General features: G+C 54.0%; 57 protein-coding genes, 3 tRNA genes and 2 pseudogenes (2 of these 62 running past the window's edge). 30 read left to right on the top strand and 32 right to left on the bottom strand.

Annotation, left to right across the window (positions count from 1 at the left end; all coding sequences use genetic code 11):
* Both stbD and ACTJI7_RS08495 read left to right on the top strand, forming a co-directional pair.
* A protein-coding gene (gene stbD / locus ACTJI7_RS08500) for a fimbrial usher protein StbD (RefSeq protein WP_063154969.1) crosses the window boundary here: on the top strand, positions 1–23 show its end. It extends 1,309 nt beyond the left edge of the window; 23 of the gene's 1,332 nt are visible here — the last part of the coding sequence; the start codon falls outside the window, past its left edge; the stop codon is at positions 21–23.
* A 22-nt stretch (positions 24–45) separates the two neighbouring features.
* Entirely contained in the window at positions 46–714 is a 669-nt protein-coding gene (locus ACTJI7_RS08495) for a fimbria/pilus periplasmic chaperone (RefSeq protein ID WP_248039032.1), read from the top strand.
* 153 nt (positions 715–867) lie between these two features.
* Here ACTJI7_RS08495 and fumA read toward each other — a convergent pair whose 3' ends face one another.
* The gene (gene fumA / locus ACTJI7_RS08490; RefSeq protein ID WP_063154967.1) at positions 868–2,517 is read right to left on the bottom strand and encodes a class I fumarate hydratase FumA; all 1,650 of its coding nucleotides are present in this window, start codon (positions 2,515–2,517) and stop codon (positions 868–870) included.
* Between the two features lie 53 nt (positions 2,518–2,570).
* Positions 2,571–4,079, bottom strand: a complete 1,509-nt coding sequence (locus ACTJI7_RS08485; protein ID WP_023325580.1) for an anion permease — start codon at positions 4,077–4,079, stop codon at positions 2,571–2,573.
* A 610-nt stretch (positions 4,080–4,689) separates the two neighbouring features.
* On the opposite strand from ACTJI7_RS08485, the gene ACTJI7_RS08480 reads away from it, so the two are divergent.
* Positions 4,690–7,470: a flavocytochrome c gene (locus tag ACTJI7_RS08480; RefSeq protein ID WP_063154966.1), complete on the top strand. Its 2,781-nt coding sequence runs from the start codon at positions 4,690–4,692 to the stop codon at positions 7,468–7,470.
* Positions 7,471–7,528: 58 nt separating this feature from the next.
* Positions 7,529–8,491 (top strand): FAD:protein FMN transferase, encoded by a 963-nt coding sequence (locus ACTJI7_RS08475; RefSeq protein WP_063154965.1) that lies wholly within the window; start codon positions 7,529–7,531, stop codon positions 8,489–8,491.
* On the opposite strand, the gene dcuR is transcribed toward ACTJI7_RS08475, so the two are convergent.
* Positions 8,472–9,191, bottom strand: a complete 720-nt coding sequence (gene dcuR, locus ACTJI7_RS08470) for a two-component system response regulator DcuR (RefSeq protein ID WP_028013719.1) — start codon at positions 9,189–9,191, stop codon at positions 8,472–8,474. The genes ACTJI7_RS08475 and dcuR overlap by 20 nt on opposite strands.
* On the bottom strand, positions 9,188–10,804 hold the full coding sequence (locus ACTJI7_RS08465; protein WP_063154964.1) for a sensor histidine kinase: 1,617 nt from the start codon (positions 10,802–10,804) through the stop codon (positions 9,188–9,190). Before ACTJI7_RS08465 ends, dcuR begins: the two co-directional genes overlap by 4 nt.
* 165 nt (positions 10,805–10,969) lie before the next feature.
* Here ACTJI7_RS08465 and ACTJI7_RS08460 point away from each other — a divergent pair, with 165 nt between their 5' ends.
* Positions 10,970–11,833, top strand: a complete 864-nt coding sequence (locus ACTJI7_RS08460; RefSeq protein WP_063154963.1) for an N-acetylmuramic acid 6-phosphate etherase — start codon at positions 10,970–10,972, stop codon at positions 11,831–11,833.
* Between the two features lie 57 nt (positions 11,834–11,890).
* Here the strand turns inward: ACTJI7_RS08460 and ompC are convergent, their stop codons facing one another.
* Positions 11,891–13,057 carry a porin OmpC gene (ompC, locus tag ACTJI7_RS08455; RefSeq protein WP_047367847.1) on the bottom strand — a complete coding sequence of 389 codons (1,167 nt, stop codon included), beginning with the start codon at positions 13,055–13,057 and terminating at the stop codon, positions 11,891–11,893.
* A gap of 285 nt (positions 13,058–13,342) precedes the next feature.
* On the opposite strand from ompC, the gene ACTJI7_RS08450 reads away from it, so the two are divergent.
* The 3 genes from ACTJI7_RS08450 to ACTJI7_RS08440 all read left to right on the top strand — a co-directional run bounded on the left by ACTJI7_RS08450 (position 13,343) and on the right by ACTJI7_RS08440 (position 15,993).
* Entirely contained in the window at positions 13,343–14,044 is a 702-nt protein-coding gene (locus ACTJI7_RS08450; RefSeq protein WP_136486887.1) for a phosphohydrolase, read from the top strand.
* Positions 14,045–14,105: 61 nt separating this feature from the next.
* Positions 14,106–15,521: a DNA cytosine methyltransferase gene (locus ACTJI7_RS08445; protein ID WP_136485472.1), complete on the top strand. Its 1,416-nt coding sequence runs from the start codon at positions 14,106–14,108 to the stop codon at positions 15,519–15,521.
* A complete protein-coding gene (locus ACTJI7_RS08440; protein WP_048959268.1) occupies positions 15,502–15,993 on the top strand; it encodes a very short patch repair endonuclease in 492 nt (163 codons plus the stop codon). Before ACTJI7_RS08445 ends, ACTJI7_RS08440 begins: the two co-directional genes overlap by 20 nt.
* On the opposite strand, the gene yedA is transcribed toward ACTJI7_RS08440, so the two are convergent.
* Positions 15,965–16,879: a drug/metabolite exporter YedA gene (gene yedA, locus ACTJI7_RS08435; RefSeq protein ID WP_440670249.1), complete on the bottom strand. Its 915-nt coding sequence runs from the start codon at positions 16,877–16,879 to the stop codon at positions 15,965–15,967. The two genes, ACTJI7_RS08440 and yedA, sit on opposite strands and share 29 nt — an antisense overlap.
* A 175-nt stretch (positions 16,880–17,054) precedes the next feature.
* Here yedA and ACTJI7_RS08430 point away from each other — a divergent pair, with 175 nt between their 5' ends.
* The 3 genes from ACTJI7_RS08430 (at position 17,055) to dgcQ (ending at position 20,004) form a co-directional block, all read left to right on the top strand.
* Positions 17,055–17,969 (top strand): DUF808 domain-containing protein, encoded by a 915-nt coding sequence (locus tag ACTJI7_RS08430; protein WP_169804339.1) that lies wholly within the window; start codon positions 17,055–17,057, stop codon positions 17,967–17,969.
* A 78-nt stretch (positions 17,970–18,047) separates the two neighbouring features.
* Positions 18,048–18,230, top strand: a complete 183-nt coding sequence (locus ACTJI7_RS08425) for a YodC family protein (RefSeq protein WP_028013710.1) — start codon at positions 18,048–18,050, stop codon at positions 18,228–18,230.
* Positions 18,231–18,303: 73 nt separating this feature from the next.
* Positions 18,304–20,004, top strand: coding sequence for a cellulose biosynthesis regulator diguanylate cyclase DgcQ (gene dgcQ / locus ACTJI7_RS08420; RefSeq protein ID WP_440670251.1), 1,701 nt, complete (start codon positions 18,304–18,306; stop codon positions 20,002–20,004).
* Here the strand turns inward: dgcQ and ACTJI7_RS08415 are convergent.
* Together ACTJI7_RS08415 and yodD are read right to left on the bottom strand one after the other, a co-directional pair.
* A complete protein-coding gene (locus ACTJI7_RS08415; protein ID WP_136485476.1) occupies positions 19,989–20,789 on the bottom strand; it encodes a mannosyl-3-phosphoglycerate phosphatase-related protein in 801 nt (266 codons plus the stop codon). The genes dgcQ and ACTJI7_RS08415 overlap by 16 nt on opposite strands.
* 301 nt (positions 20,790–21,090) lie before the next feature.
* Entirely contained in the window at positions 21,091–21,318 is a 228-nt protein-coding gene (gene yodD / locus ACTJI7_RS08410; RefSeq protein ID WP_028013707.1) for a YodD family peroxide/acid resistance protein, read from the bottom strand.
* A 128-nt stretch (positions 21,319–21,446) separates the two neighbouring features.
* Here yodD and dsrB point away from each other — a divergent pair, with 128 nt between their 5' ends.
* Positions 21,447–21,635, top strand: coding sequence for a protein DsrB (dsrB, locus tag ACTJI7_RS08405; RefSeq protein ID WP_013097741.1), 189 nt, complete (start codon positions 21,447–21,449; stop codon positions 21,633–21,635).
* 102 nt (positions 21,636–21,737) lie between these two features.
* On the opposite strand, the gene rcsA is transcribed toward dsrB, so the two are convergent.
* From rcsA to fliF, 14 genes and pseudogenes are all read right to left on the bottom strand, one after another.
* The gene (gene rcsA, locus ACTJI7_RS08400; protein ID WP_013097740.1) at positions 21,738–22,361 is read right to left on the bottom strand and encodes a transcriptional regulator RcsA; all 624 of its coding nucleotides are present in this window, start codon (positions 22,359–22,361) and stop codon (positions 21,738–21,740) included.
* A 287-nt stretch (positions 22,362–22,648) separates the two neighbouring features.
* A pseudogene (fliR, locus tag ACTJI7_RS08395) lies at positions 22,649–23,441 on the bottom strand (flagellar biosynthetic protein FliR); the annotation flags it as partial.
* Positions 23,442–23,448: 7 nt separating this feature from the next.
* The gene (gene fliQ / locus ACTJI7_RS08390; RefSeq protein ID WP_003859587.1) at positions 23,449–23,718 is read right to left on the bottom strand and encodes a flagellar biosynthesis protein FliQ; all 270 of its coding nucleotides are present in this window, start codon (positions 23,716–23,718) and stop codon (positions 23,449–23,451) included.
* A gap of 9 nt (positions 23,719–23,727) precedes the next feature.
* Positions 23,728–24,465 (bottom strand): flagellar type III secretion system pore protein FliP, encoded by a 738-nt coding sequence (fliP, locus tag ACTJI7_RS08385; protein WP_028013705.1) that lies wholly within the window; start codon positions 24,463–24,465, stop codon positions 23,728–23,730.
* The gene (gene fliO, locus ACTJI7_RS08380) at positions 24,465–24,839 is read right to left on the bottom strand and encodes a flagellar biosynthetic protein FliO (RefSeq protein WP_136485477.1); all 375 of its coding nucleotides are present in this window, start codon (positions 24,837–24,839) and stop codon (positions 24,465–24,467) included. The genes fliP and fliO overlap by 1 nt, the downstream gene beginning before the upstream one ends.
* 2 nt (positions 24,840–24,841) lie before the next feature.
* On the bottom strand, positions 24,842–25,255 hold the full coding sequence (gene fliN / locus ACTJI7_RS08375; RefSeq protein WP_003859592.1) for a flagellar motor switch protein FliN: 414 nt from the start codon (positions 25,253–25,255) through the stop codon (positions 24,842–24,844).
* Complete coding sequence (gene fliM, locus ACTJI7_RS08370) at positions 25,252–26,256, bottom strand: flagellar motor switch protein FliM (RefSeq protein WP_028013703.1); 1,005 nt, start codon at positions 26,254–26,256, stop codon at positions 25,252–25,254. Before fliM ends, fliN begins: the two co-directional genes overlap by 4 nt.
* Positions 26,257–26,260: 4 nt before the next feature.
* Positions 26,261–26,731, bottom strand: coding sequence for a flagellar basal body-associated protein FliL (fliL, locus tag ACTJI7_RS08365; protein ID WP_021241388.1), 471 nt, complete (start codon positions 26,729–26,731; stop codon positions 26,261–26,263).
* 106 nt (positions 26,732–26,837) lie between these two features.
* Entirely contained in the window at positions 26,838–28,070 is a 1,233-nt protein-coding gene (gene fliK, locus ACTJI7_RS08360) for a flagellar hook length control protein FliK (protein WP_136485479.1), read from the bottom strand.
* On the bottom strand, positions 28,067–28,510 hold the full coding sequence (gene fliJ, locus ACTJI7_RS08355) for a flagellar export protein FliJ (protein ID WP_006811155.1): 444 nt from the start codon (positions 28,508–28,510) through the stop codon (positions 28,067–28,069). Before fliJ ends, fliK begins: the two co-directional genes overlap by 4 nt.
* 21 nt (positions 28,511–28,531) lie before the next feature.
* Positions 28,532–29,902: a flagellar protein export ATPase FliI gene (gene fliI, locus ACTJI7_RS08350; RefSeq protein ID WP_023330814.1), complete on the bottom strand. Its 1,371-nt coding sequence runs from the start codon at positions 29,900–29,902 to the stop codon at positions 28,532–28,534.
* On the bottom strand, positions 29,902–30,609 hold the full coding sequence (fliH, locus tag ACTJI7_RS08345; RefSeq protein WP_136485481.1) for a flagellar assembly protein FliH: 708 nt from the start codon (positions 30,607–30,609) through the stop codon (positions 29,902–29,904). The genes fliI and fliH overlap by 1 nt, the downstream gene beginning before the upstream one ends.
* Complete coding sequence (fliG, locus tag ACTJI7_RS08340; protein WP_014832476.1) at positions 30,602–31,600, bottom strand: flagellar motor switch protein FliG; 999 nt, start codon at positions 31,598–31,600, stop codon at positions 30,602–30,604. The genes fliH and fliG overlap by 8 nt, the downstream gene beginning before the upstream one ends.
* Positions 31,593–33,272 carry a flagellar basal-body MS-ring/collar protein FliF gene (fliF, locus tag ACTJI7_RS08335; RefSeq protein ID WP_440670254.1) on the bottom strand — a complete coding sequence of 560 codons (1,680 nt, stop codon included), beginning with the start codon at positions 33,270–33,272 and terminating at the stop codon, positions 31,593–31,595. The genes fliG and fliF overlap by 8 nt, the downstream gene beginning before the upstream one ends.
* A 228-nt stretch (positions 33,273–33,500) precedes the next feature.
* Here fliF and fliE point away from each other — a divergent pair, with 228 nt between their 5' ends.
* Positions 33,501–33,815, top strand: a complete 315-nt coding sequence (gene fliE, locus ACTJI7_RS08330; protein WP_013097729.1) for a flagellar hook-basal body complex protein FliE — start codon at positions 33,501–33,503, stop codon at positions 33,813–33,815.
* Positions 33,816–33,890: 75 nt separating this feature from the next.
* On the top strand, positions 33,891–34,304 hold the full coding sequence (gene yedD, locus ACTJI7_RS08325) for a lipoprotein YedD (RefSeq protein WP_045260349.1): 414 nt from the start codon (positions 33,891–33,893) through the stop codon (positions 34,302–34,304).
* Between the two features lie 102 nt (positions 34,305–34,406).
* Here the strand turns inward: yedD and amyA are convergent, their stop codons facing one another.
* From amyA to fliD, 4 genes are read right to left on the bottom strand one after another with little or no spacing between them, the layout of a single operon-like run.
* Complete coding sequence (gene amyA, locus ACTJI7_RS08320; protein WP_063154954.1) at positions 34,407–35,894, bottom strand: alpha-amylase; 1,488 nt, start codon at positions 35,892–35,894, stop codon at positions 34,407–34,409.
* A gap of 52 nt (positions 35,895–35,946) precedes the next feature.
* Positions 35,947–36,321 (bottom strand): flagella biosynthesis regulatory protein FliT, encoded by a 375-nt coding sequence (fliT, locus tag ACTJI7_RS08315; RefSeq protein ID WP_049000127.1) that lies wholly within the window; start codon positions 36,319–36,321, stop codon positions 35,947–35,949.
* On the bottom strand, positions 36,321–36,731 hold the full coding sequence (gene fliS, locus ACTJI7_RS08310; protein WP_049000129.1) for a flagellar export chaperone FliS: 411 nt from the start codon (positions 36,729–36,731) through the stop codon (positions 36,321–36,323). Before fliS ends, fliT begins: the two co-directional genes overlap by 1 nt.
* Before the next feature lie 9 nt (positions 36,732–36,740).
* Complete coding sequence (gene fliD, locus ACTJI7_RS08305; protein WP_049000130.1) at positions 36,741–38,177, bottom strand: flagellar filament capping protein FliD; 1,437 nt, start codon at positions 38,175–38,177, stop codon at positions 36,741–36,743.
* A gap of 367 nt (positions 38,178–38,544) precedes the next feature.
* On the opposite strand from fliD, the gene ACTJI7_RS08300 reads away from it, so the two are divergent.
* The 10 genes from ACTJI7_RS08300 to sdiA all read left to right on the top strand — a co-directional run bounded on the left by ACTJI7_RS08300 (position 38,545) and on the right by sdiA (position 49,897).
* Complete coding sequence (locus ACTJI7_RS08300; RefSeq protein ID WP_063154953.1) at positions 38,545–39,396, top strand: flagellin domain-containing protein; 852 nt, start codon at positions 38,545–38,547, stop codon at positions 39,394–39,396.
* A gap of 92 nt (positions 39,397–39,488) precedes the next feature.
* On the top strand, positions 39,489–43,166 hold the full coding sequence (locus tag ACTJI7_RS08295) for a glycosyltransferase (protein WP_440670258.1): 3,678 nt from the start codon (positions 39,489–39,491) through the stop codon (positions 43,164–43,166).
* A 68-nt stretch (positions 43,167–43,234) separates the two neighbouring features.
* Positions 43,235–44,038 carry a glycosyltransferase family 2 protein gene (locus tag ACTJI7_RS08290; protein WP_063154951.1) on the top strand — a complete coding sequence of 268 codons (804 nt, stop codon included), beginning with the start codon at positions 43,235–43,237 and terminating at the stop codon, positions 44,036–44,038.
* Positions 44,039–44,207: 169 nt separating this feature from the next.
* The gene (locus ACTJI7_RS08285) at positions 44,208–44,927 is read left to right on the top strand and encodes an RNA polymerase sigma factor FliA (protein WP_014170714.1); all 720 of its coding nucleotides are present in this window, start codon (positions 44,208–44,210) and stop codon (positions 44,925–44,927) included.
* Between the two features lie 54 nt (positions 44,928–44,981).
* Entirely contained in the window at positions 44,982–45,533 is a 552-nt protein-coding gene (fliZ, locus tag ACTJI7_RS08280; protein WP_028013680.1) for a flagella biosynthesis regulatory protein FliZ, read from the top strand.
* Positions 45,534–45,619: 86 nt separating this feature from the next.
* The gene (tcyJ, locus tag ACTJI7_RS08275) at positions 45,620–46,420 is read left to right on the top strand and encodes a cystine ABC transporter substrate-binding protein (RefSeq protein ID WP_028013679.1); all 801 of its coding nucleotides are present in this window, start codon (positions 45,620–45,622) and stop codon (positions 46,418–46,420) included.
* 107 nt (positions 46,421–46,527) lie between these two features.
* On the top strand, positions 46,528–47,514 hold the full coding sequence (gene dcyD, locus ACTJI7_RS08270) for a D-cysteine desulfhydrase (protein WP_063154950.1): 987 nt from the start codon (positions 46,528–46,530) through the stop codon (positions 47,512–47,514).
* A gap of 21 nt (positions 47,515–47,535) precedes the next feature.
* On the top strand, positions 47,536–48,204 hold the full coding sequence (gene tcyL, locus ACTJI7_RS08265) for a cystine ABC transporter permease (RefSeq protein ID WP_028013677.1): 669 nt from the start codon (positions 47,536–47,538) through the stop codon (positions 48,202–48,204).
* Positions 48,201–48,953, top strand: coding sequence for an L-cystine ABC transporter ATP-binding protein TcyN (gene tcyN / locus ACTJI7_RS08260; protein WP_041909387.1), 753 nt, complete (start codon positions 48,201–48,203; stop codon positions 48,951–48,953). The genes tcyL and tcyN overlap by 4 nt, the downstream gene beginning before the upstream one ends.
* A gap of 221 nt (positions 48,954–49,174) precedes the next feature.
* Complete coding sequence (sdiA, locus tag ACTJI7_RS08255) at positions 49,175–49,897, top strand: transcriptional regulator SdiA (RefSeq protein WP_028013675.1); 723 nt, start codon at positions 49,175–49,177, stop codon at positions 49,895–49,897.
* 66 nt (positions 49,898–49,963) lie between these two features.
* On the opposite strand, the gene ACTJI7_RS08250 is transcribed toward sdiA, so the two are convergent.
* Positions 49,964–50,188, bottom strand: coding sequence for a DUF2594 family protein (locus ACTJI7_RS08250; RefSeq protein WP_014832453.1), 225 nt, complete (start codon positions 50,186–50,188; stop codon positions 49,964–49,966).
* Between the two features lie 25 nt (positions 50,189–50,213).
* A pseudogene (locus tag ACTJI7_RS08245) lies at positions 50,214–50,282 on the bottom strand (hypothetical protein); the annotation flags it as partial.
* Between the two features lie 370 nt (positions 50,283–50,652).
* Between ACTJI7_RS08245 and uvrY the strand changes: the two are divergent.
* The 6 genes from uvrY (at position 50,653) to ACTJI7_RS08215 (ending at position 54,190) form a co-directional block, all read left to right on the top strand.
* A complete protein-coding gene (uvrY, locus tag ACTJI7_RS08240; RefSeq protein ID WP_013096026.1) occupies positions 50,653–51,309 on the top strand; it encodes a UvrY/SirA/GacA family response regulator transcription factor in 657 nt (218 codons plus the stop codon).
* Entirely contained in the window at positions 51,306–53,138 is a 1,833-nt protein-coding gene (gene uvrC / locus ACTJI7_RS08235; protein ID WP_041909391.1) for an excinuclease ABC subunit UvrC, read from the top strand. The genes uvrY and uvrC overlap by 4 nt, the downstream gene beginning before the upstream one ends.
* 56 nt (positions 53,139–53,194) lie before the next feature.
* Positions 53,195–53,743 carry a CDP-diacylglycerol--glycerol-3-phosphate 3-phosphatidyltransferase gene (gene pgsA / locus ACTJI7_RS08230; protein ID WP_041909393.1) on the top strand — a complete coding sequence of 183 codons (549 nt, stop codon included), beginning with the start codon at positions 53,195–53,197 and terminating at the stop codon, positions 53,741–53,743.
* 152 nt (positions 53,744–53,895) lie between these two features.
* Positions 53,896–53,971, top strand: a tRNA-Gly gene (locus tag ACTJI7_RS08225).
* Between the two features lie 46 nt (positions 53,972–54,017).
* A tRNA-Cys gene (locus ACTJI7_RS08220) sits at positions 54,018–54,091 on the top strand.
* A 12-nt stretch (positions 54,092–54,103) separates the two neighbouring features.
* Positions 54,104–54,190: transfer RNA gene (locus tag ACTJI7_RS08215), tRNA-Leu, on the top strand.
* Between the two features lie 216 nt (positions 54,191–54,406).
* On the opposite strand, the gene ACTJI7_RS08210 is transcribed toward ACTJI7_RS08215, so the two are convergent.
* The 4 genes from ACTJI7_RS08210 to ACTJI7_RS08195 all read right to left on the bottom strand — a co-directional run.
* On the bottom strand, positions 54,407–54,859 hold the full coding sequence (locus tag ACTJI7_RS08210) for a DUF3828 domain-containing protein (protein ID WP_028013673.1): 453 nt from the start codon (positions 54,857–54,859) through the stop codon (positions 54,407–54,409).
* Between the two features lies 1 nt (position 54,860).
* The gene (locus ACTJI7_RS08205) at positions 54,861–55,220 is read right to left on the bottom strand and encodes a hypothetical protein (protein WP_069733039.1); all 360 of its coding nucleotides are present in this window, start codon (positions 55,218–55,220) and stop codon (positions 54,861–54,863) included.
* Between the two features lie 161 nt (positions 55,221–55,381).
* On the bottom strand, positions 55,382–56,098 hold the full coding sequence (locus tag ACTJI7_RS08200) for an ABC transporter ATP-binding protein (RefSeq protein WP_045631541.1): 717 nt from the start codon (positions 56,096–56,098) through the stop codon (positions 55,382–55,384).
* Positions 56,095–56,172, bottom strand: partial view of an ATP-binding cassette domain-containing protein gene (locus tag ACTJI7_RS08195; protein ID WP_045260336.1) — the 3' end only. 798 nt of this gene lie beyond the right edge of the window; the window shows 78 of its 876 coding nt (coding positions 799–876); its start codon lies off the right edge, out of view; the stop codon is at positions 56,095–56,097. Before ACTJI7_RS08195 ends, ACTJI7_RS08200 begins: the two co-directional genes overlap by 4 nt.

Genomic DNA, 56,172 nt, shown 5'->3' with positions numbered 1-56,172 from the left:
AAGTCGTTGTTAATTTCCAGTAGGCTTGCTCTGGCAGGCTTGCTGATGACGTGCCTCATCGCTGAGGCCTATGCCGTGGTTAACGTCGATCGGACTCGTGTGATTTTCAGCGCTGGCGAAATGGCCCAGTCGCTGAATCTCTCTAACGATGGTGAAACGCCAGCCATAATTCAGGTCTGGACGGACACGGGCGATCCGCTGGTGCCGCCGGACAAAGTCAGCACGCCGATTGTGTCTACTCCTCCGGTTTTCAAAATGTTGCCGAAGGAGATTCGTTCGTTGCGTTTGCTGCTTACGGCACGTCAGGGGCTGCCGAACGATCGGGAAAGCGTCTTTTGGCTGAATATTTTCCAGATCCAGCCTGAGAGCGAGCGGACCCGGCAGAACGCGCAAAAGTTAATTCTGCCGTTACGCTTAAGGATGAAGGTCTTTATTCGTCCTGCCGACATCGGCGATCCTGATGCTCTTCAGTATCAGACGCTTCAGTTCAGCGCTCATGATATGCGGTTAATCATTACTAACCCGACGCCCTGGAATATTAGCCTCAACGTGGAGATTCCCGGGCAAAGGCCGCTGACCAATATTATGGTTTCGCCACGGGCGGAAAAGGTGATTTTGCCTGATAAGCCACTCTTGCCGGGAAAAACAATAGCCTATCGTGTGATTACCGACGACGGTAATTATCTCAGTTATCAGGCCGTTGTTCGACAATAGCATGCGGCGTTAGCATATATTGAAAAACTAAAATGAAGAAAAAGCGTTTGTATGGTGTGTATGGAGAATAAGAAAACTATTCTCCATACAGGGCAGCGACAGCAGGAGTTAATTAACAAGTTGCTGTCGCTGCTGCTGGCGTTATGGAAAATCTCAGCGCTGTGAACAGCCTTTGCACTGCTTGTTCTGGATCTGCTGGAAGAAGTCGTTGCCTTTGTCATCCACCAGAATAAACGCCGGGAAGTTCTCCACCTCAATTTTCCAGATCGCTTCCATACCCAGCTCAGGATAGGCCACACACTCCAGGCTCTTGATGCTGTTTTGCGCCAGCACCGCCGCCGGGCCGCCAATGCTGCCCAGGTAGAAGCCACCGTGCTTATGGCAGGCGTCGGTCACCTGCTGGCTGCGGTTGCCTTTCGCCAGCATGATCATGCTCGCGCCGTGGGCTTGCAGCAGGTCGACATACGAGTCCATGCGCCCCGCCGTGGTCGGGCCGAGTGAGCCAGACGCGTAGCCTTCCGGGGTTTTTGCCGGACCCGCATAGTAAATCGGATGATCTTTGACGTACTGCGGCAGCGCTTCGCCGTTATCCAGCAGTTCTTTGAGCTTCGCATGGGCAATGTCGCGCGCCACGATAATGGTGCCGTTCAGCGACAGGCGGGTAGAGACCGGATGCGCGGAAAGCTGGGCAAGGATCTCGTTCATCGGCTTGTTCAGGTTGATGCTCACCACGTCGCCTTCGCCCTGCTGGCGCAGGGATTCAGGAATATACTGACCCGGGTTGTGCTCAAGCTTCTCAATCCAGATCCCGTCGCGGTTGATTTTCGCCTTGATGTTACGGTCGGCGGAGCAGGAGACCCCCATGCCGATTGGGCAGGAGGCACCGTGGCGTGGCAGGCGGATCACGCGGATATCGTGGGCGAAGTATTTCCCGCCGAACTGCGCGCCGAGGCCGAGGTTCTGTGCTTCCTGGAGCAGTTCCTGTTCGAGCTGAACGTCGCGGAACGCCTGGCCGTGCTCGTTGCCTTCGGTTGGCAGCGCGTCGTAGTAGCGGGTGGAGGCGAGCTTCACGGTTTTCAGCGTGGCTTCCGCTGAGGTGCCGCCGATAACAAACGCGATATGGTACGGCGGGCAGGCTGCGGTCCCCAGGGTACGCATCTTCTCAACCAGGTAGTTTTTCAGCTTCGCCGGGGTAATCAGCGCTTTGGTTTCCTGGTAGAGATAGGTTTTGTTGGCAGAGCCGCCGCCCTTCGCCATGCACAGGAATTTATACTCGTCACCGTCGACGCTGTAGAGGTCAATCTGTGCGGGCAGGTTGGTGCCGGTATTCACCTCTTTATACATATCCAGCGCCGCATTCTGCGAGTAGCGCAGGTTGTCTTCAATATAGGTGTTATACACGCCCTGACTCAGGGCCGCTTCGTCACCGCCCCCGGTCCAGACGCGCTGGCCTTTCTTACCCATAATGATTGCCGTGCCGGTATCCTGGCAGGTTGGCAGCACGCCCTTGGCGGCGATTTCAGAGTTACGCAGGAACTGCAGGGCAACGTACTTATCGTTCTCGCTGGCTTCCGGGTCGTTAAGAATGGCGGCGACCTGCTTCTGATGGGAAGGACGCAGCATAAATGCGGCGTCGTGGAAGGCCTGCTGCGCCAGCAGGGTCAGGGCTTCGGGCTCCACCTTCAGCACTTCCTGGCCGTCGAATTCGGCAATGGAGACATGCTCGTTGGTCAGCAGGTAGTATTCGGTGTCGTCATGCGAAAGAGGGAAGGGGTTCTGATAAAAAAACGGTTTATTCGACATAGTATTGCTCCACAAAAATAAAACCGCCGGAGGAGAAGTCCGGCGGTCAGGAATCAGAACATCATGGACATCCACGGGTAGCCAATCAGCAGCAGGGCCGCCAGGAAGATGGCACCGAAGATGGTGCCGAGGCGCCAGTAGTCTTTGGTTGGCAGGTAGCCGCTACCGTAGTAAATCGGGCTTGGGCCAGTACCGTACGGGGTGATAATCCCCATCACGCCCAGCGAGGTCACCATCAGCAGAACGAACACTTCCATATTCATGCCCGGAATGGTGGAGGCGATGGTCAGCATCGCTGGCAGCAGCGCCGTGGTGTGCGCGGTGGTGCTGGCAAACAGGTAGTGCAGCAGGTAGAACGCCAGCAGCAGGACGATGGTCGCCACGCCCGGAGAGATACCGCTCATCAGCAGGCCGCCTTCTTTACCTAACCAGCTGATAAAGCCGGTAGAGGAGAGGCCATCCGCCAGCGCCACCAGGGTGGCGAACCAGACGAAGGTGTTCCACGCCGCTTTGTTGCCGGTGATATCGTTCCACTCCAGCACGCCGGTCCACAGCATCAGGCCGACGATGAGCAGGGCCGCCATCGCGGGTTCAATCCACGCGGCGGCGAAGATCCACATCAGCAGCGCGCAGCATACGAACACCAGCAGAAGGATCTCATTGCGGGACAGTTTGCCCAGTTTTTCCAGCTCGCGGGTCGCCCACAGCGGCACTTCGTTGTTCACCTTCACTTCTGGCGGGTAGAACCAGTAGGCCAGCAGCGGCATGGTCAGGATCAGCAGGATGCCCAGCGGCAGGAAGGCGAGGAACCAGGTACCCCAGGAGATGTCGATCCCAACCGTACTTTTCACCAGCGCCAGGGCCAGCAGGTTCGGCGCGAGGGCGGAGAGGAACATTGAGCTGGTGATACAGGCCGCGGTGATCGCCACCCACATCAGGTAAGAACCAATCTTACGCGCGCTTGGGTCGTTGGGTTTTGAACCGTACAGCGGCGGCAGGTTAGCGATGATCGGGTAGATGGTCCCACCGCTGCGCGCGGTGTTGGACGGAGTGAACGGTGCCAGCAGCAGGTCCGCAAACGTAATCGCGTAACCGAGCGTCAGGCTGCGACGGCCGAGGTACTTCACCAGAATCAGCGCCAGACGGCGGCCGAAGCGGGTTTTGTCGTAGCCCGCGGCGAACATAAAGGCACCGAAAATCAGCCAGACGGTGGAGTTACCAAACCCGCTCACTGCCCACTTAAAGGAGGCGCCCGCCAGCTTGAATTTCGGGTCAGCCAGCTGTTCAGGGCTGAACAGCACCCACTGGCTGCACAGGGCAATGGCGACCACGCCGGTCAGGCCGATCACCGCGCCCGGCAGGGGTTCGAAGATAAGACCGACGATCACGCCGACGAAGATGGCGAAGTAGTGCCACGCGTAAGGAGGCAGTCCTTCCGGTACCGGAACAAACAGCAGCAGTACGGCGACGATGACGGGCAGTGCCATCATCAGCAGACGTTTTGCGTTTCCATTTGATGCCTGGTTCGCCACAGGGGGCGTTACAGCAGTTTTTGTATTCATAGTTTCACGTCTTAAGTTGTCAAAAATTCGGTCGCACTGAAAAGTCAAAATTGCTTCCTTAAGTTTCTTTGCTTTTTTTAGTTATTAAAGGTGCGTTTTTGTATTTTCAGTAATAGCGATTTAACGCTTTTTTGTGTGCGTTAAATTAAAAAATGATGATGTTTTTATATTGCGCTTTTAAATGCCATGACTATTGATCGAGATCAAAAAAACAGAATTGCAGCGTTATTTTTATGCTTTTATTAATAACCACTCTGGCGTATGTGGTTATTATCTTTTTTGCGGGTTTGTTTTATCATTTCTATAACAATTCGAAATTTTAATGACGCCTATTCATATGATTTTAAAGAATGTTTTTGGTTTAAGGTGAAATGGTTTTACCATTTTTTATTTAACGTATTTTAAAATATTGTGAATGCTTGAATGACAATCGCTAACACCAATGTATTATTAGTGTTATCACAGGGATTAAATAGTTTTTTAACTAACGTAATAACTTTAGAAACTAAAAAAATCATTATATTAATATCATGACATCGGCAAAAAACGACGAAATAAAAAATCAATCCGATAACGAATTCTCAATTTTTAAAAGTTTGGAGTTTCTATTATGAGCACTAACGAACGCATTCTTAGCCCCTTCACATTACCGAATGGCACTGAACTGAAAAACCGTTTGTTAATGGCCCCTATGACCACCTGTACCGGCTATTATGACGGCACCGTCACCAGCGAGCTGGTGGAGTACTATCGGGCCCGTTCCGGCAGCATTGGCACCATCATTGTGGAGTGCTGCTTCGTCGACGATCTCGGCCTCGCCTTCCCGGGCGCAATTGGTATTGATAACGACGAGAAAATCGCCGGGCTGGCGAAAATCGCCGAGGCCATTAAATCCAAAGGATCTAAGGCCCTGCTGCAGATCTACCACGGTGGCCGCATGGTTGATCCGAAACTGATCGGTGGCCGTACCCCGGTTGGCCCAAGCGCCGTGGCCGCGCCGCGTGACGGTGCCGCAACGCCGGTTGCCCTGACCGCCGAAGAAGTGGAAGGCATGATCGGCAAGTTTGGTGAAGCCGTGCGCCGCGCCATCCAGGCCGGTTTTGACGGCGTGGAAATCCACGGGGCGAACACCTACCTGATTCAGCAGTTCTACTCTCCAAACTCTAACCAGCGCGACGACGAGTGGGGCGGCAGCCGCGACAATCGCGCGAAGTTCCCGCTGGCGGTGCTGGACATCACCCACAAAATGGTGCGCCAGTACGCGGACGACGCGTTTATTATTGGCTACCGTTTCTCCCCTGAAGAGCTGGAAGTGCCGGGCATCCGATTTGAAGACACCATGTACCTGCTGGAAAAACTGGCGGCGCGCGGCGTGGACTACCTGCACTTCTCCGTCGGCGCGACCCTGCGTCCGTCTATTGTCGACACCCAGGACCCGACGCCGCTGATCGAAAAATACTGCGCGATGCGTTCTGAAACGCTGGCGCAGGTTCCGGTGATGGGCGTGGGCGGCGTGGTGAATGCGTCAGACGTGAATGAAGCGCTGGACCACGGTTACGACCTGATTGCCGTTGGCCGCGCCACTATTGCCTACCCGGACTGGACCGACCGCATCGCGGCGGGTGAAAGCCTTGAGCTGTTTATGGACAGCACCAAACGCGAGGAACTGAGCATTCCTGAACCCCTGTGGCGCTTCTCGCTGGTGGAAGCGATGATCCGCGACATGAGCATGGGCGAATCGAAATTCAAACCGGGCATGTTCACCGAGAAGGTGCAGGACGACGCGAACGAACTGGTGATTAACGTCAGCCTGGAAACCGACCGCATTGCGGACATCGAGCTGGCCTCCGGCCCGAGCGATGACGTTGAATTCGTCACCAGCTTTGAAGAGATCCGTACCCGCATTCTTGACGCCAATACCCCGCACGTGGATGCCATCACCGGTGCAACCAGCCAGAGTGAAGCGGTGAAGAAAGCGGTCTCTAAAGCGATGCTGAAATCCAGCAAAGCGCTGGCAGCGGAAGAGGGCGTTGACCCGAACGAAACCCGCAGCGTGGACGTGGTGGTAGTCGGCAGCGGCGGCGCCGGTCTGGCGGCGGCAATTCAGGCTCTCGACGAAGGCGCGAGCGTGCTGATTGTCGAGAAAATGCCAACCATCGGCGGGAACACCATTAAAGCCTCTGCCGGTATGAATGCCGCTGAAACCCGCTTCCAGCGCGTGAAGGGCATTCAGGACAGCAAAGAGCTGTTCTACCAGGAAAGCCTGAAAGGCGGCGGCAACAAGAACAACCCTGAACTGCTGCGCCGCTTTGTCGAGAACGCGCCGCAGGCGATTGAGTGGCTGGCAACGCGCGGCATCATGCTGAACGACATCACCACCACCGGTGGGATGAGCATCGACCGTACTCACCGTCCAAAAGACGGTTCTGCGGTGGGGGGCTACCTGATCAGCGGCCTGGTGCGTAACGTCAACAAACGCAACATCGAGGTGATGCTGGATACCTCCGTCAGCGACATCATCTTCGAGAACGGTGAAGTGACCGGGGTTCGCCTGACCACTGAAGAGAACGAAACCGTCACCGTGGCAGCGAAAAGCGTGATCGTGGCGACGGGCGGCTTCAGCGCCAACAGCCAGATGGTCGTCAAATACCGTCCGGATCTGGAAGGGTTCGTCACCACTAACCACAAAGGGGCAACCGGCGGCGGCATCGCGCTGCTGGAGCGCATCGGGGCGGGCACCGTGGATATGGGCGAAATCCAAATTCACCCAACGGTTGAGCAGAACACCTCGTACCTGATTTCCGAATCCATCCGCGGGGGCGGGGCGATTCTGGTCAACCAGAAAGGGGAGCGCTTCTACAACGAAATGTCGACCCGCGATAAAGTCTCGGCGTCAATCATCGCGCTGCCGGAGAAATACGCGTACATCGTCTTTGACGAGCACGTACGTGCCAAAAACAAAGCCGCGGATGAGTATATTGCGAAAGGCTTCGTGACCAGCGCCAGCTCGCCAAAAGCGCTGGCGGAAGCGCTCGGTATGGATCACCACGCTTTCCTCGCGACCCTGGAACGTTACAACGGTTTCGTTGAAAAACAGCACGATGACGATTTTGGTCGTACCACCGCGCTGCGTGCGCCTATCAACGAAGGGCCTTTCTACGCTATTCAGATTGCGCCAGGCGTGCACCACACCATGGGCGGCGTGACCATCAACACCGAAACCTGCGTGCTGGACAGCAACCACAACGTACTGCCGGGGGCGTTTGCGGCGGGTGAAGTGGTCGGGGGGATCCACGGCGGCAACCGTATCGGCGGTAACGCGGTGGCGGATATTATTATTTTTGGTACCCTTGCAGGACATCAGGCGGCGATGCGCTCAAAAAGAACGTAAGGCTCCTGTCTCCCCGGCGGCGCGGTGCCTGCCGGGGCTACATCTGAGGACACATGCAATGCCTGATAGCCATCGCGTTTACAGCTACTCCGCCGTTCTGATGGGCTCGCCCATTCTCCTGAAGCTCTTCTCCCATGACGAAGCCCTCGCGTCCCGCGTTTTCCGCCTGATCAAACAGTACGAAGATCTCCTCACCGTTAACCGGGCGCATTCCCAGGTGATGGACATCAACCATGCGGCGGGCCAGCATCCGGTTGCCGTCAGTCGTCCGGTGTTTGAACTGATCCGCTGTGCCAAAGCGGCAAGCCTGCTAAAAGACAGCGCGTTTAACCTGGCGATCGGCCCGCTGGTGAAGCGCTGGAAGATTGGCTTTCAGGGAGACAGCGTTCCGCCTGCCGATGACATTGCGTCCCTGCTGGCGATAACCCGGCCCGAGGAGGTCATCCTTGATGAGGCGCAGACCAGCGTGTTTCTGACCAGATCGGGGATGGAGATTGATCTGGGGGCCATCGCCAAAGGCTATATCGCCGACCGGGTGCGGGACTACCTGCGCAAAGAGGGCGCTGGGCTGGGGCTGATCAACCTCGGCGGAAACATCCAGACGTTAGGCTCGCCGGAAGGGGGCTGGAGCGTGGGGCTAAAAAAACCGTTTGCCGGTGACGCGCTTATCGGTGCGATGACGGTGGAGAACCTCTCCGTGGTGACCTCGGGAACGTACGAGCGCTACTTCGAGCAGAACGGCAAGCGCTATCACCATATTCTCGATCCGCGCACCGGGTATCCGCTCGACAACGAGCTGGAGAGCGTCACTATCATTTCAAAAGACTCCATTGACGGCGACATCTGGACCACGCTGATGTTCGGCATGGGGGTAGAAAAGGGCTGTGCCGCCCTGCGCGCGCGCCCCGATATTGAAGCTATCTTTGTGACCAAAACAAAAGAAGTGGTCATCTCCTCGATGCACCACTTCCGTTTTACCCTTCTGGACGAGAGCTACCGCGTTATTGGCAGTACTGTTTGAGCAGCCCGATCTGTTCCGGCTGTAAGCGGTACCGATACACCGGACGCCCGGTGGCGCCGTAGTGAATGCTGGTGAACAGAATGTTGATCTGCGCAAGCCAAATCAGGTACTTACGGCAGGAGACGCGGGAGATATTGACTGCGTTAGCCAGATCGTCGGTGGAAAATTCCGTCTCCGGGTGGCCATCAATCCACTGGCAAATCGTGCGCAGCGTTTGCGGCGTTAACCCCTTCGGCAATTTTTTAGTGTCCGCCAGCTCCGGCGCGCCGCCGTGGATCAGCCTGTCGACGTCCGCCTGCTCGTAATACTGGTGCGAGCCCATCAGGCTGTGCTTTGCCTTCCAGCCGTTCAGCGCCTCTTCAAAGCGCGGGAACTGGAACGGCTTTATCAGATAATCCACCACGCCGTAGTGGATGGAGGTCTGGATCGTGGCGGCATCGGCGGCCGAGGAGATCATAATCACATCAATCGGGCGGCCTGACGCGCGAATATCGGGCAGCAGATCCAGCCCGTTATCCTGCTGCATGTAGACGTCCAGCAGCACCAGATCGACAGGCTGGCTGGGGTTATTGATAAAGGCCCTGGCCTGATTGAGCGTGGAGGCGACGCCGCAGCAGCTGAAGCCTTCAACACGGTTGACGTACAGACGGTTGAGATCGGCTACCATGGCGTCATCATCGACAATTAATACATTTATCACGCGATATTCCTCTCGCTATCCCAGGGGATGTGAACAAAAAATTGGGTAAATACGCCAGGCTCAGACTCGACGGTAATATCGCCGCCCAGGTTCTGGATCTGCTGGCGAGCAAGGAACAGCCCAACGCCGCGGTTTTCACCTTTTGTTGAGAACCCCTTAGTAAAAATAGCCTCCAGCTGAGTGGGATCAATGCCGGGGCCGTCGTCGCTGACTTCGCAGCTGAGCCAGCCATTCTGATAATGCAGCAGCAGGCCAATCTCGCCTTCCTGCTGTCCTGCCATCGCGTCGAGCGCGTTTTCGATTAAGTTACCCAGGGCGGTGATCAGCACCGCAACCTGCTCTTCACTGCCGGTATCCGGTATCAGGCTTTCATCCGCCAGGGTCAGGGTGACGCCGGCCTCTTTCGCCCGGTTGATTTTACCCAGCAGGAACCCGGCAACGACCGGGGACTTTACCTTGCTCTGGATCGTGCCAATGTCCGTCTGGTAATTATGCGCCGTCTGGATGATGTACTCCTCCAGCTTGTCGTAACGCTTCATGTGCAGCAGGCCCAGGATCACATGCAGTTTATTCATAAACTCGTGCGTGTGGCTGCGCAGGGCGTCGACGTAGTTGACCATGCCATCAATACGCTGCATCAGCTGGCTGATTTCCGTTTTATCGCGGAAGGTGCTGATAGCCCCGATCACCCGATTCTGGCTTTTGACCGGCACCATGTTGCAGAGCAGCAGTCGTCCGTTGCAGCTGATCTCCTGATCCTGACGCGCAATCCCGGTTTTCGATACCTCACGCAGGTTTGCCAGCAGCGGCTCGCTGGTGTTTTCGGTCTGCTTGCCGGAGGGAAGAAGTAATATCTCTCTGGCAGCGTGGTTAATCATCGTCACGCGGCCGTGAATATCGACGGCCAGCACCCCTTCGCGAAGCGACTGCAGCATCGCCTGGCGCTGTTCGAACAGGGCGGAGATTTCATAGGGTTCGAGCCCGAAAAGAATGCGCTTCAGCACCCGTACCAGACCCCAAATCGCCATCGAACTCATAAAGATGCTGAACAAAATCGTCCAGAGCGCGTTGAGCCGCCCGCGGGCTATCTGGTCTTCCACCTTTTTGAGGGAGATCCCGACCACGACGACCCCGATCTGATCGTGCTGGCTGTCATAGACCGGCGTGAAAACGCGAAGCGCCTCGGCGAGGGCGCCGCGGTTAACCGAGACATTCTCTTTGCCTTCCAGCGCGGGTTCCAGATCGTTGCCGATAAAATGCAGGCCGATGAGCGCCTCGTTCGGGTGCGAGTAGCGAATCCCCCGCATGTCGGTCACCACGGTAAGCAGCAGATCGTTGCGTTGGGTGACGGCTTTGGCGATGGGCTGAATGATGTCGGCCTGCGGCGACTGCATCAGGCCGCGCTGGATCTCCGGGCTGTCGGCCAGCGTGCGCGCGATGCCCAGAGCGGTATCTTTTACATCATCGCGGGTCGCCCGGGTGATCTGCACGGAATAGAGCGCAAAAACTACCAGCAACACCGAGGCGATAATCGCGGACACCATCAACGTGACCAGCGTGTACAGTTTCATGGGGCGCTTGCGCGTCAGAGGGAAAGGCTGCAAATCGCTCATCAACACTCCGCGATGATTAAGAAAGGGAGTGATTATCGCTGATGATGGGCTTTTCTTAAAGCCATGTAAAAGCGTCGATTTACTCTTCTTTTCGTGACCCCACTCGCAGGTCATCTATATAAAACACTTTATAGTGTGTGGGTACTCATAATAAGGAGGCTGTTTATGAGCATTACGCTTACCGGTTCAGTCAAGGAAAGACGGCACGCCAGCACGATGAATATAGATAGATTGTCCACGCTGGACATGCTGAAGGTTATCCATGAGGAAGATGCACGCATTTCTGCTGCTATAACCCCCTGCTTAACGACAATCGCCCGCGCGGTGGATAACGCCGCCTCGGCGCTCAACCACGGCGGCCGTCTGGTCATTGTCGGGGCAGGACCGTCGGGCTGCGCCGCACAACAGGCTGCAGATGAGTATGCGCCGGGTAAAACGCCGGTAATTGCCGTGACGGCAGAAGAGGGGGATGGGAGCTACGAGCGCGGGGTGGCTGATCTGCAGGCCATTAAATTTGATGAGCACGATATGATGCTTGCCGTGACCGTCAGCGGAAAAACGCCGTGGGTCTGGGGGGCAATGCGGCATGCGTGGTCGTTGGGAGCGCCGGTTGCGGTCATCACCGGTGATGCACAAAGTGAAGCAGCACAGCTGGCAAGCATGGTAATTGTCCCAGAGCTTGGGGCTGATGTGGTTGCCGGGTATCGCAATACCAGGGCGGGGATCGCGCAAAAAATGATCCTCTCGATGATTACCACCGCGCTGGCCGTTCGCACCGGGCGCGTTTACAGCAACCTGCGCGTGGATCTTGAGGGAAGCAGTACCAAATGGGCCGAACGGCAGATCGCCATCGTGATGGAGGCGGGAGGATGCACCCGGGCGCAGGCAAAGGCCGCGCTGGAGAGCTGTAACCACCACTGTAAAACGGCGGTGTTAATGGTGCTGACCGGTCTGGATGCGTGGAAAGCCCATGAGCTGCTGGTGCAGAATAACGGGTTTATCCGCGTGGCGCTGCAGGAAGCGCCGTAAAATAGTGTCCCTTGAAACAAAAAAGCCCGCAAATGCGGGCTTTAGCATTTTCAGGGATCAGAACTGGTAGATCATGCCGATGCCAACAATGTCATCGGTTGCAATACCGTTGTCATTGTAGAAGGCGTCATCTTCGTCCAGCAGGTTGATTTTATAATCAACGTAGGTGGAGAAGTTCTTGTTGAAGTTGTAGGTCATGCCCAGGTCGATGTAGTTAACCAGATCCTGGTCTACATAGTCATAGCCATTGCGTGGGTGATAATCGTTACCGCCCAGATCGATGCCTTTGGAATAGACCCACGCCAGGGATGGGCGCAGACCGAAGTCAAACTGGTATTGCGCTACGGCTTCAAAGTTCTGCGTTTTGTTGGCGATGCCGTCGCTGCCGTACGGCGTCATGTTGCGGGTTTCCGCGTACATCATTGCCAGATAGACGCCTTGAGCATCATATTTTGCGCCAACGGTCCATGCGTCTGCACGGTCACCGCCTGCGTATTTGCTGAAGCGGTTATAGTTGCCCGCACCATAAGCAACCTGATCGTTGGTGCGGTCAGAGGAAGAATACGCCGCACCCAGCGTCAGACCGAAGTCGAAGTCATAGGTGGTAGACATACCGAAGCCGTCGCCGTTCTGGAAGCGTACGTCGTCGTGACCGTTTTTGGTGCCTTCCTGATCTTCGTTAGCGTTTGCGCCTTCGTTAGCACCCTGATACTGCAGCGCGAAGTTCAGGCCATCAACCAGACCGAAGAAATCATTATTACGGTAGGTCGCAACACCGTTGGTACGGCCAACCATATAGTTGTCAGTCCAGGTGTAGGAATCGCCACCAAATACCGGCAGCATATCGGTCCAGGCTTCAACGTCATACACGACGCCGTAATTACGGCCATAATCAAATGAGCCGTATTCGCCATATTTCAGGCCCGCATAGGCCAGACGGTTGAAAGAGGTATCCCCGGCGTCTTCGGTATCATTTGCGTAGGTTTTATATTCCCACTGACCGTAACCGACCAGATCGCGGGTAATCTGTGTTTCGCCTTTGAAACCAATCTGCACGTAGGTTTCGTCGCCGTCGTCGCCCGCGTTGTCGGAGAAGGTATGACGCGCGTCAACCTTGCCGTACAGGTCAACTTTATTGCCGTCTTTGTTATACATTTCAGCCGCGTTTGCCGCGCCAGCCATTAATAATGCGGGTACAAGAATTGCCAGAACTTTTCTTTTCATTATATATTCCCTTTAAAGATAATTTATATGAATATATGTAATCACCCTCCGTAATTACGTGTCTGATACTATTCTATGGCTCGTGAATTTGGTTCAAAAATAAATGTAATTAAACCAGTGAAAATATTACAAAATATTTCCAAAAATCTCTTTATTTTTCAAATGAATTAATCGCTTGAAAGTATTGCGGGTAATTATTATTAAGTATTTCGGGGTTCTATTTTTTAATTTATTTTATTTAGCTATGTTATAATTCAGTGCCCATTTTCGTAACAGGAAAGGATGATGGAACTCATACAGTGGCAGCAGCGCTTTGAATCCTGGCTTGATGAACATCACGCGACCGATGACACCGCGCACGATATTTCACACTTCCGCCGCGTCTGGCTGACGGCACAGAAAATCATGGTTCATCACCACGTCGACCCGCTGACGATCCTGACCGCCTGCTATTTTCACGACATCGTTAGCCTGCCGAAAAATCATCCTGAACGCAGCCAGTCGTCGCGTCTGGCTGCGCGCAGAACGCGGGACATTCTGCACCGCGATTTCCCTGACTTCCCGTCCGATCGCTATGCCGCCGTGGAGCACGCCATCGAGGCGCACAGTTTTAGCGCCGGCCTGACGCCGTCCACGATTGAGGCCAAAATTGTCCAGGATGCAGATCGTCTGGAGGCGCTGGGGGCGATTGGCCTGGCGCGCGTGTTTGCCGTGTCAGGTGCGCTGGGAGTACCGCTTTTTAACGCGGACGATCCGTTTGCCGACGCGCGCCCGCTTGATGACCGGGCGTTTGCGCTCGATCATTTTCAGACCAAGCTGCTGCGCTTGCCTGATACAATGCAAACCGACGTCGGGCGCGAGCTCGCGCAGCACAACGCCGATTTTCTGATTCAGTTTATGGCGAAACTCAGTGCCGAATTACAGGGCGACTGCATCGGGCTGGATAGCCAGATTCAACACCGCTTCCGTCGCAGTTTGCGAAAGTGAACTGTGGTAATCTGTTTCCAGTCTTTATTGCCCGGTTAAAAGAATGCAGGAAAATCGATCAGTGACAGAGCCCGCGCCAGAGCAGGCTGAGAAGTCAACGGCAACGGTGCAGGCATTACTGCGCCAGCTGCTGGATATTTATGACGCTAAAACGCTGGCAAACCAGCTGGTGGCGCACGGCGAGAGCCACTGGAGCCCGGCCATCCTTAAGCGACTGCTGACCAGCGATCGGGCAGGGCGCCGCCTGAGCGAAAGCGAGTTTCGTTATCTGCAAGACCTGCTTCCGCGTCCGTCTGCCGCGCACCCGAACTATGCCTTCCGCTTTATCGATCTGTTTGCCGGCATCGGTGGCATCCGGCACGGCTTTGAAGCTATCGGCGGTCAGTGCGTGTTTACCAGCGAGTGGAACAAACATGCGGTACGCACCTATAAAGCGAACTGGTACTGCGATCCGCATGAACATCATTTCAACGCCGATATCCGCGACGTTACCCTGAGCCATAAAAGCGGCGTCACGGATGAACAAGCCGCCGAGCACATTCGCCAGACGATTCCGGCGCATGACGTGCTGCTGGCGGGCTTCCCGTGTCAGCCTTTCTCGCTGGCCGGCGTCTCCAAAAAGAATGCCCTCGGGCGTGCCCACGGTTTTGCCTGCGATACGCAGGGAACGCTGTTTTTCGATGTGGCCCGAATCATTGACGCCCGTCGCCCGGCCATATTCGTGCTGGAAAACGTCAAGAACTTAAAGAGCCATGACGGTGGAAAGACCTTCCGCATTATCATGCAGACGCTGGACGAGCTGGGCTATGACGTGGCTGATTCCGGGGACATGGGCGCGGATGACCCGAAAATTATCGACGGGAAACATTTCCTGCCCCAGCATCGCGAACGCATTGTGCTCGTCGGTTTCCGCCGCGATCTCAATCTTAAGGGGGATTTCACCCTGCGGGATATTCCCTCCTTATACCCCGAGCGTCGTCCAACGATTGCCGACCTGCTGGAGCCGGTGGTCGACGCGAAATTTATCCTTACCCCAATCCTGTGGAAATACCTCTACCGCTATGCCAAAAAGCATCAGGCCAAAGGCAACGGCTTCGGGTTTGGCATGGTGAACCCAAACGATCCGCACAGCGTGACCCGCACGCTGTCCGCTCGCTACTATAAAGACGGCGCGGAAATCCTGATCGACAGAGGCTGGGATAAAGCGCTGGGCGAGAAAGATTTCGACGATCCGCAAAACCAGCGTCACCGTCCGCGGCGCCTCACGCCGCGGGAGTGCGCCCGGCTGATGGGCTTTGAAACGCCACAGGGCTACCGCTTCCGCATTCCGGTTTCGGACACTCAGGCTTACCGTCAGTTTGGTAACTCGGTGGTGGTGCCCGCGTTCGCGGCGGTGGCAAAACTGCTGGCCCCGCGCATCAGACAGGCGGTGGCGCTCCGCCAGGATGAGGCCGTCAATGACGGACGTTCACGATAAGGCCACGCGCAGCAAAAACATGCGTGCCATCGGCACACGTGACACCGCGATAGAAAAGCGTCTGGCCGGGCTGCTGACGCAGGCGGGCTTCGACTTTCGCGTGCAGGATCCCGCGCTTGCGGGTCGCCCGGATTTCGTCATTGACGCGTATCGGTGCATTATCTTCACCCACGGCTGTTTCTGGCATCATCACGACTGCTACCTGTTTAAAGTCCCGGCAACGCGCACCGATTTCTGGCTGGAGAAGATTGGCAAGAACGTTGAACGCGACGCGCGGGATCTCGCCACGCTTGTCGCGCAGGGCTGGAGAGTGCTGATCGTCTGGGAATGTGCGCTGAAAGGGCGGTTAAAGCTGAACGATGCCGATCTGAGCGAACGGCTGGAAGAGTGGATCTGCGGCGGCGGCCAGGCCGCGCAGATCGACACGCAGGGGATCCACGCGCTTACGGTTTCTCCACCTCGCAAGGCGTAACCACGGGCTTTGCCGGCAGCAAATATTTGCCTAAGGTCACCAGCACGACGGCAAAAACAATCACCCCTAAAGCTAACCACTCAACCGGAGAGAGCGTTTCACCGCCAAGCCCGGTGCCGAGCAGCACGGCCACGACCGGGTTGACGTAGGCATAGCTGGTGGCGACCGCCGGCGAGACGTTACGGATCAGGAACATATAGGCGTTGATGGCGATGATTGAGCCAAACAGCGCCAGATAGCCTACCGCCAGGAAGCCCGACAACGGCGGCAGGGTAGTCAGCTCCTCTCCCGTCAGGGCTGTGGCCAGCAGCAGCACAATCCCAGCCGCAAGCATCTCTATTGCCCCCGCCATCATGCCGGTCGGCAGCTCGATACGCGAACCGTATACGGAACCAAACGCCCAGCTCATCGAGCCGATAAGGATAATCACTGCGCCCCACGGATTCCCGCTCAGGTTACCGCCGCTGTTAAGCAGAATGATGCCGGCAAGGCCGATGCCAATCCCCAGCCACTCCAGCTTGCGGGTGCGGATGCCGAAAAGGCGGCTGAAGCAGAGGGTAAACAGCGGTACGGTGGCAACGACCACGGCGGCGATCCCTGACGGTACGTTCTGGTGCTCGGCAATGGTCACAAAGCCATTCCCCACCGCCAGCAGCAGCAGGCCTATCAGGGCGGCGTTCAGCATTGGGCGGAGCGGTGGAAGCTTATGCCCGCGCAGCAGCAGGAAGGCCAGTAGCAGCACACCCGCCGAGAGGAAGCGAATGCCCGCCATCATCAGCGGCGGCCAGCTTTCCACGCCGATGCGAATGACAAAATAGGTGGAACCCCAGATGATATACAGCGAAAAAAGTGCCCCGATAAGCGGAAGCAGTTGCCGGAAACGCATAATCCCTCACGACGAAATAAAAAGGTCGCTGATAGTAAACGCGAAAACTATCGCGCTGGCGAGCCCTTTAATTGTGTAGTTGATGTGAATTTTTTGTTGACGAAAGCTGCCTGTTTCCGCGATTGCGCTTTTGCTCCATACTATTCACTTAATTACCAAAAAAAGAAGGATCACCATTTTGGCAGGAAGTAGCTTATTAACATTGCTGGATGATATTGCCACCTTACTGGATGATATTTCCGTGATGGGGAAACTGGCGGCGAAGAAAACCGCAGGGGTGCTGGGGGACGATCTCTCGCTTAACGCCCAACAGGTGAGCGGGGTACGGGCTAACCGTGAGCTGCCTGTGGTGTGGGGTGTGGCAAAAGGCTCGTTTCTGAACAAAGTGATCCTGGTGCCGCTGGCGCTGCTGATCAGCGCATTCATCCCCTGGGCCATCACGCCGCTGCTGATGATTGGCGGGGCATTCTTGTGCTTCGAAGGCGTGGAGAAGGTCCTGCACTCTTTGAGCTCGCGTAAGCAGAAGGATACCCCGGAGGCGCGCCAGCAGCGCCTTGAAGCGCTTGCCGCGCAGGATCCGAAAGTTTTCGAGCGCGATAAAATCAAAGGCGCCATTCGCACCGACTTTATTCTTTCGGCTGAAATTGTCGCCATTACGCTGGGCATCGTCTCCGATGCGCCGCTGCTGAATCAGGTGTTGATCCTCTCCGGGATCGCCATTCTGGTCACGGTGGGCGTTTACGGCCTGGTCGGGCTGATCGTGAAGCTGGATGATATCGGCTACTGGCTGGAGGAGAAATCCAGCGCGGTGGCTAAAGGCATCGGCAAAGGCTTACTGACGCTGGCGCCGTGGCTGATGAAGAGCTTGTCCGTGGTGGGGACCCTGGCGATGTTCCTCGTGGGCGGCGGCATTGTGGTCCACGGCATTGCGCCGCTGCACCATGCCATCGAACATTTCGCCTCGGCGCAGGGGAGCGTGGTGGCAGCGATTCTGCCCACGCTGCTTAATCTGGTGCTGGGCTTTATCGTTGGCGCTATCGTGGTGGCGGCGGTGAAACTGATCGAAAAAATGCGCGGTACGGCGCACTAATTGTTACCCGTCGCAGGGTGCAAAAAGACCATTCCTCGTCTAAATTGAAACAGTTTCACCCTGATACAGGAGGCAGGTATGGTCTTTTTGGTCAGTGATGAAGTTAAGCCTAAGAAGGGCGGCCCGCGCATGATTGTCACCGGGTATTCCAGCGGAATGGTGGAATGTCGGTGGCATGATGGCTACAGCATTAAGCAGGAAGCCTTTCGTGAAGATGAGCTTCAGCCGGGTGACGGCCAGCGCAAGCACGATCAGGCTTAATCACATAACGCCCGGCTTTGCCGGGCGTTTTTAACTGAAGTACCGGGTGTAAGGCAGTAATCAGGGAGTGTGTGTGCAGCGCGATACCTTTGTTGTAAGACGATCTTTTCTGCAATGGCTGCATAAGCGTAGCAATCCGGGTTTGATTGTTAACCTCTGTTTTATCACTGTTCTGGTATTTTCAACCCTCCTGACCTGGCGTGAAGTGGTTGTCCTCGAAGAGGCGTATATCTCCAGCCAGCGCAACCACCTGGAAACCGTGGCCAGCTCGCTGGACAGGCAGCTGCAGTACAGCGTGGATAAAATGCTGTTATTTCGCCAGAGCATGCGCGATGCGCTACAGACGCCGCTGGCCTTCAATGTTTTGCACGATGCAGTATCGCACTTTAACGCATTACGCATGCGTCCCACCTGGCAGCTCCTCGTTGATAGAAATCGCACACTTCCGATTAACGGCGTCTCGGATGCGTTTGTTGAAAAAACGTCGATTCTGAACCGGGACGCTGAACGCATCAGCAATGAAATTTCAGCCGCGCTTGAGGTGGGTTATCTGCTCAGGCTGGCGACGTCGAGCAGGCATAGTGAATCGCGGGTGATCTACGTTTCACGCGCCGGGTTTTATCTTTCGACGGACACGCTAATAGAGGCGAGCGATATTATCCCCCGCTATTATCACCTGGTCACGCAGTCCTGGTTTACCCAGCAGTCGGAACGTAACAATCGCTCCCGCGCGGTGCGCTGGTTTATCTCCACGCCGTCATCCTGGACCGGTGACGAGCGAACGATCACTGCCAGCGTCCCCATTTATTTCAATCACTACTGGTATGGCGTGGTGGCGATGGATTTCTCGCTGAATACGATGCAACGCCTGCTGGCAGAGGCGACGGACGACCGTACGGAGGGGGAGTATCAGCTGTACGACTCCCGGCTCAATATGATTGCCTCCTCTGAAAAGACAGATAAACAGGTGAACCATTTCGATGAACGCGAACTCGCGCAGATAGCGCAGGCGATCGAGCACGATACTGGTGGTGGCATCCGCCTCGGCAGCCGTTTCATTAGCTGGCAGCGGCTCGATCATTTTGATGGCCTGGTTTTGCGTGTCCATACTCTGCAGGAAGGGGTACAGGGCGACTTCGGCAGCATCAGTATCGTACTGGCATTACTGTGGGCGCTCTTTACCGCGATGCTGCTGATTTCGTGGCTGGTGATCCGCCGGATGGTCAGCAATATGTATACGCTGCAGCACTTGCTCAAGTGGCAGGCCTGGCACGACCCGCTAACCCGCCTGAATAATCGCGGCGCGCTGTTCGAACGCGCGAAACTGCTGGCGAAGAAGTGTCATCAACAGTCGTTGCCGTTCTCGGTCATTCAGTTAGACCTCGACCATTTTAAAAGCGTCAACGATCGGTTCGGTCACCAGGCCGGTGATAAGGTGCTTTCCCACTCGGCAGGGCTGATTTCCAGCGCATTGCGTAAAAACGACGTGGCAGGACGCGTGGGCGGGGAAGAGTTTTGTATCGTCCTGCCGGGGCTCGGTCTTGAGGAGGCGAGAGGCGTCGCGGAGCGTATTCGCTGCCGAATCAACAGCAAGGAGATTCTGGTGAAGAAGAGTACGACCCTGCGCATCAGCGCGTCACTCGGCGTCAGCAGCGCCCGGGAAAACGGAAATTACGATTTCGAACAGCTGCAGTCCGTCGCGGATGCCCGGTTATATAAAGCTAAACAGGACGGACGTAACCGGGTTGTCTGGCACGATCATAACAAAAAGTGATCCAGCCCCTCCTGCCAGCCGAGCGGTCCCGCCTGCCGGGTGTGATAAACCCGGCGGGGGTTATCGTCCCGTAACTTAACACCCTGGCGGTTTATCCCCTTAATCACCACCGCGAAGTCCACGCTGTCCAGCAGCGGCGCGTCGTTCGGCCCATCGCCGAGCCCCAGGGTCGTGGGTTCAATATTTTCCCGTTCACGGTACTGCGCGATTAGCCAGTTAGCCGCAACGTCCTTACCGCAGCCGGCATCGAGAATATGCCAGAAACGGGCTCCCTGCAGGCATTTCAGCCCGCGTTGCGCCAGCGCCGCTTCAAACCGGGCCATGGCTTCGTCGGAATCACGCCAGATGAGCGTGACGGAGGCGTCATGCTTGCGGGCAAGCGCCGCCCGGTAGCGGGTCACCCCCGTCCATTCGCTAATGACGCGTTCGTCCACGTCGTCAAAGGTGGTGAATTTGAAGCCCGCCTGCTGGCGGATTTGCTCAATAAGCGGACGAATCTCCCGGTGCGTCATGCCGTTGATGTGGCGCTGACCCATTTCCCAGCGCACGTCAGGCTGAATCACCGCGCCGTTCTCAGCGATAAACGGTAACCCTTCCAGACCCAGATCCTGCTGAATATCCAGCATCTCTGCCGCGCTCTTGCTGCTGCAAAGAATCACCGGTACCTGGTTATCCTGCAGTTTATCCAGCCACGGCATCGCGGGCTGCCACTCATAGGTATGAATATCCAGCAGCGATCCATCCAGATCGGAAAAAATCAGCAGGGGACCCCGGAGTGAAAGCATAGTAACTCCCGAAAACGAATGAGCCTTAATCTAAGAATATTCCTAAAAAAATATCTGGGCTTTAACCGGATTGAGAAGAACTGATCCAGCCAAACCCGCATTCGGCGTATGTTGTTGCTCATAACCAAAACGATTATGTTAAAAATATTATATTCGCCGTAAGAATATATGCTTGTCATGCAAAATCGTTGGGGATAGTGTTGTTTGTACATCAGATTTCCTGGTGTAACGAATTTTCAAGTGCTTCTTGCATAAGCAAGTTTTGATCCCGGCCATCCCCATGACCGGGATTTTTTTCGTGCTAACGATTTGCTTCAGACACGCTAAAGTCATGAATATCCAGCTCGAAGGCCTCCGCCAGCTCGCGGTAGGTGTGATAATCCCTCCCGTTAACAATGACGTGGTCCGAACCATCGTTCGTGCGGCGGACTTCTGACTCACTGATCTCATTGATGGCGGCCAGCAGGGCATCGACATCCACCTCGACCTCGCGTTTGATGGTGTCGCTGTACTCTTTATCGGTCTTCATTACGGGGCTCCTCATTAAACCGTGTCCACGGTAAGTATAGACTGCGTATAAAAACGCCATTCACGCCGTGCGGCGATGTGTGTTTTTGCGTTTTGTTCTACACTGGCTCAAAACCAGAGGAGGAATGTATGAAGGTCAACGATCGGGTAACCGTTAAAACGGACGGTGGACCGCGCCGCCCGGGGGTGGTGCTGGCAATTGAAGAGTTTAGTGAAGGCACAATGTACCTGGTCTCACTGGAAGACTACCCGCTCGGCATCTGGTTTTTTAACGAACTGGGGCATCCGGACGGCATTTTTGTTGAGAAAGCGGAGTAGTACGGCGTCGGGTGGCATTGCGCGTGCCCGACCACGTCCGCAAAAGCAAAAATCTCTGGCCAGGCCAGAGATCAAAGGTAGGGTGCAAAGGGGTTTAAGCCACTAACGCATGTTGACGAAAATCCCGTTCGTCACATTATCGGTCAGACGTACCACGTGATAGATCACTTGCTTATTATGCGTTTTAATTTTCCTTTTAATATTTCCTTTGTGTGACGAAACGGTTTTCGCTTTAATATTCATCTGGTCAGAGATCTGAATAGTTCCTTGTCCAGCCATCCACATTCGCAGCATACTTGATTCAGTCCTGCTTAATGAAAGGGTGGGTAAGTTAACCGCTCCTACATTTTTAACTTCTTTATTCAAATAATCACCCAGAATGTCATCCAGCGACTCGGGTTTAATCGACTTAGAACTGATCAATAAATTTTTACGGACCAACAAATACTCATCGAAATGGATATTCGCGATCGCCATAAAAACAATAAACAGGGTTTTTGGATGTTGATTAATGATTTGCTTAATGTGCTGACTGTTGGCTGGATCGTGAATGAAACAGTCCTCATTAATAAACACCACGCCTGGTTTGAGTTCGTCACAAGCGGCTGCGAGTTCTTCAACGGTGTGTGCATCGTTGATGTCTCTCTTTCTTACCCCTCTGCTTGCCAGGTACCCGGTTAACCCTAGCCGGGTGTAGCTGCATAAATCCATAATGATCGTTGACATGGCATACCCTCACTCAATGCGTAACGATAATTCACCATCTGCCTGAGAGCTCAAAACAGCCATACGGGATGGAAAAAAATAATAAACCTGTGAGCATGACAAAGACTTTCAGGCGGACTCACTATCCCGTAAAGTTACGTATAATTTGCCAGGAATCTTCTTAAAGTAAAGTAAATATTAAGTATTGTGAGGTGGTTAGAAACATTTAAACCGCGTCAGATATATCCTGGAAGATGTTTTTCGCGTTTTATTTTAGGAATATCCTCAGAAAGACAATAGCGATCGTGAGGACTATTATTTACGTGGCAATTCGCTGACAATATCCGCTAACAGATTGAATATCTCGCCGAATAAATGTTCACAGAAGGGGGCGATAAGTGGCATCAGTAATGACATTAATAAAATTCCGACCGTCAACGTTAGCGGAAAACCAATCACAAACACCGAGAGCTGCGGTGCCATTCTGTTCAGTAAGCCTAATGCCAGGTTGACGGTGAGCAGCAGGGTGATGATCGGCAGAGCCAGCATCAGACCGTTGAGGAAGATCAGCCCCGCCGCGCGGGTCAGCGCGAGGAAGGCATTGCTGTTGACCGGGTTATCACCGATCGGCAGCGTATGGAAAGTATCCACCAGCATGGAGATGAGCCACAGATGACCGTTGAGCGACAGAAACAGCAGCATGGCGAGCAGATCGATGATGCGCGCCAGCACCGGCATGTTGAGATGGCTGCCGGGATCGACAAACGTGGCGAACGATAGCCCCATCTGCAGGCCAATCAACTCGCCGGCCGTGCGCACGGCGGCGAAGGCGAGCTGCATGGTAAAGCCCACGGCGACGCCAATCATCACCTGCTGTAAAGCGACCCATATTGCGTTAGCCGAGAAGATGGGAATATTCACGGGTGGCAGGGAAGGGGCGACGATAATGGTGATGATAATGCCCAGCCCCACCTTAACGCGCTTGGGGATCGATTTCTCGCTGAGAATGGGGGCGGTGGAGATCAGCGCCAGAATGCGCAGCATCGGCCAGAAATAGACGCCGAGCCACTGAACCCACTGGTCGCTGGTGAAGTGCAGCATCGTCAGGTCAGCCGATGATGTACGGCAGATTGGTAAACAGGTTGCGCATATAATCCAGCAGCAGGTTCAGCATCCACGGTCCGGCCACGATAATCGCCACGAATACGGCGATGATTTTCGGGATAAACGACAGCGTCATTTCGTTAATCTGCGTGGCAGCCTGAAGAATACTGATAATCAGGCCGGTAACCAGCGCGACAAGCAGCAGCGGCGCGGCAACGGCAATCGCGACTTTCATCGCTTCCGTGCCCATCATCATGACCGATTCGGGTGTCATTGCCGTTCCTTAACTGTAAAAACTTTGCGCCAGCGAGCTGACCAGCAGCTGCCAGCCGTCGACCAGCACAAAAAGCATGATCTTAAAGGGCAGGGCAATGGTGGCGGGCGGTACCATCATCATCCCGAGCGCCATCAGGACGCTGGCGATCACCAGGTCGATAATCAGGAACGGGATAAAGATGGTAAAGCCAATCTGGAACGCGGTTTTCAGCTCGCTGGTGACATAGGCCGGCAGCAGAATGCGCATCGGTACCGCTTCCGGGCCCTGCAGCTCGCCGGTGTTGGACAGGCGGGCGAAGAGCGCCAGGTCCGCCTCGCGCGTCTGGCGCAGCATAAATTCTCGCAGCGGCTGCGCGCCTTTTTCCAGCGCCTCCTGCATCGAAATTTTGTCTTCGCTGAACGGCTGGTAGGCGTCGGTATAAATCTTATCGATCACCGGCGACATGATGAAAAAGGTCAAAAACAGCGCCAGCCCAAGAAGCACCTGGTTTGGCGGCGCCGAAGGGGTGCCCAGCGCGTTTCGCAGCAGACCAAAAACGATGATGATGCGGGTAAAGCTGGTCATCATCAGCAGAATGGCCGGAATAAAGGTCAGCGAGGTGATGAAGACCAGCGTCTGAACCGGGAGCGACCAGCTCTGGCCGCCGCCCGCAATCGGCGTGGAGACCAGACCGGGCAGCTGCGCATAAACCGCAGGAGCAAACAGGCCAACGCCCGCAAGCGTCAGGGATAACAAACGGCGCATCAGGTTCTCCCGGAACGCTTAAGCAAACTCTTCATGACGGACTGAAAATCCGCAGGGGCTTGTGCGCGCTCGTCCACCGTGACCGGGGCGGGCGGCAGTCTATGTAATACGTTGATGTTTGAGCCGGTTACGCCCAGAACCAGACGCGCATCTTCCACATCGACGATGACCACGCGTTCGCGCGGCCCAAGCGTCGTGCTGGCGCTGACCTTCAGGCCGCGGGTGCCGGCAGTTTTACCCGCCAGGCCAAAACGCTTTGCCAGCCAGGCGGCGATAAGAATAAAGGCAATAATACCGAACAGCGCCCCGCTCACCTGGAGCAGCGGGGAGCCGGGAACGGCGGAAGGCTGTGATATTGTTGCCTGGGTTTTCATGCTTAACGGCTCAGACGACGCATGCGTTCAGACGGGGTGATGATGTCGGTGATGCGCACGCCGTATTTATCGGCAACCACCACCACTTCACCCTGGGCAATCAAATAACCGTTGATCAGAATATCCAGCGGCTCGCCGGCCAGGCCGTCAAGGGCCACAACTGAACCCTGCGTGAGGCGCAGCAGCTCTTTAATGGTCATCCGGGTGCGTCCCAGTTCAACGGTCAGCTTAACCGGGATGTCCATAATCAGGTCGATGTCCTGCAGCGTGCCGCTGACGTCGCCGCCGCCTAATTGCTGGAATACCGCGTCCGCCGCGCTTTTTGTCGGAGTCGTTTTTTGCTCGTTTAACGCGTCAGCCCACAGATCGTCCAGTGCTCCGCTGTTTTCATCGGACGGATTGTTCATGTCACTCATTTGGGCTGTTCCTCATTCAGCGAATTCAAAATCGGGTTGATCAAGTGCTCAACGCGTAACGCATACTGACCGTTAATCGTGCCGTACTGGCTTGTAAGTACGGGGACACCATCTACGTGGGCAATAATGCGGTCGGGTTTGTCTATCGGCAAAACGTCGCCGGGTTGTAATTTCAGGATCTGGGATAACCGCATCGAAATGTCGGCAAAGTTCGCCACCAGCTCCAGCTGCGAGTGCTGCACCTGGCGCACCAGGTTTTCACGCCAGTTCTGATCTTCGTTGCGTGAGTTCTCCAGCGGCGGGTTAACCAGCAGCTCGCGCAGCGGTTCAATCATGCTGAACGGCAGGCAGATATTGAACTCACCGGTCAGGTTACCGATCTCCACGTGGAACGGCGTATTGACGACGATATCGTTCGGGGAGGTGGTGATATTGGTAAATTTCACCTGCATCTCAGAACGGACGTACTCCACTTCCAGCGGGTTAATCGCTTTCCACGCGTCGCTGTAGGATTCCAGCGCCAGCTTCAGCATGCGGTTAATGACGCGCTGCTCGGTGTGGGTGAATTCACGACCTTCCACTTTGGTCGGAAAACGCCCGTCGCCGCCGAACAGGTTATCCACCGCGATGAACACCAGGCTTGGGGAAAACACCACCAGACCGGTGCCGCGCAGCGGCTTCAGATGAATCAGGTTAAGGTTGGTTGGCACCGGCAGGTTGCGGGCAAACTCATGATACGGCTGGATGCGGATCGCACCGACCGTGATATCCGGGCTACGACGCAGCAGGTTAAACAGTCCCATACGGAACTGACGTGCAAAACGTTCGTTAATGATCTCCAGTGCCTGCAGACGTTCACGTACCACGCGACGCTGGGTATTGGGATCGTAAGGACGAATATTATCGTCGCCGGTGAGACCCGGTTGCGGGTCGTCACTCTTATCGCTGTCGCCGTTAAGCAGCGCGTCGATTTCTGCCTGAGAAAGAATACTGTCGCCCATGTCGTTACCGCAGAATAAAGGCTGTGTACAGAACGTCAGTGACTTCCTGCTTAGGTTGACCGTTTACCAGCGGGGTGGCCAGCGTCTGCTTGATGGCGTCGACCAGCTTTTGCTTACCCACGTCGGTAGCCAGCGCGGAGGCGTCCTGACGAGAAAACAGCAGGAGAAGGCGGCTACGCACTTCCGGCAGATAATCGTTCAGGCGCGCGCGGGTTGCTTCGTCCTTCAGGCGCAGCGTAATACCGACATACAGCACGCGATCCGCGTCACCGAGGTTAACGGTGAAGGTGTCCAGAGGGAAAAAGACCGGCGCCGGCGGTGGGGCAGGTTCGGCTTTGGCCGCAGCGGTTGAAGGTTCCTGCTGCATACGCCAGTAACTATAGCCCGCGGTAGCGCAGGCGGCGAGCGTGATCAACACCAGCAGCGGGATCCAGATGGAACGCTTGCTTTTTTTGGTGATAGCGGAGTCTGTCATCTGATACGAGCTTCCTGTTTCGGTACAGCTTAATAAGGTGATTATCCCGTGTCCTGCCGTCGTCAAAGCGTGGAAAAGACGGGGATAATCACGCTACCTCTGGCGTTTAGGCGAAGATGTCTACGGCACCGTTACCGCGCGCCGCGGATTGCAGGGCGGCAGGGGTCGGCAGGAGCTCATCGCTCTCTTCATTAAAACCGCCGTGCTGGCCCGGGCGTGAAGCATGGTGCTGCTGGGATGAAGACTGCTGTTGCCCGGCAAAGCTCTCGCTGCTGACGCTGCTTTGAGAAAGCTGAATGCCGTTTTCCGCCAGCGAGGTCCGCAGGACCGGCAGCGCGGCTTCCAGCGCCGCGCGTACGTGGCTGTGCGCAGAGACCATCTGCAGCTGTGCCTGGTTATCGTCCAGCTTCAGCGAGATTTGCACCTGGCCCAGATCTTCCGGGTGCAGGCGCAGCTCCGCCGTCTGCTGGCCCTGCTTAGTGAACAGGGTGATGTGCTGGCTCAGGGACTGCTGCCATTCATGTGTGCCCAGAGGCTGGCTTAGCACCGGGGCGGTGGCAACGGTTGCGGCAGGCTGGCTGGCCGCATGGCTGGAGATAATCGGCGCCAGGGTAGCGGTCGGCGAAGATGACGAAGAGGCGCTGGCGAAGTCCTGCTTCTCAGCGGCTGCGGCCACGACCGGTGTGGCTGGCGCGTTGGCGGCGAGATCCGGACCGTTGTTCTTCGCCTGGCTCTGATAGGACGCAGAAAGCGGCGCTTTATCATGGCTTCCCGCAGGCGCGTTCAGGGACGGCGGCTGTCCCGCACCGTTTTGCGAAAGCGTGGCTGAACTCAGCGCCGAGGTGGCGTGAACGCCGTCGCTGCCTGCCGCACGAGAGGCGGTCGTCTGCTGGTGCGGCAGCATAGCCATCAGCGCGCTTAGCCCCGCCAGCTCTTCTTCGCTCAGCTCGGTTTTAGCGTCATCTTTACCGTTGGCCGCGGTGAGCGTCTTCAGCGCGTCGCCCTTTGACAGCGGTACCAGCCCGGAGACCAACGTTTCAAGCGGCGCGGGCTCCGACGTTTCAACGCCATTCAGCGCAGGCTGACGCGAGAGCAGGTCGGCAATTTTGGCCTGCAGAGCGGTATCGCCTTTGGCCTCCTGCGCGACTTTCGACAGCTTGCTGCCGGCGGCTTTCAGATCCGCCAGGGTGAGCGGCGCATCGTTGCCCTTGCCCGTTGCGTCCGTCAGGGCGCCCGCCAGCAGGGAGAGAAAGTCCTGTGCCCCCTCGGAGCCTTTCCCTGTTTGCATCCCGCCTGACGGGTCGCTGTCGCTCATCAGCAGTTGTTGCAGTGTGATCATTCCGGTTTCCTCATTGATGCGCGCTGGGCAAACTCATCCATTTTCTTCTGATCCAGGCGGTTTTCCGCCAGGGTCGAGGCTGCAATCTGCCGGTCCTGTAAGGTCTGCCAGGCCTGCAGCCGCTGTTTTTTCTCGCGCCAGAAATTCAGCGCGGTATCGACTTTTTGGGTCCACTGGTTTAGCTGCTGGCGGTGCTGCTCTATCGCCTTCTCGAGCGTCTGGATAAACTGCTGATAGTTAATCCAGCGCTGGCTGCCAATGCCCTGCGTCATATCGGTATTGAGGTTGGTGCGATATTCATGCTGATAGTCGATTAACATCTTCAACTGTTCTTCAGCCTGCTGGCACCCGCGTCGCATTGCGCCAAGCTGCAATGCGGCATCATCAACTTCTTTTTCAGCCAGATCTTTCAGCGTTGATAACGCGCTGTTTTGCGCCATGACCTTCGCCCTCCACCTGTGTTACACCTGCGGGAAAATCAGCTCCAGCGCCTGGATTGAATCTTCCCAGTCGGCACGCTCAAAAATGCCCTGTTGTAAAAACGCCTCCAGCTGCGGCCACAGGCTAATCGCCTTATCGAGCATCGGGTCGCTGCCTTTGGCATACGCCCCCACGCTGACCAGATCGCGGTTGCGCTGGAAGCTGGAAAGCAGTTGTTTGAAGTTACGCACGCGGGCGTAGTGCTTCTCGGTAATCAATGCCGTCATCGCACGGCTGATGGACGCTTCAATATCAATTGCCGGGTAGTGCCCGGCTTCGGCCAGGCGGCGCGACAGCACGATATGGCCGTCCAGGATCGCGCGCGCGGAGTCGGCAATCGGGTCCTGCTGGTCGTCGCCCTCGGTCAGCACCGTATAGAACGCGGTGATGGAGCCGCCGCCGCTGATGCCGTTCCCCGCACGCTCTACCAGCGCCGGAAGTTTGGCGAAGACCGAAGGCGGATAGCCTTTGGTGGCCGGCGGCTCGCCGATGGCCAGCGCAATTTCACGCTGCGCCATCGCGTAGCGGGTGAGGGAGTCCATGATCAGCAGCACGTGCTTGCCGCGGTCACGAAAATCTTCGGCGATACGGGTGGCGTAGGCGGCACCCTGCATACGCAGCAGCGGCGACACGTCCGCCGGCGCAGCGATCACCACCGAGCGGGCGCGGCCTTCCGCACCCAGAATGTTTTCAATAAAGTCTTTTACTTCGCGACCACGCTCGCCGATCAGCCCCACGACAATCACGTCGGCCTGGGTATAGCGCGCCATCATGCCGAGCAGGACGGATTTCCCGACGCCGGAACCGGCGAACAGGCCCATGCGCTGTCCGCGCCCTACGGTGAGCAGGGCGTTAATCGGACGCACGCCGGTATCCAGCACGTGCTCAATAGGGGTACGCTGCAGGGGGTTGAACGGCTGGGTAATCAGCGCGCCGGTTTCGGTGGTGTCCGGCGCGGGCAGGCCATCCAGCGGCTTCCCGCTGCCGTCCAGTACGCGGCCGAGCAGGGCAGGGCCAAGCGGCAGCTGTTTCCCGCTTTGCAGCCCGTCGCCGCTGATGTTTTTCGCGTATACGCGCGCGCCGGGCAGAATGCCTTCCACCTCTTCAAGCGGCATCAGGAACAGGCGCTGGCCGTTAAACCCGACCACTTCGCTTTCCACTTCACGCGTTTCCTGCCCATCCTGACGCTCAATGACGCAGGTCGCACCCAGGGGAAGCTGCAGGCCGGTGGCCTCCAGTACCAGACCGGTGGCGCGCGTCAGTCGCCCATAACGACGAACAGATGGCAGTTGCGCCATCTTCGTCTCAAAGTTGTCGAGCGTGGTGAGCCAGCGGGTAAGGCGTGCGGTCATCAGACGACTCCCGGTGCCGCCAGGCGACACAGTTCCTGCCAGCGGGTGGCGACGCTGGCATCCAGGTCGCCTTCATCGGCAGAGACTTTGCATCCGCCGTGGTGTAAGGATGGGTCGCCGCGCAGACGCCAGCCGTGCAGGCTAAGCGTTGCGCCAAGGCTCTCTTCAACGCGCTGCAGATCGTCCGGGTGGACGCGCAGCTGCGGTTTGCCGCTGAACAGCGGCTCCTGCTGAAGCAGACCCTGAATTTGTTTGATCAGTGCGGTATTATCCACCACGGGCGTCTGGCCGATAACCTGACGCGCCGCCTCCAGCGCCATCTGCATCAGACGCGAGGCAATCACGCTGTCCAGCGCGTCCAGCGTGTGCTGGAACTCGCTGACCAGCTGCTGCATGCGGGCATGGATCGGCGCCTGCTGCTGGCGCGCCTGATCGATGCCGTGCTCTAACCCTTTCGCCAGGCCTTCCTGGTACCCCAGATCGTGCCCCTTCTGGCGGCCTTCGTTCAGACCGGCGTTATAGCCCTGCTCGTGCGCCTGCATTTGCAGCTGCGCCAGCATCTGCGCTTGCTGCTCCTCTTCGCTCAGCTCGGGCTGTTCAACGTCCGCGTCGGGCTCTGCGGGCGAGACCACCGAAGGCGTGAATTCGGCAAGGGGAGGGGCCAGATCGTCCGGCGTCCAGCGCTTCCACGACAGCTCATTAGACATAGGTGTCGTCTCCGCTGCCAATCACCATCTCGCCGGTTTCCGCCAGACGACGAACAATAAGCAGGATGGCTTTCTGTTCGTTTTCCACCTGAGACAGACGCACCGGGCCGCGGTTGGCAAGGTCGTCGCGCAGGATATCGGCCGCACGCTGGGACATGTTGCGCAGGAACTTCTCGCGCAGCGGCTGTTCGGCGCCTTTGAGGGCGATAAGCAGCGACTCGGAATCCACTTCCTGGAGCAGGCGCTGGATGCTGCGGTCGTCCACTTCGACGAGGTTTTCGAACAGGAACATCTCGTCGATGATTTTCTGCGCCAGCTCGCCGTCGAATTCGCGAACCGCCGAAATGACGGCTTCTTCCTGCTGCGTTTTCATCAGGTTGATGATTTCCGCCGCCGTTCTCACGCCGCCCATTTTGCTGCGCTTGAGGTTCTGACCGTCGAGCAGGTTGTTCAGCACTTCGGTCAGCTCCGCCAGCGCGGCCGGCTGAACGCCGCCGAAGGTCGCGATACGCAGCATCACGTCGTGACGCAGGCGCTCTTCGAACAGGGCCAGAATATCCGCCGCCTGGCCACGTTTGAGGTGAACCAGGATGGTGGCGATAATCTGCGGGTGCTCGTCGCGAATCAGGTCGGCGGCGCTCTGCGGCTCCATAAAGTTGAGCGTTTCGATACCGCTGGCGGTATCGCGGGTTTCCAGAATGTCTTCCAGCAGGCTGGCGGCACGCTCTTCGCCCAGCGCCTTGACCAGCACGGAGCGCAGGTAGTCGTTGGCGTTGACGTTCAGCGCGGCAAACTGTTCGGCTTCCTGTTCAAACTCTGACAGCACTTCGGTCAGCTGTTTGTTGGAGATTTGACGCACGTTGGCCATCGCCGCACTGAGAATTTGCACTTCTCGCTGGGAGAGGTGTTTAAACACCTCTGCCGCGCGATCTTCGCCAATGGTCATCAGCAGGATGACGCTTTTATCGGTGCCCGTAAGCGTATTACTCATGTTCGTTACCCATCCACTGGCGGATGACCAGCGCCACGACGCGCGGATCGTTATCTGACATTTCGCGAATGCGCTGGCTCATCACCTCAGCGCCCATGCGCTGGTTAGCACGACGCTGCTGCATCTGTTCATCTTTGCTGAGGCGAACTTCAACCGCTTCTTCCGTTTCCTGACGCGTATTCATCTGCTCGCGCGCCGCTTTTTCGGCTTCCGCACGACGCTGGAGCTGAGGACGAACGCCCTTACGCCACAGCAGCCACGCGACAATCAGCACCAGCAGCCAGCGGCCTGCGGACATCAGCTGGTCGATAAACGCCTGCTGTTGCCAGAACGGCAGTTCACCGCCGGTCTCTTCAACCGAGTTAAACGGAGAGTTCACCACGTTGAGGGTATCGCCGCGCTTCTCGGAGTAGCCCATCGCTTCGCGGGTCAGGTTTTCAATCTGCTTCATCTGCTCGGCGGTTAACGGCAACGGTTTGCCGTCCGGCAGGGTTTTGTAGTTCACCACCACCGCAACGGAAAGACGCTGAATATCGCCCACGTTCAGCTTAGTGTGGCGGATCGTCCGGTCCACTTCATAGTTCGTGGTTTCGTTACGGCTGCTGGAGCGCGGACCGGCGTTATTGGTCGTTGAGGTGGTCTGCTGATTATTTTGCTGACCGTTCTGCTGGTTGGCCGGCGGCGTGGAAATCGGCGCCGCGTTTGCTGGTGCTGGCTGGTTAGAGAGCGCGCCCGGCACGCCGCCAGGGTAGGCCCCGCCGATCTGTTCGCTGGAGTTGATCTGGCGTGAACGCATGACCGCCTGAGCCGCATCGCCGTTCGGGCTGTATTGCTCTTCGGTTTGTTCTTTATTAGAGAAGTCAATCTGCGCGGTCACCTGGGCGTGCACGTTGCTGTTGCCCACCACCGGGCCGAGGATCGCTTCGATGCGGCGCTGGAGACGGCTTTCAACGTCGGCGGCGTATTTCAGCTGCGCGTCGTTCAGGTCACGCCCGGCGGTATTGGATTGCGTCAGCAGGTGTCCGCTTTGATCCACCAGCGTCACGTTACCCGGCGGCAGGCCGGCGACGGCGCTGGAGACGAGATGCGTTACCGCGCTGATTTGCCCTTCGTCCAGCGCGCGGCCGGGCTCGAGGTTCACGGTAACGGAGGCTGAAGGGGATTTCTGTTCACGAACAAATAAAGAGGGTTTAGGCATTGCCAGGTGCACGCGGGCACTCTTTACCGGGCCTAACGTTTCAATGGTGCGTGCCAGCTCACCTTCCAGCGCACGCTGGTAGTTCACCTGCTCGCTGAACTGGCTGATGCCGAATTTTTCCTGGTCCAGCAGCTCAAAGCCGACCGCGCCGCCCTTTGGCAGGCCCTGCTGTGCCAGGCGCAGACGAAGCTCGTGCCCTTTATCAGCAGGTACCTCAAGCGCACCGCCATTATCGGCAAAGCGATACGGGATGTTCATCTGGGTAAGCTGTGTGACGATGGCGCCGCCATCCTGATCGGAAAGGTTGCTGTAGAGCGTGCGGTAATCAGGGCTTTTCGCCCATAAAACCATCGCTACAAGGATCGCAATTGCGGCAGCGCCTGCCACGATCAACGGGATTTTAGGATTCGCGCGAAGGCGGTTCATCCACTCGAGTGATTTATTTTGTGGCGCTGTCGATGCTGTTGCACTCATTGCGCACCTCTTAAATCCTGGTGGTTTACGTTATTCGTGTAGAGAAACAAAACTGACTCCCGGGTCGGCAAACACGACAAAAGTTCCATATTGATGGCCCTGCCATTATTTGACGATTCCGGATTTTCTATGCGTCAAATAACCTGGTTTTTTCACGCTATTTACCGCCATTATCTTATTGACAAGCTGTTAGTCTTGACCCCGTAAAAAACCATCCAGGGGAGAGTCATGGCTATACAGGGCATTGAAGGGGTCATCAGTCAGTTGCAGGCAACGGCGATGACGGCCCGTAATCAGAATGTGGCAGAACAGCAGCCGACCATCAGCTTTGCGGGGCAACTGCATGCCGCTCTTGACCGTATCAGCGATACCCAGACCGCTGCGCGTACGCAGGCGGAGAAGTTCACCCTCGGCGAGCCGGGCGTGGCGCTCAATGATGTGATGACCGATTTGCAAAAAGCCTCGGTTTCCCTGCAGATGGGGATCCAGGTGCGTAACAAGCTGGTGTCGGCGTATCAGGAAGTGATGGGGATGCAGGTTTAAGCCCCCCTCGATCTTCGCTGGCAGCCTCAGCGCTTTAATGCCACAATATTTTTTTCTTCGAATGCAGGAAAGATGATGAAAAAAATAGCAATTGCTGGCGCGCTGCTGGCACTGACCGGGTGCGTTCAGGTCGATAACTATAATGACGTGATCAAGCATCCCGTCCCGGCGAACCTGGCGGGATACTGGCAGTCGAAAGGGCCGCAGAGCAGTCTGGTCAGCCCTGAAGCGATTGCCACACTGGTGGTGACGGAAGAGGGCGATACGCTGGACTGCCGCCAGTGGCAGCGCGTGATTGCCGTACCGGGTAAGATCATGCTGCGTTCAGACAGCTATTACAACGTCACACGCAAGCTGGATATTTATCCGCTGGATCGCGACGGCGCTACGCTTGAATATGACGGGATGGAGCTGCAGAAGGTTGATCGCCCAACGGTGGAATGTGCGGATTACCTGAGCAAGAATCCGCTGGAGAGTAAACTGCCCTAAGGGTAAAAGCAAAACGGCAACCTCGTTGCCGTTTTTGGTGTTTGCGCCCTCTCCCTGTGGGAGAGGGACGGGGCGAGGGCATCAGGCCGCACGTTTCCCGTTCTACAACGCATCCTCAATCACCCACACGCTGACGCTTCCCCCTTTACAGGTAAAGGTGCCTTCGCCATCCGCCGCCGTGGTGACCGTTTCTTCACGATTGCCGAGAAAATCACGCCACGTTTTGTTGCCGTAGTTTTCCCCCAGGCAAATTACCTTCTCGCCGTCGTCGCCGTTCGACATCACCACCACGCAGCCGGGATCATCTTCCGTGCCGCTGCGGCTGAAGGCGATGCAGTTAGGATGGTCAAAAAACAGCGTCTGCACGCCGTGGGCAAAGCGCTGGCGGGCGAGGATCAGCTCGTGAAGCTGCTCAATCACCGGCATATCAATATGGTACGTTTCACCGTCCCCTCCCGTATCGTCATAGCTTGCGCCGAACAGATCCGGATAGAAGACGCTCGGCACGCCGTTTTCCCGCAGCAGGATCAGCGCGTACGCCAGCGGTTTAAACCAGGCCTCGACCGGGGCTTCCAGCGCCTGCAGAGGCTGCGTGTCATGGTTTGCGACGAGGGTCACCGCATGGAACGGGTCGGCCTCCACCAGCGTACCGGTGAAGATCTGGCTCATGTCGTAATCTCGTCCCTGACGTGACGCTTCGTGGAATTTCATCTGCAGGGGGGCATCAAACAGCATGGTTTTACCGTCGACCTGGTCAATATAGGCCTGAAGTTTATCCACCTCATGAGACCAGTATTCCGCCACGATAAACAACGGCTGTTCGGCGACTTCCTGGACGTGCTCAATCCACTCTTTGTAAAACCAGGCGGGAATATGCTTGACGGCGTCCAGACGAAAACCGTCGCAGTGCGTCTGTTCCATGACCCAGCGGGCCCAGTATTTGATCTCCTCGGTGACGGCGTGATTGCGAAAGTCGATGTTTTCGCCCATCAGGTAATCGAAGTTACCCATCTCATCATCGACCTGGTCATTCCAGCCTTCGCCGGTGTAGTCGTTGACGATTTTAAAGATCCCGTCTTCATCCGGGTTTTCAATATGGTCGACGCCGCTGAAGCATTTGTAATCCCAGATAAACTGTGAGAATTGCCCGGCGCGGGCGGGGAAGGTGTAGCGAGTCCAGGCCTCACACTCGATGATTTCATTATCAATTTGTGTACGGTCCTGTTCGTTCACGCGCTGCACGCGGACAGGCTCTTTCTCATCAGCCCCCATTTTGTGGTTCACCACCACGTCCAGCAGGACGGCAATCTCGTTGCTTTTGAGGGCGTCGATGGCTTCCAGCAGCTGCGCTTTGTCACCGTATTTCGTGGCGATACTGCCTTTCTGGTCAAACTCGCCGAGGTCAAACAGATCGTAAGAGTCATAGCCAACCGAATATCCGCCGGAAGCCCCTTTATACGCGGGCGGCAGCCAAATCATGTTGATGCCGATTTCATTAAGATTGGGGGCTAACGCCGTGACTTCTCGCCACAATTCACCGCCAGCGGGGTAATACCAGTGAAAGCATTGTAACAGGGTGGGGTTTTTCATCGTCCGTGCTCCAGAAGCCATATGGCAGACTTCTGGAGTATGGATGAAGAAATCATAGTTGTGTGTCGCGGGTAACACTTTCTGGATAAAGAATATTCCCTGACAGCTTTCCATAGGTAGAGGTGATGGATTGCTGTTTGCCGGTTTGATCGATGAGATGCCTAAGCTCATCCATTCGAATTGCCAGTAACTCTTTGAGTTGACTTTCATTTTTGAGCACGTTTTCAAGCAAGAATCTGGCCTGTTCGATATGGGGCCGTGGTGCTGATGCTATTGGATTAAGCGAAATATTTTCAATAAGTTGAACATAAGTGATTTCTTGCGTGATGAGATCGTCCCACTGGCCTGCTTTAGCCAGCTTGAGCATTGAAAGGCTGAGATCATGTAGCGCCTGCCAGGCGCTAAGAGCAGAGTTGGGGTTGTTCATTAAAAATTATCCTGGTGAGAGGAGACATTAGAGCCAATTTGTTTCCACGCGTCAGCAATGTTATTCAATAAGTCCTCAACTTCGACAATTGCCCCTTCGTCATTACGTAAATTAGCGTGTAACAGACGACGAATCATATAGTCATAAAGTGCTGCAAGGTTCGCAGAAAGCGGACCTTCAATCTCCATGTTCAAACCAGCCTTCAACCCGTTGTCGATGATATTTATCGCTTTCGACAAAGCTTCACCTTTTTCGGCAACACGACCCTCGTTGAGAAAAAGCCGAGCACGGACAAGGGCACTGAGTGCCCCGTCAAAAAGCATGGTCACAAGTTGGTGCGGATTTGCACTCATTACCGCACTTTCAAGACCGATTTGTTGATATGCACGCGCACCAATTTGTGAGTACATGATTATTCCTTAACTGCTGGACGAACTAAATTGCTGTTTCAGATAGGTGGATGTATTGTTCATTTTGCTCATCAACGTATCCAGATTCGTGAATTGCGCCTTATATCGCGCCATTGTGGCTTCTATATTTGCTTCCATCGCGTCATAGCGTTGATCAAGCGTTTTAAGCGTCGTGTTTATACCGTCAGTCGCATTCTTGATAATCCCTTCTTTACCCGCGGTCGTGCTTAACATGTTTGTGAGCATCGTGCCCATTTGTGTCGCAAGGCCGGTTGCTTTCCCATCACCGGCAAAATATTCCTGTACCGCTTCTGGATTATCCGTTAACGCTTTGCTCAATTTGGTCGAGTCAATCTTAAGATTGCCTAACGAACCGTCGGCCCCCGTCGCGGTATCTTGCGTGACACCCAGCTGAGCCAGAATTGCATAAGAGCCTGACTGCACCTCAGTTAATAATCCGCGTAGCTGAGATTGCACCGAGCGTACCGTGCTATCGCCAATTAACGCGCCGTTATTTGCAGACTGGCTTTCACCGGCATCAACCTTTATATATTTGGTGACGGATGTAATGGTCGACTGTAAAGCATTATAGGCAGTTACCCAGTCAGTTATGGCTTTTTGAGTGGTGTCAGCAGCACGAGTAATATCCAGATTTTCACTGCTCGTGCTCTCATTTTTAAGACTCAGGGTAATACCCGGCAGGGCATCAGTAATCGTGTTAGTTGAACGCTCAATCGTGATGTCGTTGATAATAACTTGCGAATTTTTGGATGCCGTCTGTTGATTCATCACGCCTGTGTGAGTTGAAGAATCATATCCAATGATATTTTGTAATGTGCTGTCGCCCGAGACGCTCACCGTCATATCATTTGCTGTACCAGATGTTTTAGAGGTCAGCATTAAAGTGTAGTCACCGTCTTTCGCTTTAATGACGGTAGCAGTAACGTTCCCGTTCGCTTTGTTGATCGCGCTGGCGATTCCATTTAATGAGGTATCGGAATCACCGAGCGTAACGGTCAGCGGCGTTGTCGAGCCGGCTTGTGCAATGGTTATCGTACGAGTTCCACCCGTTGTTGCGCCTAACTGCGAGGTCGCGCTAGCCTGGCTCGCAGTAGTCAGTACCTGTGCTTTTGCCAGCGATTTAACCTGAACGGTATAGCTGCCGACGGTGGCTCCCGTTGCCGTGGTTGCCGTAAAGGAGGTATTGGTCGATCCGACTGCTGTTGCGTTCCATGTGTCAGTTTTAGAGAGTGCTGCAGTGGCGGTATTGAGCGTTTGCATCGCACTTTGCAGCTTACTGAATGCGCTGAGCTGCGCATTATAAGAGGTTTGCTGATTCGTTATTGTTGTTAATTTTGTTTTTTCAGCGGTTTCAAGGTTAGTGTAGAGCGTCTGTAAGTCCAAACCTGAGCCGACGCCAAGACTACTGATTGTTGCACTTGCCATTAGATTGTTTCCTTTAGTCAATGGTAGTTTCAGCTAGTTATCGGCGAGAGGAGAAAATAGTTTAATCATTAGTTGATAAAATTATCGGCAGAATAAGCGGCATTCCTTTCGGCATATACCCTCTTTGTTATCGGTAGGAAGGATGCAGTTCGGGGATATTTCTTCTTGCAATAAAAGGCTGAACGCCAGTTGAAATCGTGGTTTTTTACCATGCTGATGAATATTTTTCATTTAAAATCAGCTAATTAAAAAAAACTCAATGAAAATTCTAAAGTCTTCATGACGTTCGTCGATAACCTTTTTGACGGTGAGAGACGCCGTGAGTGTTAAGCACCGACCCTAGAATCCAATTTGAAGGAATTAAAATATGTCAGTAATCAATACTAACCTGTTATCCCTTTCTACTCAGAACAACCTGAATAAATCTCAGTCTGCTCTGGGTACCGCGATTGAGCGTCTGTCTTCTGGCCTGCGTATCAACAGCGCGAAAGACGATGCTGCTGGTCAGGCGATTGCTAACCGCATGAATTCACAGATCAAGGGCATGACTCAGGCTGCTCGTAACGCCAACGATGGCATTTCTATGATTCAGACTGCTGAAGGCAACCTGAACGAAATTAACACCAACTTGCAGCGTATCCGTGAACTGTCTGTACAGGCAGCAAACGGCACCAACCAAGATACTGACATGGCCTCTATCAATACCGAGATCAACCAGCGTCTATCTGAAATTGACCGTATCGCAGGTGCTGCGAACTTCAACGGTAAAAACCTGCTGGATGGTTCTCAGAGCGGCGGCGTAACCATTCAGGTTGGTGCGAACACTAAAACCGGTGATACCATCAGCATTGGCTCTGATTCTCTGATCAATGCTAAGCTGAGCTCCCTGGCATCCGGTACTGCACTTTCTGGCGGCACTGCAGCAATTAGCGACAACGCCACTGCAAAAGCGGTTATTGATGCAGTTGATACTGCTCTTAAAGGTATCGACGGCGCGCGTAGCAACCTGGGTGCAATGCAAAACCGTTTCGAATCTACAGTTAACAACCTGAACAACTCAGTGACTAACCTGTCTGCTGCACAGTCTCGTATCCAGGATGCTGACTACGCAACCGAAGTGTCTAACATGTCACGTGCACAGATCCTGCAACAGGCTGGTACTTCTGTACTGTCTCAGGCAAACCAGGTACCTCAGGCAATGCTGTCTCTGCTGCGTTAATTCTTACGCCCTTGATATTTCAAAACCCGGCGTTGCCGGGTTTTTGTTATATTGCCTCACTCCACTTTTATGTTGATAGACTTGAAAATATTATGCGCAAAATTTTACTTACCATTGACAGGTTCGAACACTACGGTCAACACGAGAGTATATTTTTTGATTTGATAGAATATTTTCATCGTCATAACTGGCAGGTCGATGTTGTTGCCAAAACAACGGGTCGGTATTGGCTCAACAATTTAAATGTCATAAATGAAAATAAAAACATTCGTTTATTGGAACAACCCAATGGTAAGTTGCATGCTTCCTACGACCTGATGTGGATATTTAACGGCTATATCCCGGCCGTACTGAATACGACTTTTATGCGAGGAGATTGTGTTTCCAGGGTCTTCTTTCATCATTTTTACAGCTATGCTGACTATGATTTACCCTATGGTGCAGATGCTGAAAATGCGCTTTCTAGCACCAGTTTTGCCTGCTCAACCGCCAGCTATGTCCGCTTAGTTGAAAAGGGCATTAAACAACCGCGGATCAAGATTTTTCCGCTTACCATTAATAATCAATTTTCTTCTGCCGGAAGGGACTTCACAGATAAACTCGAAAAAGCACTGCTGATTTCCACTGGTTATAATAAGAATTTAGTGGAGCTTATTGAGTTATTCAAGACCAAAAATATTGAACTAGATTATTATAATCTGGACTCTGCGCCTGGCCCTGTAACGCCAGAATTGCTGTCACAATATCAACTAATTATTGGCGATGAAGCGCGCGCTGTATATGCCATGAGTATGGGGTTGCCGGTTGTGATATCAGACGGTATTTCCTCGCATGGTTATCTAACAGAAGCAAATCTGTTGGAACGATCTGATTATCATTTTGCACTGACAGGTGCTTCCAAAATTGTTAACCAAAACCGCTGGGTCAAAGAAATCCTTGACGGTTACCCGCAGGCAGCCTGCTGGGCCTGGGAATACCGGGCTGAAGCAAACGCGCAATTTTCTTTAGACACCTTCGTTGGCAAGATACTGGATCGTTTACCTGCGCCGAAAAAACTACAAATTTCGCAGGAACAGCACAGTAACCTTGAATTTCATCGTAAGGTTATGGACAGTTTTGGGGAAGAAACAACGCGATCGGTGAGTAGTTGGATAAATGAAAGAAAACCAACTCCGCTGCGTTCCGCTATTATAGGGACTTTGCTTCAGTCTTTCCCTACCTGTGCCAGTATTACTGTCATAATTATTGATCGCGAAGGCGATCGAAATAAGCTGCGTGCGAGTTTGCTTTCTGTTAATAACCAAACACTAAGTGCCGACGCAATCATCGTAGTAGGAAAACTGCCATCATTTGATATTAACGATTGCCCGACAATACGCTTCGTGGATAATCTCAACCGGGCGGTGGATGAAATCACGTCAACTAATCTGCTCATTATGGACTCGGGCAATACTCTGGAAGAGCATGCGCTACTTACCTGTGCCGAGTTTACGATGCGTGATCCCCGGCGGGAACTTTGGTATTTTGACGAGCTCGTTATACGTAATGATGATGAAGATGGCTTAATTCTGAAGCCGGAATGTGATATAGATATGCTGCGTGCACATCCTTACATCGGTTCCAGTGTCTTTGTTTCAAAAGATGCAGTAAGTCGCCACAATGACTTTAATACTGACTATCAGTATTTGAGTCATATCGATATTTGTTGGAAATTAATTGAAGAAAAAGGTCCTCTCGTAATCGGCCATATTCCTGAAGCGTTGATCTCCGGGGCCATCAGCATTAGTGAGTGGTGTAAAAATCCCGCCATCATGGATGAAATGAAAATCATCACTGCCGCGCATCTTTCACGCTGTGGCATACATGCAAAGATCGTAGCTGGCGAAGAGCCTGGCGTTCAGTTCGTGATGTATCAACTTCCAGCCATCGCAAAGGTGTCGGTGATTATTCCAACACGGGACCGTCTGGTGTTACTCCAGCGGTGTATAGACTCTCTGATGGAGAAAACGGCGTACCATCAGTATGAAATTATTATTGTTGATAATGGTTCTACTGATGAAGATGCGAGAAAGTACTTGGACCAGCTTGAGTCCATGCAGTTGGCGCAAATTAAAGTTCTGCGCTGGGATGCGGCGTTTAACTTTGCCACTATCAACAACTATGCCAGCCGTTATGCAACAGGTGAATACCTGTTGTTTATGAATAATGATATTGAAATTAATGAAGGCAACTGGATGGGGGCATTGCTCGAACTCGCTCAACGCCCGGAAGTCGGTATAGTAGGTAGTAAACTTGTCTATCCTGATGGCACGCTGGAGCATGGTGGGTATATCACGGGCATCAATGACGGCGTGACTGTCTGTGGGAGAGGAAGCTCTCAGGAAGAAAGCGGCTTTCTTAGCCGGTTGAAGATTCCTCGGGGCGCTCATGCAGTAAGTGCGGCCTGCATGATGATGCGTAAAGAAGTATTTGATGAGCTTGGCGGATTCGATGAAGAGAATTTCCCGATCTACTACGCTGACGTTGATTTGGCATTAAAAGCAAAAGCGCAAGGTTATATCACCTTGTGGACACCTTTTAGCAGCGTTAAGCACCTTGGCGGAGCTTCGCGTTTGTTCCCAGAAAAATTTTCAGTCGCTACTCATGCGGATGAAGCATGTCATGATGCGCTACTGGATAAATGGGGAGCAGAACTGGCACGTGATCCTTATTATAATTCTAATATGAACCGTCTCGGGTCGACATTCAGCCTAAATACACGTATGTCGCGCTTACCGAATGCGCTTCCAGGAAGGCCGTTACCTGTGATCATGGGGACCCACATTAACTGGACAGGATGTGGTAATTATCGCGTCATTAAACCTCTTCATGCACTTCAGCAAGAGCTGAAAGCTGATGGTGGATTGATCTTGGGACTGCCAACGGTGATGGAAGTGGCTCAATTCCAGCCCGATCGACTGATTCTTGAAGTACCTATTGCTGATGATATTCCTCAGACAGTAAAACGCTATCGTCAGGTCTGTAATGCCAAAATTATTATGGAATTTGATGATTACTATTTAGACGTCCCGGAGAAAAATATCTTCAGGGAGAATGTGCCAAAAGACATTCAGAATCGCTTGAGTTCAGCCCTTGCTCTGGCCGACTGGGTTGTTGTTTCGACTGAGCCGCTAGCTGAAGCTTATTCTCGTTTCCATTCGGATATCCGTGTGGCAAAAAATCGTCTGGATATGGAACTGTGGGGAAGCCTCAAGTCTGCTAAACGTTGTGGCAAAAAACCTCGTGTAGGCTGGGCAGGAGGCTCGAGCCATACGGGCGATCTTGAAATATTGTTACCTATCATTCATGAATTACAGGATGAAGTGGAATGGGTGTTTATGGGGATGAAACCTGCAGGTGTCAATTGTGAATTCCATTTACCTGTACCTTTTGAACATTATCCGCAAAAGTTGAGTGAACTTGATCTTGATCTGGCATTGGTCCCGCTTGAACAGAATCGGTTCAATGAATGTAAAAGTAATCTTCGTATCTTAGAACTGGGAAGTTGTGGATTCCCCATTATCTGCACCGATATCGAACCCTATCGCTGTGGCCTGCCCGTTCATCGGGTAAAAAATACCCCCAGTGCGTGGATTTCTGCTGTTCGTGAGCATATTTACGACAGGAATGCACTTAATAAGGCTGGGGAACAACTGCGCAACGCAGTACACCGAGACTGGATGCTAAGAGAGAGTGGTCTGGATGATTGGCAACGTGCCTGGATAGGCTAATGCTTGTACCCAAGTGGGAAAGCGTCAGAAACTGGCGGTGTCTGAAACGAAGAATAGGTAAATGATGTATGTATCAGGGTGAAAAAATTGGTGTGGGGATCGTCACTTTTAATCGTAAAGACGGTTTGCTTAAACTATTTAACTCTCTGCCGCGCCAATATATTGATGAACTGGTTATTATTAATGACGGACAACATTATCCTGAGTATTCAGGTCTTGATTGTTGTTATATTTTGAATGAGGAAAATCTCGGGGTCGGGTGCAGCAAAAATCGGGCCCTGTCATATCTGCAAGAAAAAGGCGTTGACCACTATTTTCTTATTGAGGATGACGTTTTTGTTAAACGGGATGATGTTTTTCTTCGCTATATTGAAATGGCCCGACTCACAGGCATACAACATTTTAATTTTAGTCAGCATGGGTTACTGAATGTTAATCCACAGGGACAGCCACTCGTGCGAATGCGGTGCGATTATGCAAGTGAAAAACTATTTATGTTCCCTTCCTGCGTGGGAGCATTTAGTTACTACACTGCACTGGCGCTCGATACAGTGGGTCTGATGGACGAACGTTTCTATAATGCTCTTGAGCATGTTGATCATACTATTGCGATTATTGATGCTGGCATGCATCCTCCGTTCGGTTATTTTGCAGACATCGCAGACTCACAAGATTATATTGGTGATGAAGGATGGAGTACTAAGCAATCCACAATTTCAGGCGAACTCACTTTCAGGGCGATAGTGACAGTGGCTTTGCAACGTTTTAAACAAAAGCGTGGTCTCATGCCTACTGATATTACTATTGAGAACACAAAAAAAGTCACTCGGCAATTGGAAAAAATCCATAAAAAATATGCAGTTAGTTATTAAAGAGTGCATTATAACATTCAGCAAGCCAGTTGCGCAAAAACCACTGGCTGCTGTTTTTCCTGATCTAATCTCAAAATAACCCCCCATTTCACCCACTATTCATCCAATTGAACGCCCTGCAGAATCGGATAATCATGCCGATAACTCAACTAACGCAGGGCTGTTTATCGTGAATTCACTCTATACCGCTGAAGGTGTAATGGATAAACACTCGCTGTGGCAGCGTTATGTCCCGCTGGTGCGTCACGAAGCATTGCGCCTCCAGGTGCGTTTGCCGGCGAGCGTGGAACTTGACGATCTGCTACAGGCGGGCGGTATCGGGTTATTGAATGCAGTTGACCGATACGACGCTCTGCAAGGAACGGCATTTACGACTTACGCAGTTCAGCGTATTCGTGGTGCGATGCTGGACGAGCTGCGCAGCCGCGACTGGGTGCCGCGCAGCGTTCGCCGCAACGCGCGCGAAGTGGCGCATGCAATGGGACAGCTGGAACAGGAACTGGGACGCAACGCAACGGAAACCGAAGTGGCGGAACGTCTTGGCATTGCTGTTGAAGAGTATCGTCAGATGTTGCTCGATACCAATAATAGCCAACTCTTCTCCTATGACGAGTGGCGCGAAGAGCATGGCGATAGCATCGAGCTGGTGACGGACGAGCACCAGCAGGAAAACCCGTTACACCATTTAATGGAAGGGAATTTACGCCAGCGCGTAATGGAAGCGATTGAAGCTCTGCCCGAGCGCGAACAGCTGGTGTTGACCCTTTATTACCAGGAAGAGCTTAATCTCAAAGAGATTGGCGCGGTTCTGGAGGTGGGGGAGTCGCGGGTTAGCCAGCTGCACAGCCAGGCCATTAAACGCTTACGAACCAAACTGGGTAAGTTATAGGTGATCAAATCACCCGAAAAATGCCGCACAACGTATTGACAACCAGGAGTTATCATGACGGTGCAGCAATCTAAAAGACGGCCTTTAAGCCGCTACCTGAAAGACTTTAAACACAGCCAGACGCATTGCGCCCACTGTAACAAATTACTCGATCGTATCACGCTGGTTCGCCGCGGCGAGATCGTGAATAAAATCGCTATCTCTCGCCTCGACACGTTAATGGATGAAGCCGCGTGGCTCGAAGAGCAAAAAGAGTGGGTGGCGCTTTGCCGTTTCTGTGGCGATCTCCACTGCAAAGAGCAAAGCGACTTCTTCGATATCATCGGCTTCAAACAATTCCTGTTTGAACAAACGGAGATGAGCCACGGCACCGTGCGCGAATATGTGGTTCGCCTGCGCCGTCTTGGGCAGCATCTGAGCGTTAACAATATCTCTCGCGATCTGCTGAAGACCGGTTACCTGGATGAAAATCTCGAGCCGTGGCTGCCTGCAACCAGCACCAACAACTATCGTATTGCGCTGCGCAAGTATGCGCAATATAAGGTGCAAATGCCGGGTTCCGTGAAGCAGAAAGCGCTCGCCGGAACAACTTCTGATATATATTAAAAAAGAATAAGATGTAGCGCAGTCGCCTTTGACGTTGCAGGCGATTTCTCTACACTACGTAAAAATTCCACTATATCGGGGTATTTATGAAATTTGCACTTCTGGGTCGTCAGGCGCTGATGGGTGTTATGGCCGTCGCGCTGGTTGCGGGCATGAGCGTGAAAACGTTCGCCGCAGAAAACCTGCTGAATAAAGTAAAAGAGCGCGGTACGCTGCTGGTCGGGCTGGAAGGAACCTATCCTCCCTTCAGCTTCCAGGGCGATGACGGCAAGCTGACCGGTTTTGAAGTGGAATTTGCAGAAGAACTGGCGAAGCACCTCGGCGTTAAAGCCTCCCTGAAACCGACCAAATGGGACGGTATGCTGGCCTCGCTGGATTCAAAACGTATTGACGTGGTGATTAACCAGGTGACCATTTCTGACGAGCGTAAGAAGAAGTATGACTTCTCCACGCCGTACACCGTGTCCGGTATTCAGGCGCTGGTGAAGAAAGGTAACGAAGGCTCCATTAAATCCGCTGCCGATCTGAAAGGCAAAAAAGTCGGCGTCGGTCTGGGAACTAACTACGAAGAGTGGCTGCGCCAGAACGTTCAGGGCGTGGATATCCGCACCTATGATGATGACCCGACGAAATATCAGGACCTGCGCGTAGGCCGTATCGACGCCATTCTGGTTGACCGTCTGGCCGCTTTGGATCTGGTGAAGAAAACCAACAATACCCTGGCAGTAGCGGGTGATGCGTTCTCTCGTCAGGAATCCGGCGTGGCCGTCCGTAAAGGCAACGAGGATCTGGTGAAAGCCATTGATTCCGCGATTGCTGACATGCAGAAAGACGGCAGCCTGAAGGCGCTGTCTGAGAAGTGGTTCGGGGCCGACGTCACCAAATAAGTCGCTGACCTGGAAAAAAGGCGCTTTTAAAAGCGCCTTTTTTATTTCTTACGCGTCTGCGTGCATAATGAAAAATATCACATTTTGTCTGAGTTACCGGAGAGTCCATGTCACTACAGAATTTAACGCGCTTTCCCCGTCTGGAGTTTATCGGTGCGCCGACGCCGCTGGAGTACCTGCCGCGATTTTCTGATTATCTGGGACGCGATATTTTTATTAAGCGCGATGACGTGACGCCGATGGCGATGGGGGGCAATAAGCTGCGCAAGCTGGAGTTTCTGGCGGCCGACGCGCTGCGCGAAGGCGCGGATACGCTTATTACTGCCGGGGCCATTCAGTCCAACCATGTTCGTCAGACGGCCGCCGTGGCGGCAAAGCTCGGGCTTCACTGCGTGGCCCTGCTGGAAAACCCGATTGGCACGCGGGCTGAAAACTATCTCACCAACGGTAACCGCCTGCTTTTAGACTTGTTCAACGTGCAGGTGGAGATGGTGGATGCGTTGACCGACCCGACCGCGCAGCTCGAAGATCTGGCGACGCGTCTGGAAGCGCAGGGTTTCCGCCCCTACGTTATTCCCGTCGGCGGTTCGAACGCGCTGGGCGCGCTGGGCTATGTGGAAAGTGCGCTGGAAATCGCCCAGCAGTGCGAGGGCGCCGTTAGCCTCTCGTCGGTCGTTGTCGCCTCCGGAAGCGCGGGCACGCATGCCGGGCTGGCGGTGGGGCTGGAACAGCTTCTGCCGGATGTCGAGCTGATTGGCGTGACGGTTTCCCGCAGCGTCGCGGACCAGAAGCCAAAAGTAGTAGCGCTGCAACAGGCGGTGGCAGAGCAACTGGAGCTGAAGGCCAGGGCCGAGATCTTGCTCTGGGATGACTATTTTGCGCCGGGCTACGGCACGCCTAATGAAGAGGGGATGGAAGCCGTTAAGCTGCTGGCGCGCCTAGAAGGTATACTGCTCGATCCGGTCTATACGGGTAAAGCGATGGCCGGGCTTATCGATGGCATTGCGCAGAAACGCTTTAAGGATGAAGGGCCGATTTTATTTGTGCACACCGGCGGGGCGCCCGCGCTGTTTGCTTATCATCCTCATGTCTAAAAATCAGGTCGAAAAATAATAATGCAAGAAAGTATTCAACTGGTTATTGATTCCCTGCCATTCCTGCTGAAAGGTGCGGTATTCACGCTACAGCTCAGTATCGGCGGGATGTTCTTCGGTCTTGTGTTGGGCTTTGTACTGGCCTTAATGCGAATGTCGCCCATCCTGCCGGTACGCTGGCTGGCGCGCTTTTATATTTCCGTGTTTCGCGGTACGCCGCTTATCGCTCAGCTCTTTATGATCTACTACGGTTTACCGCAGTTCGGCATCGAGCTGGATCCGATCCCGGCGGCGATGATTGGCCTGTCGCTTAACACGGCGGCCTATACCTCCGAAACCCTGCGCGCGGCGATCTCGTCGATTGATAAAGGCCAGTGGGAAGCGGCGGCCAGTATCGGGATGACGCCGTGGCAGACGCTGCGTCGCGCCATTCTGCCGCAGGCGGCGCGGGTAGCGCTTCCGCCGCTGAGCAACAGCTTCATCAGCCTGGTAAAAGATACCTCTCTGGCGGCAACCATCCAGGTGCCGGAGCTGTTCCGTCAGGCGCAGCTCATTACCTCGCGCACCCTTGAAGTTTTCACCATGTATCTGGCCGCCTCGCTGATCTACTGGGTGATGGCGACGGTGTTGTCTGCTCTGCAAAACTACTTTGAAAACCAGCTTAACCGCCAGGAGCGTGATCCAAAATGAGTGCAATTGACGTCAAAAACCTGGTGAAAAAATTCCACGGGCAAACGGTGCTCCACGGCATCGACCTGGAAGTTGAGCAGGGCGAAGTCGTGGCGATTATTGGCCCGAGCGGGTCGGGGAAAACCACGCTGCTGCGCAGTATCAACCTGCTTGAGCAGCCGGAAGGGGGCACCATTCGGGTTGGGGAGATAACGATTGATACCGGCAAATCCATCAGCCAGCAGAAAGGGTTGATTCGCCGCCTGCGTCAGCATGTCGGCTTTGTGTTCCAGAGCTTCAATCTATTCCCGCACCGCACGGTGCTGGAAAATATTATTGAAGGACCGGTCATTGTAAAAGGTGAGCCCAAAGAGGAAGCGACGGCACGCGCCCGCGAGTTGCTCGCCAAAGTCGGGCTGGCAGGGAAAGAGACCAGCTATCCGCGCCGCCTGTCGGGCGGGCAGCAGCAGCGCGTGGCCATCGCGCGCGCGCTGGCGATGCGCCCTGACGTGATCCTGTTTGATGAACCGACCTCCGCGCTCGATCCAGAACTGGTGGGTGAGGTGCTGAACACCATCCGCCAGCTGGCGCAGGAAAAACGCACGATGGTTATCGTGACCCATGAAATGAGCTTTGCGCGCGACGTGGCGGACAGAGCCATCTTTATGGACCAGGGGCGGATTGTGGAGCAGGGACCGGCGAAAAGCTTATTTGCTAACCCCCAGCAGCCGCGAACCCGTCAGTTCCTGGAAAAATTCCTTATGCAGTAGCATTTATGTACTCATTTGCTCCAGAAAGTTCTTCTGGAGCAAATTATTCTCGCTCTTCGCCTTAAACGGTGTTCTTTTATTCTACCCGAACAGAATAATCCTTATCCATAGCATAGTTAATGGTGCTAGTGCCGATATTTTGTAGTTAGAAATAAGTTTTATGTGTTAGGTTATATTCACCATAATAATGATTATCTTTTCAGAGGCTTCTTTTAGTAAGTATGAAGGATTCAGACTTTTTCACCTGGCGACGGGATTGCTCCCTGCGGTTTCAGGAATTGACCTGTGCCGCCGAGGTATATCATGAACTTCAGCGACAAACTCAGGCGCTGGAATTCGATTATTACTCACTCTGTGTGCGCCATCCGGTGCCGTTTACGCGGCCTAAAATTGCTGTGCATGCCACTTATCCGCAACAGTGGCTGGCGCAATATCAATCAGAGAACTATTTCACCATCGATCCGGTGCTAAAGCCGGAGAATTTCATTCAGGGGCATTTACCCTGGACGGACGAATTATTTGCGGATGCTCAGGAATTATGGCATAGGGCGCAGGACTTCGGTCTACGTTCGGGAATAACTCAGTGTCTGATGCTGCCTAATCATGCGCTCGGCTTCCTCTCAGTTTCCCGTACTCGCGCGCAGGAAGGACCGTTTGCCGGCGAGGAAATAGAGTTGCGGCTGCAGATGCTGGTGCAAATGGCATTAACAGCGCTGCTGCGTTTTGAAGATAAGATGGTTATGCCGCCTGAGATGAAATTCAGCAAACGCGAACGAGAAATTTTGAAATGGACCGCGGAAGGTAAGACGTCGGCGGAAATAGCGATCATTCTCTCTATTTCAGAGAATACGGTTAACTTCCATCAGAAGAATATGCAGAAAAAATTTAATGCGCCAAACAAGACGCAGATTGCCTGTTATGCGGCGGCTACAGGACTGATCTGATTAGAGAGTACGTTCTGCGTGACAGACGAGTGGACGGCTGAATGCACTGCATCCAGCCGTTTTTTGTTACTGGCGGTACGCTTGTTTGATTTGCTTAACGGTGTTAGCAAATACGGCCGATTCCGCCTGGTCTTCCATCTGCGCGATTTGTTTTTCCATTTTAATGATCACACGACCAGCATCAGCCTGGCCCATCGCCTGCAGCATCAGCGTTAGCAGCGCTTTCAGGCAGTTTACTTCCTGTGCCAGTTCCTGGTTATTCTCGGCAGTGGCAAATTCAGGTGTGCTCATTTATTTTCCTCATTATTAAACGGCGCTAAAGCGCGACGACGAAAGTCAAGGCGGCGGAGTATACCACAAGCTGCAGCAAAAAATGCAGCGGTTGTTTTTCGTACTTTTACGCCAGTGTTTATTTGCGTAAACAGAGCCAGCCGGTAAACTGATGCTCTGGTACGGCTATTAATTGTTTGCGCCTGGTTTACTTGCCGTTAATTATTGTTACAAAAATTGAGAAGAGTTTTTCCGCGAGGAAAGCGTGCAAGCTTTTTGTAACTTTTTGAATACAGATGCTTAAAAATAGCCGCAAAAGCTCTGATGGCAAGGGCTCTCTTTCCATGGACTGTACAGGCTAATTTCCAAAAACGAGAGCAAAATCGAATAGCCGATTTTTTAACGTTTTAATCTTGTGATGAAAACCGTTAATATAAGCCAAATTATCACTCAGTAGCGTTATCCCTATTCTGGAGACATTTCCTTTGATCAACGTCCTTCTTGTTGATGACCACGAACTGGTGCGCGCAGGGATACGACGCATTCTTGAAGATATTAAAGGTATTAAAGTTGCCGGTGAGGCGTGCTGTGGGGAAGATGCCGTAAAATGGTGCCGCACAAACTCGGCCGATGTGGTGCTGATGGATATGAATATGCCCGGTATCGGTGGCCTTGAGGCAACACGCAAAATCGCGCGTACCTTTGTTGATACAAAAGTCATCATGCTGACCGTGCATACTGAAAATCCGCTTCCCGCGAAGGTGATGCAGGCGGGGGCAGCCGGTTACCTGAGCAAAGGCGCCGCACCGCAGGAGGTCGTCAATGCTATCCGTTCTGTATTTGCCGGGCAGCGTTACATTGCCTCCGACATTGCGCAGCAGATGGCGCTGAGCCAGATCGAACCCGAGAAAACGGAATCACCGTTTGCCAGTTTGTCTGAGCGTGAATTGCAGATTATGCTGATGATCACCAAGGGTCAGAAAGTGAATGAGATCTCGGAGCAGCTGAATCTCAGCCCGAAAACGGTCAACAGCTATCGTTATCGTATGTTCAGTAAACTGAACATTCATGGTGATGTTGAACTGACTCATCTGGCCATCCGGCACGGTTTATGTAACGCGGAGACGTTGTTAAGTCAGTGAGTGATGTATTCGATTCAAAAGCATTTCTGAAAACCGTAACCAGCCAGCCAGGCGTCTATCGGATGTATGACGCTGGCGGTACGGTTATCTATGTGGGGAAGGCCAAAGATCTTAAAAAGCGTCTTTCCAGCTATTTCCGCAGTAACCTTGCCTCCCGTAAGACCGAAGCGCTGGTCTCACTCATTCAGAATATTGATGTCACCGTGACGCATACCGAGACGGAAGCGCTGCTGCTTGAGCACAACTATATTAAGCTCTACCAGCCGCGCTATAATGTGCTGCTGCGGGACGACAAATCCTATCCGTTTATCTTTCTGAGTGGTGACACCCATCCGCGCCTGGCGATGCACCGCGGCGCAAAACACGCGAAAGGCGAATATTTCGGCCCCTTCCCGAATGGCTATGCCGTGCGAGAGACGCTGGCGCTGCTGCAAAAAATCTTCCCGATCCGCCAGTGTGAAAACAGCGTCTACCGCAACCGCTCGCGCCCATGTTTACAGTACCAGATTGGGCGTTGCCTTGGCCCCTGTGTTGCCGGGCTGGTCAGTGAAGACGAGTATGCGCAGCAGGTGGAATACGTACGCCTGTTCTTAGCTGGCAAAGACGATCAGGTTTTAACCCAGCTGATCGCCAGAATGGAAAAAGCCAGCGCCGCGCTTGAGTTTGAAGAGGCTGCGCGGATCCGCGACCAGATCCAGGCGGTGCGCAGAGTCACTGAGAAACAGTTTGTCTCAAATACCGGCGACGATCTCGACGTTATTGGCGTGGCCTTCGACGCCGGCATGGCCTGCGTGCATGTGTTGTTTATTCGCCAGGGCAAAGTGCTCGGCAGCCGCAGCTATTTCCCGAAGGTGCCTGGCGGCACCGAGCTGGGTGAAGTGGTGGAAACCTTTGTTGGCCAGTTTTATCTTCAGGGCAGCCAGATGCGTACGCTGCCCTCGGAGATCCTGCTCGATTTTAGCCTTGATGACAAAACCCTGCTGGCCGATTCGCTTTCCGAACTGGCCGGGCGTCGGGTCAATGTTCAAACCAAACCGCGCGGCGACCGTGCACGCTATCTGAAGCTGGCGCGGACCAACGCGGCGACGGCGCTCACCACTAAACTGTCCCAGCAATCGACGGTTAGCCAGCGTCTAACCGCGCTGGCGACGCTCCTGAAGTTGCCGGAAGTGAAGCGAATGGAATGTTTCGATATCAGCCATACGATGGGTGAGCAGACGGTGGCGTCCTGCGTGGTATTTGACGCCAACGGCCCGCTGCGCGCCGAGTATCGCCGCTATAACATCACCGGCATCACTCCGGGTGACGACTATGCTGCCATGAATCAGGTGCTGCGCCGTCGCTACGGTAAAGCGATTGAAGAGAGCAAGATCCCGGACGTGATTCTTATCGACGGTGGGAAAGGGCAGCTAGGTCAGGCGAAAGCGGTATTCGAGTCGCTCGACGTTGAGTGGGACAAAAACCATCCGCTGCTGTTAGGCGTGGCAAAAGGGGCCGATCGTAAGGCCGGTCTGGAAACGCTGTTTTTTGAGCCGGAAGGTGAGGGCTTCAGCCTGCCGCCGGACTCCCCGGCGCTGCACGTCATCCAGCATATTCGCGATGAGTCGCACGACCATGCCATCAGCGGCCACCGCAAAAAACGGGCGAAGGTCAAAAACACGAGCACGCTTGAGACTATTGAGGGCGTTGGGCCAAAACGCCGCCAGATGCTGCTGAAGTATATGGGCGGATTGCAAGGATTACTCAACGCCAGTATGGAGGAAATTGCAAAAGTGCCGGGTATTTCGCAAGGGCTGGCAGAAAAGATCTACTACTCGTTGAAACATTGAGGGCTCTGTAGCAACATAGAGCTAAATTTTACTGACAACAAATAGTTACCGTCACTATGCAATATAATATCCCTACGTTGCTCACTCTCTTTCGTGTTGTACTCATTCCGTTCTTTGTGCTGGCGTTTTACCTGCCGGTCGTCTGGGCACCGTTCGCCTGCGCATTGATCTTCCTTATTGCAGCGGTAACTGACTGGTTTGATGGCTATCTGGCGCGCCGCTGGAACCAGAGCACCCGTTTCGGCGCCTTTCTCGATCCGGTAGCGGATAAAGTGATGGTCGCGATCGCGATGGTGCTGGTGGCTGAGCACTATCATACCTGGTGGGTGACGCTGCCCGCCGCAACTATGATTGGCCGTGAGATCATCATCTCTGCGTTGCGTGAGTGGATGGCGGAGCTGGGGAAACGCAGCAGCGTGGCGGTATCCTGGATTGGTAAAGTGAAAACCACTGCGCAGATGGCCTCGCTGGTGTGGATGCTCTGGCGCCCGAACGCCTGGGTTGAGTGGGCGGGGATTGGCCTCCTGTGGGTCGCGGCGGTGCTGACGCTGTGGTCAATGCTGCAATATTTGAACGCTGCGCGCGGGGATTTGCTTGATCAGTGATCGTTTCGCCGTAATTTTCAGCAAACAATCCAGACAAGCAAAAAATAACGTTGACTCATCACGTCATATCAGTAGAATGCAACGCATCGAACGGCGGCACAGTAAGCCGGACGATAATGAAATCAAGTGGTTAGCAGTTATCTTGATAACATGCGGGAATAGCTCAGTTGGTAGAGCACGACCTTGCCAAGGTCGGGGTCGCGAGTTCGAGTCTCGTTTCCCGCTCCAGATTAAAGACATGCGCAATAGCGGGTGTCAGTTAGAAAAGTTTTACGGCGCGTTAGCAAAGCGGTTATGTAGCGGATTGCAAATCCGTCTAGTCCGGTTCGACTCCGGAACGCGCCTCCACTTTCTTCCCGAGCCCGGATGGTGGAATCGGTAGACACAAGGGATTTAAAATCCCTCGGCGTTCGCGCTGTGTGGGTTCAAGTCCCACTCCGGGTACCATGGGAAACAAAGAATAATCAAAGCAATAAGCAGTGTCGTGAAACCACCGAAAGGTGGTTTTTTTGTGCCTGAAATCCACTTTCTTGCATCATTGTTATTATTCAGTTATTCAGTTATTCAGTTATTCAGTTATCCAGAGCGAAGGTGTATTTGTCGGCGATACGACAGGGATTCGCGAAGATGCATTGCATCAGTACCCCTGTCATATCGCCGATATCATTCTGCGCTCAGGTTGTCAGAAATATTCACGCTTGCCACGGACTGAACTTTCCATGCGCCATTTTCTTTGACCATGCAGTCAATCACGGTGTGATCCCGCTTTTTGCCGAATGATATATACACCTGCATGCATGCGGCATCGTAATCTAATGCCCGCGCACTGACGATGCCCCAGTCATCATCATATCCCTGGGCCTTTATGAACATATCGACGTCAGGCACGTCATATTCATCCGGATCCAGCTTATCCATGGCTTTGAGTTTGCTGATTGTTTCGCGGGTAACGTATCGGCTCAGCGCTTCATAGTTTTTTATTGGCTCTTTCCCGCTAAGAATCTGCGAGATGTACCACTTATTAAACTGAAGGGCGGCGGATGCCTCAGGGGGTAGCTTCTGTGCAGCTGATACGAGAGTGGGCAGAAGCAGGGCAGCAAGAATTATTTTTTTCATGTTAGTCATGCCTGTATATTGCATACGCTGGCTTTACTTCCCGGTATTCTTTTCCCGGATACATTGTTCGCTGAACAAAATCAGAGTACCAGATGCCGTTCCCGCCATAGATGCATGCATGGCCATAGGGGTGGTGGGCTGTAGGCTGAATCACTGCCACGTCACCCTCAACAGGCTCGCCGTAAATCTGATGGAAGCCAGCCAAAATCAAATTGCTTTTCATATCCTTAGCATAATGTGTGTTCTGCAGATTAGCACCGCCAGCGCGAATCGCTTTTGAAACAAATTCTGCACATCTTTTCTGGCTATGCTCGCCCGCATGCTGGCGGGCGTAAACTGCGGCTTTATGGGCACTCCACATAATTTAATCCCTTATAGAACTAATGGTTAACAAGGGAAACATTACGCCTGTAAGTTGCAGTTTTTTGTAAATAAGGGTGATCGGAATTAAACCACTATCTGTTTGTATAATGGTGTTTGGTTAATCCATACGGCATCTTTATGCCCGCTATCGCGGGCGTTTTAATATCCACCCAAATACGCCTTCCTCACCTCCTGATTTCCCAGCAGCTCCTCGCCGCTGCCGCTCAACCGGATCTGCCCGTTAACCATCACATATCCGCGGTCGGAAAGCTTCAACGCATGGTGCGCATTCTGCTCCACCAGAAAAATGGTCATGCCGTTGCGGGCCAGCTCGCGCAGCGTCTGGAAGATCTGTTTCACAACTATCGGCGCTAAGCCCAGGCTCGGTTCATCCAGCAACAGCAGCCTGGGACGGCTCATCAGCGCCCGGGCGATCGCCAGCATCTGCTGTTCCCCGCCGGACATGGTCATCGCGCGCTGCTTGCGCCTCTCTTTGAGGCGAGGGAACAGGTCGAACATGGTTTGCATATCTTCAGCCGCAAACCGGTTGCCGATGGGGATGGTTCCCATCAGCAGGTTCTCTTCGACGGTCATATCCGGGAAGACACGCCGGCCTTCAGGCGCCTGCGCAATGCCGCCGGAGGCGACGTAGTGGGTGGATTGATGGCTGATGTCGTCACCACTGAACAGAATCTGCCCGCTCCGGATGCGCGGCTGGCCAAAGATAGACATCAGCAATGTCGATTTACCCGCGCCGTTCGCGCCAATCAGCGCCACGGTCTCACCTTTATTGACCTCCAGGGAGACCTGCTTCAGCGCCTGAATGGCACCGTAGAACACATCCACCTTGCGAAATGCCAGCAGCGGTTCGGTCATAGGGTCACCTCGCTTTCGTCCGTACCCAGGTAGGCAGCAATCACCTTTTCATCATGCTGAATCTGTTCGGGCTT

Origin of the sequence: Enterobacter sp. 22499 (assembly GCF_052044815.1) — a bacterium.
Classification (GTDB): domain Bacteria; phylum Pseudomonadota; class Gammaproteobacteria; order Enterobacterales; family Enterobacteriaceae; genus Enterobacter; species Enterobacter bugandensis.
Note: the sequence above shows the minus strand (reverse complement) of the source record. Positions and strands in the feature narration are given on the sequence as shown.

Bases quoted from the DNA above. Each gene is read 5' to 3' on its own strand.
- ACTJI7_RS08495 (WP_248039032.1), top strand. From the start codon at position 46: ATGACGTGCCTCATCGCTGAGGCCTATGCCGTGGTTAACGTCGATCGG.
- ACTJI7_RS08250 (WP_014832453.1), bottom strand. From the start codon at position 50,188: ATGAGCACACCTGAATTTGCCACTGCCGAGAATAACCAGGAACTGGCA.
- fliO (WP_136485477.1), bottom strand. From the start codon at position 24,839: ATGAAAACCCAGGCAACAATATCACAGCCTTCCGCCGTTCCCGGCTCC.
- fliK (WP_136485479.1), bottom strand. From the start codon at position 28,070: ATGATCACACTGCAACAACTGCTGATGAGCGACAGCGACCCGTCAGGC.
- ACTJI7_RS08440 (WP_048959268.1), top strand. From the start codon at position 15,502: ATGACGGACGTTCACGATAAGGCCACGCGCAGCAAAAACATGCGTGCC.
- rcsA (WP_013097740.1), bottom strand. From the start codon at position 22,361: ATGTCAACGATCATTATGGATTTATGCAGCTACACCCGGCTAGGGTTA.
- dcyD (WP_063154950.1), top strand. From the start codon at position 46,528: ATGTCACTACAGAATTTAACGCGCTTTCCCCGTCTGGAGTTTATCGGT.
- ompC (WP_047367847.1), bottom strand. From the start codon at position 13,057: ATGAAAAGAAAAGTTCTGGCAATTCTTGTACCCGCATTATTAATGGCT.
- ACTJI7_RS08485 (WP_023325580.1), bottom strand. From the start codon at position 4,079: ATGAATACAAAAACTGCTGTAACGCCCCCTGTGGCGAACCAGGCATCA.
- yodD (WP_028013707.1), bottom strand. From the start codon at position 21,318: ATGAAGACCGATAAAGAGTACAGCGACACCATCAAACGCGAGGTCGAG.
- fliM (WP_028013703.1), bottom strand. From the start codon at position 26,256: ATGGGCGACAGTATTCTTTCTCAGGCAGAAATCGACGCGCTGCTTAAC.
- fliQ (WP_003859587.1), bottom strand. From the start codon at position 23,718: ATGACACCCGAATCGGTCATGATGATGGGCACGGAAGCGATGAAAGTC.
- ACTJI7_RS08450 (WP_136486887.1), top strand. From the start codon at position 13,343: ATGGAACTCATACAGTGGCAGCAGCGCTTTGAATCCTGGCTTGATGAA.
- ACTJI7_RS08465 (WP_063154964.1), bottom strand. From the start codon at position 10,804: ATGAGCGATTTGCAGCCTTTCCCTCTGACGCGCAAGCGCCCCATGAAA.
- fliS (WP_049000129.1), bottom strand. From the start codon at position 36,731: ATGTACTCACAAATTGGTGCGCGTGCATATCAACAAATCGGTCTTGAA.
- dsrB (WP_013097741.1), top strand. From the start codon at position 21,447: ATGAAGGTCAACGATCGGGTAACCGTTAAAACGGACGGTGGACCGCGC.
- fliL (WP_021241388.1), bottom strand. From the start codon at position 26,731: ATGACAGACTCCGCTATCACCAAAAAAAGCAAGCGTTCCATCTGGATC.
- fumA (WP_063154967.1), bottom strand. From the start codon at position 2,517: ATGTCGAATAAACCGTTTTTTTATCAGAACCCCTTCCCTCTTTCGCAT.
- ACTJI7_RS08200 (WP_045631541.1), bottom strand. From the start codon at position 56,098: ATGACCGAACCGCTGCTGGCATTTCGCAAGGTGGATGTGTTCTACGGT.
- tcyJ (WP_028013679.1), top strand. From the start codon at position 45,620: ATGAAATTTGCACTTCTGGGTCGTCAGGCGCTGATGGGTGTTATGGCC.
- fliE (WP_013097729.1), top strand. From the start codon at position 33,501: ATGGCTATACAGGGCATTGAAGGGGTCATCAGTCAGTTGCAGGCAACG.
- fliN (WP_003859592.1), bottom strand. From the start codon at position 25,255: ATGAGTGACATGAACAATCCGTCCGATGAAAACAGCGGAGCACTGGAC.
- fliF (WP_440670254.1), bottom strand. From the start codon at position 33,272: ATGAGTGCAACAGCATCGACAGCGCCACAAAATAAATCACTCGAGTGG.
- fliD (WP_049000130.1), bottom strand. From the start codon at position 38,177: ATGGCAAGTGCAACAATCAGTAGTCTTGGCGTCGGCTCAGGTTTGGAC.
- fliZ (WP_028013680.1), top strand. From the start codon at position 44,982: ATGACGGTGCAGCAATCTAAAAGACGGCCTTTAAGCCGCTACCTGAAA.
- sdiA (WP_028013675.1), top strand. From the start codon at position 49,175: ATGAAGGATTCAGACTTTTTCACCTGGCGACGGGATTGCTCCCTGCGG.
- ACTJI7_RS08210 (WP_028013673.1), bottom strand. From the start codon at position 54,859: ATGAAAAAAATAATTCTTGCTGCCCTGCTTCTGCCCACTCTCGTATCA.
- fliH (WP_136485481.1), bottom strand. From the start codon at position 30,609: ATGTCTAATGAGCTGTCGTGGAAGCGCTGGACGCCGGACGATCTGGCC.
- pgsA (WP_041909393.1), top strand. From the start codon at position 53,195: ATGCAATATAATATCCCTACGTTGCTCACTCTCTTTCGTGTTGTACTC.
- ACTJI7_RS08480 (WP_063154966.1), top strand. From the start codon at position 4,690: ATGAGCACTAACGAACGCATTCTTAGCCCCTTCACATTACCGAATGGC.
- ACTJI7_RS08205 (WP_069733039.1), bottom strand. From the start codon at position 55,220: ATGTGGAGTGCCCATAAAGCCGCAGTTTACGCCCGCCAGCATGCGGGC.
- yedD (WP_045260349.1), top strand. From the start codon at position 33,891: ATGAAAAAAATAGCAATTGCTGGCGCGCTGCTGGCACTGACCGGGTGC.
- fliT (WP_049000127.1), bottom strand. From the start codon at position 36,321: ATGAACAACCCCAACTCTGCTCTTAGCGCCTGGCAGGCGCTACATGAT.
- fliG (WP_014832476.1), bottom strand. From the start codon at position 31,600: ATGAGTAATACGCTTACGGGCACCGATAAAAGCGTCATCCTGCTGATG.
- tcyL (WP_028013677.1), top strand. From the start codon at position 47,536: ATGCAAGAAAGTATTCAACTGGTTATTGATTCCCTGCCATTCCTGCTG.
- amyA (WP_063154954.1), bottom strand. From the start codon at position 35,894: ATGAAAAACCCCACCCTGTTACAATGCTTTCACTGGTATTACCCCGCT.
- ACTJI7_RS08415 (WP_136485476.1), bottom strand. From the start codon at position 20,789: ATGCTTTCACTCCGGGGTCCCCTGCTGATTTTTTCCGATCTGGATGGA.
- tcyN (WP_041909387.1), top strand. From the start codon at position 48,201: ATGAGTGCAATTGACGTCAAAAACCTGGTGAAAAAATTCCACGGGCAA.
- ACTJI7_RS08425 (WP_028013710.1), top strand. From the start codon at position 18,048: ATGGTCTTTTTGGTCAGTGATGAAGTTAAGCCTAAGAAGGGCGGCCCG.
- ACTJI7_RS08295 (WP_440670258.1), top strand. From the start codon at position 39,489: ATGCGCAAAATTTTACTTACCATTGACAGGTTCGAACACTACGGTCAA.
- fliP (WP_028013705.1), bottom strand. From the start codon at position 24,465: ATGCGCCGTTTGTTATCCCTGACGCTTGCGGGCGTTGGCCTGTTTGCT.
- ACTJI7_RS08475 (WP_063154965.1), top strand. From the start codon at position 7,529: ATGCCTGATAGCCATCGCGTTTACAGCTACTCCGCCGTTCTGATGGGC.
- fliJ (WP_006811155.1), bottom strand. From the start codon at position 28,510: ATGGCGCAAAACAGCGCGTTATCAACGCTGAAAGATCTGGCTGAAAAA.
- yedA (WP_440670249.1), bottom strand. From the start codon at position 16,879: ATGCGTTTCCGGCAACTGCTTCCGCTTATCGGGGCACTTTTTTCGCTG.
- ACTJI7_RS08460 (WP_063154963.1), top strand. From the start codon at position 10,970: ATGAGCATTACGCTTACCGGTTCAGTCAAGGAAAGACGGCACGCCAGC.
- fliI (WP_023330814.1), bottom strand. From the start codon at position 29,902: ATGACCGCACGCCTTACCCGCTGGCTCACCACGCTCGACAACTTTGAG.
- ACTJI7_RS08300 (WP_063154953.1), top strand. From the start codon at position 38,545: ATGTCAGTAATCAATACTAACCTGTTATCCCTTTCTACTCAGAACAAC.
- ACTJI7_RS08290 (WP_063154951.1), top strand. From the start codon at position 43,235: ATGTATCAGGGTGAAAAAATTGGTGTGGGGATCGTCACTTTTAATCGT.